At 68.5% G+C, this 55,950-nt stretch carries 60 protein-coding genes and 1 tRNA gene (2 of these 61 running past the window's edge); 15 read left to right on the top strand and 46 right to left on the bottom strand.

Annotated elements, in window-relative coordinates; genetic code table 11:
* The 3 genes from G6N49_RS28930 to G6N49_RS28920 form a co-directional block, all read left to right on the top strand.
* Positions 1-496, top strand: the 3' portion of a protein-coding gene (locus tag G6N49_RS28930; RefSeq protein WP_011561748.1) for a DUF1365 domain-containing protein. Its footprint begins 284 nt before the window's first position; only the last 496 of its 780 coding nucleotides appear in the window; the start codon falls outside the window, past its left edge; the stop codon is at positions 494-496.
* 64 nt (positions 497-560) lie between these two features.
* The gene (locus G6N49_RS28925; protein WP_011856975.1) at positions 561-1,142 is read left to right on the top strand and encodes a sigma-70 family RNA polymerase sigma factor; all 582 of its coding nucleotides are present in this window, start codon (positions 561-563) and stop codon (positions 1,140-1,142) included.
* The gene (locus tag G6N49_RS28920; RefSeq protein ID WP_083044987.1) at positions 1,139-1,870 is read left to right on the top strand and encodes an anti-sigma factor; all 732 of its coding nucleotides are present in this window, start codon (positions 1,139-1,141) and stop codon (positions 1,868-1,870) included. The genes G6N49_RS28925 and G6N49_RS28920 overlap by 4 nt, the downstream gene beginning before the upstream one ends.
* Here G6N49_RS28920 and G6N49_RS28915 read toward each other — a convergent pair.
* On the bottom strand, positions 1,867-2,961 hold the full coding sequence (locus G6N49_RS28915) for a glutamate--cysteine ligase 2 (protein ID WP_011768368.1): 1,095 nt from the start codon (positions 2,959-2,961) through the stop codon (positions 1,867-1,869). The genes G6N49_RS28920 and G6N49_RS28915 overlap by 4 nt on opposite strands.
* A gap of 180 nt (positions 2,962-3,141) precedes the next feature.
* Between G6N49_RS28915 and G6N49_RS28910 the strand changes: the two genes are divergently transcribed.
* Positions 3,142-3,966 carry an LLM class F420-dependent oxidoreductase gene (locus tag G6N49_RS28910; protein ID WP_083044988.1) on the top strand — a complete coding sequence of 275 codons (825 nt, stop codon included), beginning with the start codon at positions 3,142-3,144 and terminating at the stop codon, positions 3,964-3,966.
* A gap of 27 nt (positions 3,967-3,993) precedes the next feature.
* On the opposite strand, the gene G6N49_RS28905 is transcribed toward G6N49_RS28910, so the two are convergent.
* From G6N49_RS28905 to G6N49_RS28895, 3 genes are read right to left on the bottom strand one after another with little or no spacing between them, the layout of a single operon-like run.
* Positions 3,994-4,272: a cytochrome C oxidase subunit IV family protein gene (locus G6N49_RS28905; protein WP_083044989.1), complete on the bottom strand. Its 279-nt coding sequence runs from the start codon at positions 4,270-4,272 to the stop codon at positions 3,994-3,996.
* Positions 4,272-4,853 carry a cytochrome c oxidase subunit 3 gene (locus G6N49_RS28900; RefSeq protein WP_083044990.1) on the bottom strand — a complete coding sequence of 194 codons (582 nt, stop codon included), beginning with the start codon at positions 4,851-4,853 and terminating at the stop codon, positions 4,272-4,274. The genes G6N49_RS28905 and G6N49_RS28900 overlap by 1 nt, the downstream gene beginning before the upstream one ends.
* Positions 4,850-5,521 (bottom strand): hypothetical protein, encoded by a 672-nt coding sequence (locus G6N49_RS28895; protein ID WP_083045026.1) that lies wholly within the window; start codon positions 5,519-5,521, stop codon positions 4,850-4,852. The genes G6N49_RS28900 and G6N49_RS28895 overlap by 4 nt, the downstream gene beginning before the upstream one ends.
* Before the next feature lie 143 nt (positions 5,522-5,664).
* Here G6N49_RS28895 and G6N49_RS28890 point away from each other — a divergent pair.
* Positions 5,665-5,740, top strand: a tRNA-Arg gene (locus G6N49_RS28890).
* Between the two features lie 178 nt (positions 5,741-5,918).
* Here G6N49_RS28890 and G6N49_RS28885 read toward each other — a convergent pair.
* The 18 genes from G6N49_RS28885 to G6N49_RS28800 form a co-directional block, all read right to left on the bottom strand.
* A complete protein-coding gene (locus G6N49_RS28885) occupies positions 5,919-6,578 on the bottom strand; it encodes an 8-oxoguanine DNA glycosylase OGG fold protein (protein WP_110807673.1) in 660 nt (219 codons plus the stop codon).
* Positions 6,579-6,647: 69 nt separating this feature from the next.
* The gene (locus G6N49_RS28880; RefSeq protein ID WP_133056651.1) at positions 6,648-7,658 is read right to left on the bottom strand and encodes a hypothetical protein; all 1,011 of its coding nucleotides are present in this window, start codon (positions 7,656-7,658) and stop codon (positions 6,648-6,650) included.
* Positions 7,655-8,794, bottom strand: coding sequence for a DNA methyltransferase (locus G6N49_RS28875; protein WP_083044993.1), 1,140 nt, complete (start codon positions 8,792-8,794; stop codon positions 7,655-7,657). Before G6N49_RS28875 ends, G6N49_RS28880 begins: the two co-directional genes overlap by 4 nt.
* Positions 8,795-8,944: 150 nt before the next feature.
* Positions 8,945-10,462 (bottom strand): terminase large subunit domain-containing protein, encoded by a 1,518-nt coding sequence (locus tag G6N49_RS28870; RefSeq protein WP_083044994.1) that lies wholly within the window; start codon positions 10,460-10,462, stop codon positions 8,945-8,947.
* Positions 10,459-10,731, bottom strand: a complete 273-nt coding sequence (locus G6N49_RS28865; RefSeq protein WP_083045027.1) for a hypothetical protein — start codon at positions 10,729-10,731, stop codon at positions 10,459-10,461. The genes G6N49_RS28870 and G6N49_RS28865 overlap by 4 nt, the downstream gene beginning before the upstream one ends.
* Before the next feature lie 87 nt (positions 10,732-10,818).
* Complete coding sequence (locus G6N49_RS28860) at positions 10,819-11,400, bottom strand: hypothetical protein (RefSeq protein WP_083045028.1); 582 nt, start codon at positions 11,398-11,400, stop codon at positions 10,819-10,821.
* A gap of 27 nt (positions 11,401-11,427) precedes the next feature.
* On the bottom strand, positions 11,428-11,742 hold the full coding sequence (locus tag G6N49_RS28855) for a hypothetical protein (RefSeq protein ID WP_083044995.1): 315 nt from the start codon (positions 11,740-11,742) through the stop codon (positions 11,428-11,430).
* Entirely contained in the window at positions 11,739-12,536 is a 798-nt protein-coding gene (locus G6N49_RS28850; RefSeq protein ID WP_110807675.1) for a hypothetical protein, read from the bottom strand. Before G6N49_RS28850 ends, G6N49_RS28855 begins: the two co-directional genes overlap by 4 nt.
* Positions 12,533-13,267: a hypothetical protein gene (locus G6N49_RS28845; protein WP_083044996.1), complete on the bottom strand. Its 735-nt coding sequence runs from the start codon at positions 13,265-13,267 to the stop codon at positions 12,533-12,535. Before G6N49_RS28845 ends, G6N49_RS28850 begins: the two co-directional genes overlap by 4 nt.
* Positions 13,264-13,551: a hypothetical protein gene (locus tag G6N49_RS28840; protein WP_083045030.1), complete on the bottom strand. Its 288-nt coding sequence runs from the start codon at positions 13,549-13,551 to the stop codon at positions 13,264-13,266. The genes G6N49_RS28845 and G6N49_RS28840 overlap by 4 nt, the downstream gene beginning before the upstream one ends.
* A 194-nt stretch (positions 13,552-13,745) precedes the next feature.
* A complete protein-coding gene (locus G6N49_RS28835; RefSeq protein ID WP_083044997.1) occupies positions 13,746-14,315 on the bottom strand; it encodes a recombinase family protein in 570 nt (189 codons plus the stop codon).
* Between the two features lie 169 nt (positions 14,316-14,484).
* Positions 14,485-14,661, bottom strand: coding sequence for a hypothetical protein (locus G6N49_RS28830; RefSeq protein ID WP_163647441.1), 177 nt, complete (start codon positions 14,659-14,661; stop codon positions 14,485-14,487).
* 29 nt (positions 14,662-14,690) lie between these two features.
* Positions 14,691-15,227 (bottom strand): hypothetical protein, encoded by a 537-nt coding sequence (locus G6N49_RS28825; protein WP_083044999.1) that lies wholly within the window; start codon positions 15,225-15,227, stop codon positions 14,691-14,693.
* Positions 15,224-15,685, bottom strand: coding sequence for a hypothetical protein (locus tag G6N49_RS28820; protein ID WP_083045000.1), 462 nt, complete (start codon positions 15,683-15,685; stop codon positions 15,224-15,226). The genes G6N49_RS28825 and G6N49_RS28820 overlap by 4 nt, the downstream gene beginning before the upstream one ends.
* A gap of 346 nt (positions 15,686-16,031) precedes the next feature.
* Positions 16,032-18,569 carry a bifunctional DNA primase/polymerase gene (locus G6N49_RS28815; RefSeq protein WP_133056652.1) on the bottom strand — a complete coding sequence of 846 codons (2,538 nt, stop codon included), beginning with the start codon at positions 18,567-18,569 and terminating at the stop codon, positions 16,032-16,034.
* 118 nt (positions 18,570-18,687) lie between these two features.
* Positions 18,688-18,912 carry a hypothetical protein gene (locus tag G6N49_RS28810; RefSeq protein WP_083045031.1) on the bottom strand — a complete coding sequence of 75 codons (225 nt, stop codon included), beginning with the start codon at positions 18,910-18,912 and terminating at the stop codon, positions 18,688-18,690.
* A gap of 145 nt (positions 18,913-19,057) precedes the next feature.
* Complete coding sequence (locus G6N49_RS28805; protein ID WP_083045002.1) at positions 19,058-19,291, bottom strand: excisionase family DNA-binding protein; 234 nt, start codon at positions 19,289-19,291, stop codon at positions 19,058-19,060.
* A 179-nt stretch (positions 19,292-19,470) separates the two neighbouring features.
* Positions 19,471-20,658 carry a tyrosine-type recombinase/integrase gene (locus G6N49_RS28800; RefSeq protein ID WP_083045003.1) on the bottom strand — a complete coding sequence of 396 codons (1,188 nt, stop codon included), beginning with the start codon at positions 20,656-20,658 and terminating at the stop codon, positions 19,471-19,473.
* A gap of 333 nt (positions 20,659-20,991) precedes the next feature.
* On the opposite strand from G6N49_RS28800, the gene G6N49_RS28795 reads away from it, so the two are divergent.
* Positions 20,992-21,225: a hypothetical protein gene (locus tag G6N49_RS28795; RefSeq protein WP_011561755.1), complete on the top strand. Its 234-nt coding sequence runs from the start codon at positions 20,992-20,994 to the stop codon at positions 21,223-21,225.
* Here G6N49_RS28795 and G6N49_RS28790 read toward each other — a convergent pair whose 3' ends face one another.
* Complete coding sequence (locus G6N49_RS28790; RefSeq protein WP_011561756.1) at positions 21,226-21,909, bottom strand: GAF and ANTAR domain-containing protein; 684 nt, start codon at positions 21,907-21,909, stop codon at positions 21,226-21,228. It abuts the gene before it with no gap.
* A gap of 394 nt (positions 21,910-22,303) precedes the next feature.
* On the opposite strand from G6N49_RS28790, the gene G6N49_RS28785 reads away from it, so the two are divergent.
* On the top strand, positions 22,304-22,753 hold the full coding sequence (locus G6N49_RS28785) for an Hsp20/alpha crystallin family protein (RefSeq protein WP_011561757.1): 450 nt from the start codon (positions 22,304-22,306) through the stop codon (positions 22,751-22,753).
* Positions 22,754-22,802: 49 nt separating this feature from the next.
* Here the strand turns inward: G6N49_RS28785 and G6N49_RS28780 are convergent, their stop codons facing one another.
* Entirely contained in the window at positions 22,803-23,222 is a 420-nt protein-coding gene (locus G6N49_RS28780) for a hypothetical protein (RefSeq protein ID WP_011561758.1), read from the bottom strand.
* Positions 23,223-23,316: 94 nt separating this feature from the next.
* On the opposite strand from G6N49_RS28780, the gene G6N49_RS28775 reads away from it, so the two are divergent.
* Positions 23,317-23,763 carry a cupin domain-containing protein gene (locus tag G6N49_RS28775; protein WP_011561759.1) on the top strand — a complete coding sequence of 149 codons (447 nt, stop codon included), beginning with the start codon at positions 23,317-23,319 and terminating at the stop codon, positions 23,761-23,763.
* On the opposite strand, the gene G6N49_RS28770 is transcribed toward G6N49_RS28775, so the two are convergent.
* Entirely contained in the window at positions 23,753-24,481 is a 729-nt protein-coding gene (locus tag G6N49_RS28770; protein WP_011561760.1) for a 3-keto-5-aminohexanoate cleavage protein, read from the bottom strand. The two genes, G6N49_RS28775 and G6N49_RS28770, sit on opposite strands and share 11 nt — an antisense overlap.
* 26 nt (positions 24,482-24,507) lie before the next feature.
* Positions 24,508-25,194, bottom strand: a complete 687-nt coding sequence (locus G6N49_RS28765) for a FadR/GntR family transcriptional regulator (RefSeq protein WP_179967810.1) — start codon at positions 25,192-25,194, stop codon at positions 24,508-24,510.
* A gap of 86 nt (positions 25,195-25,280) precedes the next feature.
* On the opposite strand from G6N49_RS28765, the gene G6N49_RS28760 reads away from it, so the two are divergent.
* The 3 genes from G6N49_RS28760 to G6N49_RS28750 are packed head-to-tail and all read left to right on the top strand — an operon-like array spanning position 25,281 to position 28,091.
* Positions 25,281-26,036: a (Fe-S)-binding protein gene (locus G6N49_RS28760; protein WP_083045004.1), complete on the top strand. Its 756-nt coding sequence runs from the start codon at positions 25,281-25,283 to the stop codon at positions 26,034-26,036.
* Complete coding sequence (locus tag G6N49_RS28755) at positions 26,033-27,487, top strand: LutB/LldF family L-lactate oxidation iron-sulfur protein (RefSeq protein WP_083045005.1); 1,455 nt, start codon at positions 26,033-26,035, stop codon at positions 27,485-27,487. The genes G6N49_RS28760 and G6N49_RS28755 overlap by 4 nt, the downstream gene beginning before the upstream one ends.
* Entirely contained in the window at positions 27,480-28,091 is a 612-nt protein-coding gene (locus tag G6N49_RS28750) for a LutC/YkgG family protein (protein ID WP_083045006.1), read from the top strand. The genes G6N49_RS28755 and G6N49_RS28750 overlap by 8 nt, the downstream gene beginning before the upstream one ends.
* On the opposite strand, the gene G6N49_RS28745 is transcribed toward G6N49_RS28750, so the two are convergent.
* The 20 genes from G6N49_RS28745 to G6N49_RS28650 form a co-directional block, all read right to left on the bottom strand.
* Complete coding sequence (locus G6N49_RS28745; protein WP_083045007.1) at positions 28,088-29,077, bottom strand: LacI family DNA-binding transcriptional regulator; 990 nt, start codon at positions 29,075-29,077, stop codon at positions 28,088-28,090. The two genes, G6N49_RS28750 and G6N49_RS28745, sit on opposite strands and share 4 nt — an antisense overlap.
* Positions 29,078-29,079: 2 nt before the next feature.
* Positions 29,080-30,525, bottom strand: coding sequence for a rhamnulokinase (locus G6N49_RS28740; RefSeq protein WP_083045032.1), 1,446 nt, complete (start codon positions 30,523-30,525; stop codon positions 29,080-29,082).
* Positions 30,526-30,553: 28 nt separating this feature from the next.
* Positions 30,554-32,587, bottom strand: coding sequence for a bifunctional aldolase/short-chain dehydrogenase (locus G6N49_RS28735; RefSeq protein ID WP_083045008.1), 2,034 nt, complete (start codon positions 32,585-32,587; stop codon positions 30,554-30,556).
* Positions 32,588-32,590: 3 nt separating this feature from the next.
* On the bottom strand, positions 32,591-33,739 hold the full coding sequence (rhaI, locus tag G6N49_RS28730; RefSeq protein WP_083045009.1) for an L-rhamnose isomerase: 1,149 nt from the start codon (positions 33,737-33,739) through the stop codon (positions 32,591-32,593).
* A complete protein-coding gene (locus tag G6N49_RS28725; RefSeq protein WP_011561769.1) occupies positions 33,736-35,055 on the bottom strand; it encodes an MFS transporter in 1,320 nt (439 codons plus the stop codon). Before G6N49_RS28725 ends, rhaI begins: the two co-directional genes overlap by 4 nt.
* An 8-nt stretch (positions 35,056-35,063) precedes the next feature.
* Positions 35,064-35,390 (bottom strand): L-rhamnose mutarotase, encoded by a 327-nt coding sequence (locus G6N49_RS28720; RefSeq protein ID WP_064874354.1) that lies wholly within the window; start codon positions 35,388-35,390, stop codon positions 35,064-35,066.
* A gap of 143 nt (positions 35,391-35,533) precedes the next feature.
* Complete coding sequence (locus G6N49_RS28715) at positions 35,534-36,430, bottom strand: 4-hydroxyphenyl-beta-ketoacyl-CoA hydrolase (RefSeq protein ID WP_011561771.1); 897 nt, start codon at positions 36,428-36,430, stop codon at positions 35,534-35,536.
* 12 nt (positions 36,431-36,442) lie between these two features.
* Positions 36,443-37,879 (bottom strand): aldehyde dehydrogenase family protein, encoded by a 1,437-nt coding sequence (locus tag G6N49_RS28710; RefSeq protein ID WP_083045010.1) that lies wholly within the window; start codon positions 37,877-37,879, stop codon positions 36,443-36,445.
* Positions 37,880-37,906: 27 nt separating this feature from the next.
* Entirely contained in the window at positions 37,907-39,622 is a 1,716-nt protein-coding gene (locus G6N49_RS28705) for a thiamine pyrophosphate-binding protein (protein WP_083045011.1), read from the bottom strand.
* 4 nt (positions 39,623-39,626) lie between these two features.
* A complete protein-coding gene (locus tag G6N49_RS28700) occupies positions 39,627-40,586 on the bottom strand; it encodes an acyl-CoA dehydrogenase family protein (protein WP_064874304.1) in 960 nt (319 codons plus the stop codon).
* A complete protein-coding gene (locus G6N49_RS28695) occupies positions 40,586-41,746 on the bottom strand; it encodes an acyl-CoA dehydrogenase family protein (protein WP_064874307.1) in 1,161 nt (386 codons plus the stop codon). Before G6N49_RS28695 ends, G6N49_RS28700 begins: the two co-directional genes overlap by 1 nt.
* Entirely contained in the window at positions 41,743-42,519 is a 777-nt protein-coding gene (locus G6N49_RS28690; RefSeq protein WP_011561776.1) for an enoyl-CoA hydratase/isomerase family protein, read from the bottom strand. Before G6N49_RS28690 ends, G6N49_RS28695 begins: the two co-directional genes overlap by 4 nt.
* The gene (locus tag G6N49_RS28685) at positions 42,516-43,469 is read right to left on the bottom strand and encodes a Gfo/Idh/MocA family protein (protein ID WP_011856985.1); all 954 of its coding nucleotides are present in this window, start codon (positions 43,467-43,469) and stop codon (positions 42,516-42,518) included. The genes G6N49_RS28690 and G6N49_RS28685 overlap by 4 nt, the downstream gene beginning before the upstream one ends.
* A complete protein-coding gene (locus tag G6N49_RS28680) occupies positions 43,466-44,383 on the bottom strand; it encodes an acyl-CoA dehydrogenase family protein (protein WP_011561778.1) in 918 nt (305 codons plus the stop codon). The genes G6N49_RS28685 and G6N49_RS28680 overlap by 4 nt, the downstream gene beginning before the upstream one ends.
* Positions 44,380-45,531 (bottom strand): acyl-CoA dehydrogenase family protein, encoded by a 1,152-nt coding sequence (locus tag G6N49_RS28675; RefSeq protein WP_179967869.1) that lies wholly within the window; start codon positions 45,529-45,531, stop codon positions 44,380-44,382. The genes G6N49_RS28680 and G6N49_RS28675 overlap by 4 nt, the downstream gene beginning before the upstream one ends.
* 2 nt (positions 45,532-45,533) lie before the next feature.
* Positions 45,534-46,748, bottom strand: a complete 1,215-nt coding sequence (locus tag G6N49_RS28670) for a CaiB/BaiF CoA transferase family protein (protein WP_011856987.1) — start codon at positions 46,746-46,748, stop codon at positions 45,534-45,536.
* A complete protein-coding gene (locus G6N49_RS28665) occupies positions 46,748-47,668 on the bottom strand; it encodes an SDR family NAD(P)-dependent oxidoreductase (protein WP_011561781.1) in 921 nt (306 codons plus the stop codon). The genes G6N49_RS28670 and G6N49_RS28665 overlap by 1 nt, the downstream gene beginning before the upstream one ends.
* Positions 47,665-49,500 (bottom strand): flavin-containing monooxygenase, encoded by a 1,836-nt coding sequence (locus G6N49_RS28660; protein ID WP_011561782.1) that lies wholly within the window; start codon positions 49,498-49,500, stop codon positions 47,665-47,667. Before G6N49_RS28660 ends, G6N49_RS28665 begins: the two co-directional genes overlap by 4 nt.
* Before the next feature lie 65 nt (positions 49,501-49,565).
* Complete coding sequence (locus G6N49_RS28655) at positions 49,566-50,981, bottom strand: aromatic ring-hydroxylating oxygenase subunit alpha (RefSeq protein ID WP_011561783.1); 1,416 nt, start codon at positions 50,979-50,981, stop codon at positions 49,566-49,568.
* Positions 50,982-51,011: 30 nt separating this feature from the next.
* Positions 51,012-51,857 carry an SDR family NAD(P)-dependent oxidoreductase gene (locus G6N49_RS28650; RefSeq protein WP_011561784.1) on the bottom strand — a complete coding sequence of 282 codons (846 nt, stop codon included), beginning with the start codon at positions 51,855-51,857 and terminating at the stop codon, positions 51,012-51,014.
* A gap of 143 nt (positions 51,858-52,000) precedes the next feature.
* On the opposite strand from G6N49_RS28650, the gene G6N49_RS28645 reads away from it, so the two are divergent.
* The 4 genes in view from G6N49_RS28645 to G6N49_RS28630 are tightly spaced (at most 2 nt apart) and all read left to right on the top strand, a layout consistent with a single transcriptional unit that may run on beyond the window.
* Positions 52,001-53,617, top strand: coding sequence for an SMP-30/gluconolactonase/LRE family protein (locus tag G6N49_RS28645; RefSeq protein ID WP_011561785.1), 1,617 nt, complete (start codon positions 52,001-52,003; stop codon positions 53,615-53,617).
* On the top strand, positions 53,614-54,351 hold the full coding sequence (locus tag G6N49_RS28640) for a GntR family transcriptional regulator (RefSeq protein ID WP_011561786.1): 738 nt from the start codon (positions 53,614-53,616) through the stop codon (positions 54,349-54,351). Before G6N49_RS28645 ends, G6N49_RS28640 begins: the two co-directional genes overlap by 4 nt.
* 2 nt (positions 54,352-54,353) lie before the next feature.
* Entirely contained in the window at positions 54,354-55,856 is a 1,503-nt protein-coding gene (locus G6N49_RS28635) for an AMP-binding protein (RefSeq protein WP_083045012.1), read from the top strand.
* 1 nt (position 55,857) lies between these two features.
* Positions 55,858-55,950 carry the 5' portion of an SDR family NAD(P)-dependent oxidoreductase gene (locus G6N49_RS28630; protein WP_083045033.1) on the top strand. Its footprint extends 678 nt past the window's final position, so only the first 93 of its 771 coding nucleotides appear in the window; it begins with the start codon at positions 55,858-55,860; the stop codon falls past the right edge of the window.

The following is a 55,950-nucleotide window of genomic DNA, read 5'->3' as shown; positions in this document are numbered from 1 at the left end:
ACCGCGCGTGTTCGGTTACGCCTTCAAACCGCTGAGCCTGTACTGGTGTCACGACGCCCGCGGTGTGCTGTGTCACGTCATCGCCGAGGTGCACAACACCCACGGTGAGTGGCACGCCTACCTGATGCCGCCGGACGGTCCGACCCCGACGATGGTGCGCAAACGGTTCTACGCCTCGCCGTTCAACGGGATGGACGGCTACTACCTGGTGCGGGCGCCCCGGCCCGATGACGGCCTCGACGTGACGATCTCCCTGCACCGCGAGAACCAGCCGGCCATCGTCAACACGTTGCGCGGCACCCGCCGACCCGCGACCGTAGCCCAGGTGCTGCGGATGCAGATGACCAAACCAATGGCACCGCAGATGACCGCGTTGAGCCTGCGGGTGCAGGGTCTGATCCTGCGGGCGCGCCGGGTGCCCGTCACCCCCCGGGCGGTCGTGCGGGCGCCCCAGCTGAGGACCGCCACCGTGGCGCACTCGGGAGCAAAGGCGTGACGACGCACGGAACGGGTTCGGGGACAATCTGTTCGGGCCACCGGGTCCGGGGACGGCCATATCGATGACCGCCCTGACCCAGCCGGTTAGGCTACCGTTCGTGACCACTGACCTCGACGTACTGTTACGGCAGGTGGCCGAGCGGGATGTCGATGCGTTCGCGGCCCTCTACGACCGGACCCGGTCGCGGGTGTACGGGATGGTCACCCGGGTGCTGCGGGATCCGGGCTACAGCGAAGAGACCACTCAGGACATCTACCTGCAGGTGTGGCGGTCGGCCGGCAGCTACGACCCCAAGGCCGGGTCGCCGATGGCGTGGCTGCTGACGTTGGCGCACCGTCGCGCCGTCGACCGGGTGCGTTCGGAGGAGGCCGCCTCGCAGCGGGAGTCCCGGTACGGCGCCGCGAGCGTCGACCCGCCCGTCGACCACGTCGCCGACTCGGTGATCCTGCTCGACGAACGCCGTCGCGTCGTCGACTGCATGGGATCGCTGTCGGATCTGCAACGCGAAGCGATCCAGCTGGCGTATTACGAGGGACTGACGTATGTCCAGGTCTCCGAGCGTCTGTCGGCGAATCTGGCCACAATCAAATCGCGGATGCGCGACGGCATCCGCGGTCTCAAGAACTGTCTGGGCATGTCATGACCGAGCCGAACAACACCGATCTCCTCGACCTCGCGACGCCGTATGCGCTGCATGCGGTGTCCATCGACGAGCGCTTCGAGATCGACCGGTGGCTGGCCACCGCACCGCCCGAGGTGGCGGACGCCTTCACCGACGAGGTGCGCTCGGTCCGGGAGACGATGGCGGTGCTGTCGGCGGCCACGGCCACCGAACCGCCCGCTCACCTGCGCGACAACGTGCTCGCGATGGTCGCCGACGATCCGGTGCGTGACCTCGGCAGCGCGCGTCGACGGCGGGGCGGTGAGTCGCGCTGGCGCACGGCCGTGCTGGCGGCCGCGGCGGTGGCGGTGGTCGGCCTCGGTGCGCTCGGCGTGGGGCTGGCGCTGCGGCCTGCCGTCTCCCCGACGACGGCGGATCAGGTGTTCGCCGCACCGGATGTCCAGACCGTGTCGGGGCCGATCCCCGGCGGCGGCACCGCGACCGTGGTGTTCTCCAAGGAACGGGACGCCGGGGTGCTGGTGATGAACGACGTCGCTCCGCCGAAGCCGGGCACCGTCTACCAGATGTGGCTGGTCGGCTCCGACGGCCCGCATTCGGCGGGCACGATGGACGACAAGGCGATCTCGCCGTCGACCACCGCCGTGCTGTCCGACATCGGGACGTCACAGGCGCTGGCGTTCACCGTCGAACCACCCGGCGGCTCGCAGCGGCCCACGTCGCCGGCGTTCGCGGAACTGCCCCTGACTTAAGCCAGCGTCGCCTCGGCGACCGCGTCGATCACGTCGGCGATCTCGCCGCGACGCCGCCACGCCGCGCGCTGACGCATCGCGCCGTTGCCCTCGTCGTCGAGCCGTGCCAGTCCGTCGCGGACCAGGTCGTGGTCGCCGACCGCGCGCAGCGCCGGGGTGATGCGGTCGACGAGGACGCCGAGCAGATCGCGCGCGGGCATCGGGGCGTGTGACTCGGCCAGGTCGATCGCTATCCCGTCCAGCCCGTCACGGGCCGAGCGCCAGTAGGCGGCGTCGAGCGCATGCGCCGAGATGCGGGGCACCCCGGCGCCGTCGCGTTCGTCCCCGAGCAGCGTCATGACGGTTGCGCGCACGATCGCGGCGAACAGCACGGTGTCGGCGACCGTGGCGGGAACGTCGGCGACGCGCACCTCGATGGTGGGGAAATCGGCCGACGGGCGCACGTCCCAGTAGACCTGCCCCTCGTCGAGCATGGCGCCGGACTGCAGCAGCATCCGCACCATCGCGTCGAACTCGTCGGCGGAGTCGAAGTGTGGCGGCGGCCCGGCGCTGGGCCACCGCGCCCACAGCATGCGCCGCCAACTGGCGTAGCCGCTGTCAGCGTTGCGGTAGATCGCGGAGTTGGCGGTCAGCGCGAGCAGCACCGGCAGCCAGGGGCGCAGCCGGTTGCTCACCCGGATGGCCACCTCCCGGGTGGGGACGGCGACGTGGACGTGGGCACCGCAGATCCCCTGTTCGCGCGCCAGCATCCCGAACCGTTCGGCGATGCGGTGGTAGCGCGGATTGTCGGTGACGGGAAATTCGTGCGGCACGGTCGGCGGTACGGCGACCGCCAGCAGCCGCGCCCCGCTGTCGTCGGCGGCGCGCGCGACGGTGGACCGCAGGTGGGTCAGCTGCTCACGTACATCGGCCATGCTGCTCGCCACCCCGGTCGCCGTCTCCACCTGACACGACGTCAGCTCGAGTTGCAGGTCGACTCCGCGATCGGCGGCGTGCCGGGCGACGTCGCGGTTGCGGGCGATCGGCGCGCCGGAATCGGGGTCGACGAGCAGGAACTCCTCCTCGACCCCGACGGTGGGATGGGCGGCCATGGTGTCGCGTCGACCCCTTCTCGAAACATTGATCCGGCCCGTCGGGCGTACTCACGACGGGCCGGATCTGGGTGTGGCTTTTCGGTTGTCTCCGCGGCGGCGCGGAGCGTGCGGATCATTAGTAACCACCCGCTCACCCGATCAAACATCGAATTTCTCCGGCGCGCATAGGATTCGGTGATGAGCAGGGATTTCCGTTTCGGTATCGGTCTGCATTCGGCCGCCTTGATGCCGAAAGTGCAGGACGCGGCACGACGGGCCGAGGACCGCGGCTTCGACGTCCTGCACGTGCCCGACCACCTCGGCGCCCCGGCCCCCTTCCCGGTGCTGACCGCCGCGGCGGCCGCGACGAGCACGCTGCACCTCGGCACATTCGTCCTCAACGCCGGGTTCTACCGGCCGGCCCTGCTCGCCCGCGACGCCGCGGCACTACGCGATCTGTCCGGAGACCGGCTCGAACTCGGCCTGGGCGCCGGATACGTGCGCAAGGAGTTCGAGGCCGCCGAGCTGCCGTTCCCGACGGCACGTGAGCGCGTCGACCACCTCGAACACACCACGACCTACCTCGCCGAGCACGTGCCCGGGATGAGGATGCTGATCGCGGGCAACGGCGACCGCCTGCTGACGGTGGCCGCCCGCCACGCCGACATCATCGGGCTCACCGGCGGGGACCGCGCGGCCGAGGGTGACGACGACCCGCTGGCCGAGCGGATCGCGTTCGTCCGGGCGGCGGCCGGTGAGCGGTTCGACGAGCTGGAACTCAACATCGCGATCACCGCGATGCCGCTCGACGATTCGGGACGCCCGGATCTGACCATCCCCCGCCGCTTCCTGCCGGGGCTCTCCGACGACCAGCTGCTGCGACACCCCGGCGTGCTGTCCGGAACACCGCAGGACATGGCCGACCGGCTACGTGAGTACCGCGACCGCTACGGCATCTCCTACGTCATCGTGCAGGCGCCGCACGAAGACGCGTTCGCGAAGGTGATAACGCAGCTGCGCTAAACAAATCAGCGCAGCTGCGTTGAGACGTCATGCCCACAGGTAGAGACCGGCCAGCACCGCCCACAGGCCGAGGCAGTAGCACTCGAACGCCGCCCGCAGCGGCAGCGGCGCCTGACGCAGTTCCATGAAGTCCAGGCCGACCAGCCGGACCTTCACGGCGGCGATGGCCAGCACGAGGACCGCGAGCAGCGAACCGGTGCCGTGGTCGGCGCCGACGAGCCACGAGACCACCGTGGCCGCCACCAGGATGAGCCAGGTCAGGCCGGCCCGGTTCCGGACCAGTCGCGACACCGACGGGGTGGCCATCAGCTCACCAGGTACAGCAGCGCGAACAGGACGATCCACAGCAGGTCGACCAGGTGCCAGAAGCATGCGCCGCCCTCGACCAGCGCGGTACGCCCGGGAGTCAGGGGCGGTCGGCGCACTTGGTCCGCGACGACCGCCAGCACCGTCAGACCGATCGCGACGTGGAACAGATGCAGCCCGGTGAGGATGAAGTAGTAGAGGTAGAAGTCGTTGGCGCCCGGCCCGTGTCCGGCGGCGCCGAGAGACAGGTACTCGGACACCTTGAGCCCGACGAACACGACGCCGAGTCCGATCGCCGCGATCACCGCGCGCCGGGCGAGGGCGCCCGCACCGGCGCGTACCGCACCGAGGGCCACCACCACGCACAGTGAACTGGTCAGCAGGACGAGGGTGTCGGCCAAGCCGATGCCGATGTGCAGCGTCGCGCGGGACCGTTCGAAGAGCTCCGGATCCCCGGCGCGGGCGACCAGGAAGGTGCCGAAGAACACCCCGAAGACGAGCATGTCGCCGAAGAGGAACACCCACGTGCCGGCCTCGCCGGGGATGCGACGTGCGCGCGCTGAGCTCGCGGTGGCCGTCACGCGGCGGCGACCCGTGCCGACTCGACGGCCTGCTGCGCGACGACGGACCGGTTGATGACCGCGGTGGTCGCGAAGATCCACACCACCAGCACCAGGCCGGGGATGTAGAAGGCGAACACACCGTTCCACGCCAGCGGTCCGTCGGTGCACACGACCACCACGCAGCCGGGCATGGACAGCGTCGCCACCCACAGGTTGAGGTAGCCGTACCAGCGCGGGAACGTCGGCGGGTCGGTGGTGTCGACGAAGGCTGCGATCGCCAGCGTGGCGTTCTGGATGACGATGGTGCCGACGATGCCGATGAACCACAGCCAGAACAGATCGTTGAACGCCTGGGTGAGTTCGGCCGGGCGGTCCTGCGGCCGGAAGGCGGCGGTGGCCAGCATCAGCTGGGGGAAGAGCAGGGCGGGCACGAAGATCGTCGCGGCGAACAGCTGGGTGACCGACAGCATGCCCCAGCCGCCCTCGACCCGGCGGATGCGCAGGCAGATCGCGGCCAGGAAGGGCAGGGCAAGGACGGAGGTCAGCATCGCGCCGGCCACGCCGACCCGGATCGCGACCGTGTGGTCGGCGAAGAACCGGGCGATCTCCTCGGCCGACGCGGTCGGCGACAGCGGCGGGAACAGCCGGGCGATACCCGAGAAGCAGGTGCCGTAGAGCAGGATCATCACGGTCCCCGACCAGGCACCGATGCGCTGCAGCGTCAGCTCCACGCGTGGGACGCTACCGGCCCAACCGACGCGTTTTGACAAATTTGCCGAAACTGCGTCGTGGCTCGCGGCGTTTCACGGGGCGGTAAACTGCCACGGCCGCCCCCGTAGCTCAGGGGATAGAGCACGGCTCTCCTAAAGCCGGTGTCGCAGGTTCGAATCCTGCCGGGGGCACCATGTAGATGTGGGTTTTCACCGATACCGGGCTACATCCGGGCTATAAGGGGGTCTCGCCGTGGCGACCGACGACCACCGCGAGTACATCAAGAAGATCGTGGACGCCGCCCCACCGCTGACGCAGAGCAGCGCGCCCGTCTTCGCGAATTGCTGCGCCCCGTAGCGGTGCAGCCGCCCGTCAACCGGGATCGCGACCTTCATTGAACAGATCGGCCTCGACTGCCGCAGGGTCGGTCGGGTTCTGTTCGTGGCAGAAGGTTAGATACCGCCGGTAAAGCTCGCTGGGCCAATCGGCGTTGCCTGCCTTGGGGCCGAATACGCCGCGCTCGCGCAGTGCGATAGCCACCCGCCTGTCGAGGATCAGGGGGCGCAGCTCGGCACCCACGTCGCGGTAGCCGGTGAAGAACAGGAACTTGGTGAAGTACGCCGGACCCATGAACTTGGTCCGATTCGGGCCGCCCGCCAGCATCGACTCGTAAGCCGCGACCGGGCCACCATCAGCGAGGATCGCCGCGGCGCGGCGCAAGTTACCCTCCACGGTGGTGGCGTTGGCCGTGAAGGCGCGGACAAGTCGGCCAATGGACATGCGAGCGGTGAAGCCGACACCCCAGACGTAGGCGGCGACTGCTGTGTGAAGCTCGCGGTGTTCGGATTGGGTGGCTGCAATGTCGAATACGCCGGTCCGCGATATCCAGCGGTAGCCGCCTGAGTCCGGCTCGTACTGGTCGAGTTGCGACGGCCAGAAGTGTGCGAGGTCTCCGGTGAGGTAGCGCGTCCACCATGCCGACCGATACTTCGCCCAGTTGTCGTACGCCTTCTCTTCCCCCGCGTCCGTCATGGACGGCAGTATTCCTGGATCCTCCGACATAGCTACGGTTCATCCGGCGATGGGGCAACAACGTGGCGGCTAATCACTATCCGCCTCGTCCCCTGCCAGCGGCAGTCTGCTGATCCACTCTCGAAGCATCCCTTGAAGGTCGTCGTTGTCGATGTTCTGGGCCAGACGGTCCCTGGCCAGTTGTCGGGCGATCCTGGCGTGCAGTTCATCGCGCTGCGAGCTTTCGGCATACGTTTTGAAGAACCCCACCCAGTGCCGGGCCTCAATGCCCGACACCGCCGTGCTCAAAGTTTCGAGCACGTAACCGTCCATTAGCCCCTCGGATCGAGCTACTCTTCCGAAGTTCTTGCCGCCGTCGGTGTTGGCATGGTCGGCGATATTCATCCTCGGCGGTGGGTAAGGCGTGGCTCCGGCAGGCGGCGTGATTTCGTAGTAGTTGTCTGCTTTCTCAGCGCCTCTAGCCTTATCTTTCGCCCTCCTGCCGACCGACCAATAGTGATTACGCATGTCGGCTGCAAAACGAGCTGATTCCACAAATGGCTTGTAGACCGTTGGCTCGCCGCTCAGGACATTCTTGAGATGCCAAGGCACCACCACCAATAGGTCATGGATGTCGCAGGCGTCCCTCGTCACGGTGTAGCGGAATGACGGCTCCCCTTCACGGCTGAGTAAGTACCAGCCTTTCAGCTCAATACCCATGCCGAACTGGTCACCTTGTGCGATTAACTGGGCGCTATTGGTCACCAGGCGCACGTCTGGGAATGTCTGTGACGAGCGGATGAAGGCGTACTCCTCCCACTCCTCGTCAGGGTCCCACACCGCTCGCAGGCGGTTTAACGTTTGGACCACTTGGATTTCGATGCTGCCGCCCAGCATCGAGTTGAGCGAGAACAGATCACCTGCCTCTAGCCCCTCTATGTAGGTCTGGGAGGAGAAATGCACAGGCAGGGCCGCCATGGCATCGCGCACATTGCGGACGAGCTTGCCTCGTTTGGTCTCTAAGTCGAGTTCTTCTCTTGTTGGGAGTGCGCCGTCACCCTCAAGTGCGGGCGATTCACCGGACGCGTCGCCGGGACTCACTCAGAATCCCCAAGCGCAGCTGTCTCGGCGTCGATCTGGCGATTGGCCACGGCGTCGTTCAAACGTTCGCCTGCGATGTCGGCGAAGTGGGGGTCGCGTTCGGCGACGAAGGCCCGGCGTCCCAGTGCGACAGCGGCCACCGAAGCCGACGCCAATCCGCCGAATGGCTCCCAAACCACGTCGCCTTCTTTGGTCACTGCATGGACCAAGCGCTCCATGAACTCCAAGGGCTTCTGGTTCAGGTGCGTAGCGGACGCCCTGGTTGGCCGATAGACGCGGGGAGCAGACCGCCGCATCGACCCCTTTAATCGCTCTCCGTCGTGCAGCGGCCCACGCCTCCACACGTTGGTCAGACCGTGGGCGTGCGTCCATGGGTAACGCATCCGGTCCCACTCCTCGGCTGTCACCGAGTTCTCGCCGTCAATGGAAAAATACGGTCTACCTGACTCGAAGCCATTCTCATGGCAATAGGCAGCCATCCGCTCCACCATCACGCCGGGCGGGAAGTACCAAAGCCAATCTTTGGTCAGGTACTTGCGCGTTGCAGCGTTGCGCACTGCACACGCCTCGTTGGAGAGATACAGGGGAAGACCCGACCTCATCCACTCATGGCGTAGCCAGTTCTGGACCCCGATCAACTCGCCAGATTCGGTGGGCACCTCGAACCGCCGTTGATAGAGGGCGCACACCTCTGTCACGACAGGGAACTGTCTGATCGTCTTCCCGTTCACATTGCCGGCGATGTGGGATAGCCCCTTGTCCCAGATGACGGTTTGAACGTAGTCCCACCCTTGCCGGTCTAGTTCCGCGTGGACTGTGGCCCAGCCGACCTCTGTGTTCCAGAACCACAACGTGGTGCCAGGACTGGCCGCTTGCGTCCACATCTTGATATGGCCCGAGTACCAATCGACCAAGCCAGCAGCATCAGTGGTATCGCCGTGGAACCCACGGACCCCGTAAGCGCCGTCACTGACGATCGTTGCAGGCTGCGGCCAGTTCGCATAGGCCTCACGGACATCACCACGATGCAGGTTGAACGGTCGATCCGAGGCTGGCTGGTCTTGGTCTTCAACCACGCGGAGCAGCCGTTTCGGCGTCGCCGATTTTCTCTCCTTACGGGCGGGGCGTGCGGCCATCTTGGGCTTAGTTCCTGTCTGCTGAGAGGGTGTTAGCCGGATGTTATGCAGGCGGGCGGTGCATACGCCCGCAAGCTCATCAGAGTGTCGCCTATCTAGTACCGGGCGGGTCCGACATTCCAGACACTGCCCACGGGCACACTCCGTTGGTCACCCGCCCACCCGACGGCGCATGTACGCCGGAATCGACGTGATCGTGCCCTCGCGGGCGCGGCGCTCGCTGTCCAGAGGTGACGCGAAACCCCACTGCTGACCGATCGAGTGGACCAACACGTCGTGGGCCACGACCGTCGCGGCGAGGCTGTCGGGTTGATGCTGTCCGGCCTGCCAGGTCACCGCTGACTGTTCGAGGTCGGGCAGGTGCCCGGCGATGCGGGTGGTGCCGACTTCGAGACCCTGCAGCAGCGCCGACGACCGGGCCATCGAATCGCCGCCTCCGCGCCCGCTGCCCTTGGGAGGCCAGGTGGTCACGTTGATGGGGCGGTTGAGCTTGGCCCGGCGCAGCGCATCGGTGACGACACGGCGGTACGTCGACCGGGCCGCGAAGCCCTCCACCGCAATCTCACTGGCTCCGACATCGACTGCGAGATCGACAGCAGCCCTGGCCCATTGATCGCTCGTCATTGGTGCGGAGACGTCCGCGATCACCGCCACCACGCCCTCCGCCGTGAGGCTCGCCGCCACGATGCCGCAGGAGTCGCCGGAGCCGGAGTCTGACGGGTCGACGCCGATCACTGTCTTCACCGCGCCGGTCGGTGCAGCCGGGAGACGCCACCGTTCCAGCCACTCTCGTTTGATCAGACCGCCTTCGGGTGTCGCGGGCACCCCTTCATACAGGGCGTACCAGGCGCGTTCGCCGGAGGTGCGGCGAGCGGCTGCGTAGTGGTCCGCCGTGAAGCCGAGTGCAGAGGTCATCGCTGTGCCGGGTGCGCGCCCCAGCGCATCGTGGATGCCGGTCTCGGCGACGGCGGGCACGTTGGTGTGCCGCCACACGTCGGGTTCGTCATCGAGCAGCACTCCGGCCAGATCGTTGGGGTGCCAGCGGGTCATGACTAGCAGGGTGGACCCGCCGGGGTGAACACGCGGCGCGAGCGTGGAGCGGTATTCGCCCTCGACTCGGCGGCGGTGGGCAGCGGAGTCGGCCTCTTGGGCATCCTTCACCGGGTCATCTATCACCAGCAGGTCGGCACCGAAACCCGTGACGCCGCTGTTGATTCCGGTCGCCAGCAGCCCGCCGCGCCGACCCTCCACCTGCCACCGACCCACTGCGCGGGCATCCTGGGCCAGCCGGATGCCGAGGGAGTCGGAGTGCTCGGCGATGATCCGCCGGGCCTCGCGGCTGTGTGCCTGGGCCAACTCGTCGGAGTAGCTGACGATCACCACTTCGAGGTCGGGGTTGCGCGACAGCGCCCACACGGCTGTCCAGATCGCCAGCAGGCGACTCTTGCCGGTGCGCGGCGGGGTGGTCACGATATCGCGGCAGTCGGGTTCCTCGACGGCGCACACGGCGATGTCCGAGAGCAGCCTGACCGTAGGCGTCACCACGAACTTGCGGTCCAGCAGCCGCGCCAGGTCAGCAGGGTTGTCGGGCAGCCGCCGACCGTAGGCCCGCCGGAGCGCGGCAGCGGCGCTCAGTAGCGTGATCGGGCTTTCGGTTGCGGCGCTCATGCGGCAGTCCTCCGTTGCTTGGGGTCGAACCCGGCCTGCTCGGCGCTCCACAAGTCGGTGCGCACCCACTGGTGGCTGCAGGCATTGCACTGGTACTCGCAGATCAGCCGCCGCCCACCGGGCCAGGTGATTGAGGTCGGCTCCGTCAGCGAGGCGAGCCGAACCGGGCGGTCGGCCCGGTCGCCCGCCGGGTTGCAGCGGGGGCAGTAGTCGGGCAGATAGTCGAGACGGCGGCTGCCAGGACGGCGGTCAATGGTGATGACGGACATGGTGTTCTCCTCGGTGGTGTTGTCGTTGGTGTCGTTGGAGTGGGCCGACCACCGCACCGCCGAGGTTCGACGCGGTGATCGGAAGGCCTATGCGGGCACGGCGGCGATCTTGGGCACCGATCGCAGACCGGCACGCAGGCTGGCGATCTGGCTGCTGCCCGTCCCGCCGCCGTCGGTGATGCCCAGCGCCTTGCACACGTCGTCGTGGGTCGCCTCACCGCTGGTGAACAGCTGCTGTGCAACCCGCACGACCGCAGGCCATGCGCGATCGAGCAGCGGCGGCACCGCACTGCGCGCCTCCCTCGACGGGTCGCCGTAGCCGTACACGTCAGCGGTAGCGGCGGCGCACAGCCGGGCGTCGTCGTGACCGTTCGTCCGGCGCAGGTGCCGCAGCTGGGCTGTCGTCGGGCGCGGCCCGTGTTCCCACCGCGCTTCGGCCCACAGACCCGCATATGTCACTCGGGCGTCGATGGTGTCGGGCAGCTGCGCGAAGGTGGTCGACCCCTGCAGGCCGAAGATGCGACCGTTGGAGACGACAGCCGAGTGAATCTCGCCGCCGAGCATCGCACAGGCCACGGCGTGTCCTGCTTCATGGACGCAGGCGGCGAGGTGCCGCCGCTCGCGGTCGGTCAGGTCGGCGCGTGTCAGGCGGCGCTTCTTGGTTGTCATCGGGTGTCCTTTCGGTTGGTTGTTCACTTATCGGCGAGACGTCGGGGCGGCGCTGCGGCACATAGCAGCAGTTCCAGCACCACCCCGACGCCCGCCATCGACAGAGGAGTAGTCGTTGTCGTCGTGGGCGTCCAGCCGTTTGCGCGCCAACTTCTGACGGTCCCGGCGGTCGCGCTCAGCGCCCTTCGCCGCGCTCTCGGCGAGGTGGCGCTCGATGCAGGCGGTGCAGGTGTAGCCCCACACGTTGCCCTTCCACTGCCAGCACGGCCCGTCGCACGCCTGGCAGCGCGGCCCGGTGTAGACCTCGGGCGCGGCGTAATCGACAGCGGCAGTGGCGGTCACGGCACTATCTCCACTGCACCGATCACGGCCTCATAGCCGACCAGCACCGTGCGCTCGGCGACGGCGGCGAACGTGTTGTGGCGCTCATCAATTGCGGTGCGCAACTGCACCTCGTCGCGCCACCCGAACGTGGGCGAGGTCGCGATCAGCACATGGTCCAGAGCGTCCACGTACCCGCCGCCGAACACCCACGTATGGCCCAACGGGGACACCAGGCGGGTGCCGGAGCGGATCACCAGACCGAACTCCTGCGAGGCCCACTGCGCCCCGGCGTGGATGAAGCCGACGGTGTTGGAGAGCGCGAAGAGGCCTTCGAGGTAGCCGACGGCGAGCTTGAGGCTGGCGGCGGTCTGGTCGATGACACCGACGTCGGCCTTCATGCGCTCGGCGAACTCACGCTCGACGGCGGTCTGCTCCTCCAACCGCATGATCTGCAGGGCGCGGGCCTGCACCTCCTCGCGGCTCGGCGCGGTCAGGTCGCACTCGTCGTAGGCCCACACCGTCACCGACTCGAACGGGTCCACACCTTCGGGGCGGGTGCCCTCCTTGCGCAACGCCGGGTCCGGCTCCGTGCCGGTGGCGCAGGAGTCGTTGGGCCAGATGCCGGATGCGCCCTCGCCGCCGTAGTTGCCGACGGGCCGCACCTCGACACCGCTCAGGTGGCGCGAGGGCTGATTGGGGGCGATGTCGGTCCAGGTGGTCGCCGCATACAGCCCGTGGGGTGCCGGATTCTGCACCGGCGGCTCGAACGACACCGGCAACGGCCTGTCGTAGGTGGTCACGGGCGCGGTCACAGCTGGACTCCCATCGCGGCGAGTTCGGCGCGCTTGCGGTCGGCCTCGGTCTCAGCGGCGGGCTTGGGGGCGCGGGCCTGCGCCTTGCCGTCGCGATCGAGGCGACGTTGCAGGGCGAGTGCGGCCAGATCGACCTCCCGCAGCGCCGTCAGCATCCGATCGGAGACCGTCGTGGTCCTCGCCCGTCCGAGGAGGCCGGACAGGTCTGCGGAGTACGGCTGCGCCAATGCAGTCAGCGTCGCCGCCCAGGTGCCCGCCGCCAGGTCGTCGTCGGTGATCTCGGGCAGCTTGGGCCGCTCGGCCAGATCGACCAGCGCCTGAATCGACCTGCCCCGGTCATCGACTCCGAGGTGTCGGCACCGACGCTCGGCGTCGGCCCTGGCGAGCAATCCGACAGCGGCGCTGACGGTCTCATGCACGGCATCGGTGAGCTGATCCACGGCGCGCCAGTGTCCCGCCGGGCACTTCGCGGCGGCGACCGCCTCGGCGAGCGGGGCGCAGATCGCAGCCACCTCCGTCGACAACGACCAACCGGTTTCGAGCGTGACCGGCAGTTGTGCCCGGCGACGCTCGCGAAGGTCGGACTGCGTGTAGACGGGCCGGGACTGCGGACGGTGCTCGGCACGGTGGGCGGGGGTGTTGTAGCTGATCACTGCGCCCCGGCTCCGCCCATCTCCCGGCTCGGGGATGCGCCGCTGCAACTTCTCGGTCGCCTCCTCGCTGGTGGTCACGGGGTCACCACCGCAGCGTCGGCCTCGGCAGCCTCCGACGGCTGCACGGCGGCACCCTCGGGAGGCGGGACGATCAAGTCCAGCAGCGACTCAGCGCGCTCCTCGGTGATGCCCATCTCCACGACCAAGCGACTGCGGATGCGCCACCAGGCAAGGGCCGCATCACATTCGGCAACCCGAGGCCCGTCGACCTCGCCTCGGCTGGCGAGCACGGCCTTGCGGCCACGCCAGCTTTCCATCGGCCTGGTGCGGGGGTGGTCGGGGGTGGGCGTGGTCGCTGTCATAGCGCCAATCATGCCACTCGACAGTGCAAGCAACACGGCCAAATCCGTTGCGGGACACGCTGTTACGGTAACCAAACTAACCGGATGCGAGGGTGGAAACTGCCTCGATCCAGGGCAAACGCAAAGACCCCGGCTGACCAAAATCAACCGAGGTCCGTTGGCGCGTCGAGCGGACATTGCCGCCCATTACCGCGTCAGGCGGGCACGCGATTGCGGGTGTTGTAGACCGTCGCCCGGCTCACGCCGAACTCGCGGGCCAGCGCCGAGGCGGACTCGCCCTCAGCGAGACGGGTCGCGACCAGCTGCGCCTGGTCGTCGGTCAGTGACGGCACTCGACCCTTGTAGACGCCCTTGGTCTTGGCGATGGCGATGCCCTCACGCTGCCGTTCGAGCAGCAGGCTGCGCTCGAACTCGGCCACCGCACCCATGACCGACAGCATCAGCACCGCGCAGGGGTCGTTGGTGTCGCGGGTGAAGGTCAAACCCTCCTTGACGAACCGGATGGTCACGCCGCGCCCGGTCAGCTCATCGACAGTGCGGCGCAGGTCCACCAGCGACCGGGCCAGCCGGTCCATCGAGTGGACTACCAGCTGGTCGCCGTCGCGCAGGTACTTGAGGCACGCCTGCATCTCGGGCCGGTTGGTGTCCTTGCCGCTGGCGCGATCGGTGAACACCTTGTCCAACTCAAGCCCGTCTAGCTGGCGGTCGGTGTTCTGGTCGACGGTGCTAACCCGCACGTAGCCGACGGTCTGGCCCTTGGTCATCGTGTCTCCTGAGTCTGTTGGTTTAACGTCTAAGACTCATATTAGACGACCGCCTATCAAGCCGTCTACCAACCTAGGTAGACGCTCGATGCCGCCGTGCCGGGCGTCGCGTAGGGGTACGCCCTAGCTAGACGTCGAGCAATTGCCTTGCTGCTGAACGGGTCTCAGGTCAGCGACTCGGACGCCAGCCCGGCTCACCCGTCGTCGCCAGCGACGCGATGAACGCATCGTTCGGGCGCGTGGCCCGCCAGTCATCGCCGAGGTCGGACGTCGGCTCAGCCGTCGAGCCGCGATTCGACCCCGAGGCGCGCCAGTCCGCATCGTTGAGTCCGCTGTCATTTGCCATGTGATTCATTCTCCTCTGTTGGGGTGGAGTCAACGCCGCCGCGTTGCGCCGGGGTTGAAACCGCGCAGCGGGTCGTAACCGTCGCCGTCGGCCCGACGCTGCGGTGCAGGCTCGGCGTGAGCCTGCTGGGCAGCGGAAGCGAGCGCGGCCAGTGCCGACACGATCGAGGTGCCCTGCAGTGCAGCGGGTTCGGGTTCGTCGTCGCTGACGTCGGCCTCCGCATCACCGGAATCATGGCTAGGCGCAACGGAGAGCGACGAAACCGCCGGCAATGGATCATCGTGTGGAACGGGCGGTTCCGACGCTTCTGGCGCACGACGGCGGAACACGGCTGCCCACTCGGCCAACTCGGTGGCGGGGATGCCGCCGAGCGACAGCACTTGGCGGGCGATGTCGACCTGCAGGCTCCACAGCGGACTGTCCGGCCCGCTCACCTCACCGGCCAGGGCGCGGCACTCGGCGACGGCCTGCTGCTGCAACGTGGCCGGGTCCAGTCGACCCTCGGCGATCTGCTGCGCAACGGACATAGCTGCATCGACGGCATCGCGCTTGGTCATGGTGGTCATCGGGTGATCTCCTTCGGGTCAACAACTTCGGCGTCGAGCACTTCGAGCATCCGCTGTCGCGTGTCGGCGATCAGCGCGGGCAGTGTCTGGGTCACGTTCACGTCGACCCTCTCGGGTGCGTACAGCCCGGCCAGCTTCGCCAACTCTGCCTCGTTGCGGGCGATCTCACGGTTGAGCGTGACGAGGGTGTCGTCATCACCCGCCTTGAACGCTTGGGTGAAGCGGGCGGACATCGCACGGGTGCGGGTCTCGATCGCGAACTTGTGCGCCTCGATCGAGGTGGCTGTCGGTTCTCTCCGCAGCCGCTCGACGTGACGATTGACGGCGGTCTGCGCCGCGCCGATCGAGCGGTACCCGAGGCGGTCGGCGACCTCGCGCCAGGAGTACCGCGACGCCCGCAGCTGGAACGCCTCGGCGGCACGCTCACGCGACGCATAGGTGGGCATCTTGGGTGGCATGGTCCGGTTCTCCTCTCCGCCTACCGCATTCGTACCGCATGACCGTGCAGAGGTCGGGTGAGGTGACGCCCGCCGCCCCGACCCCGCAGCTCCCGCCCGCTAACCGTGACGCGCTTCGATTCCGGCCCGAAACGACAGTCCCCCCGACCCCGTTAACCGGGGGGACGGGGGGACGGGGGGACGGCCATACGGGCGCGAGAGAGGTCGAATCCTTTTGCCCGACAAAGGTGTTCAACTCTCTGACCAGGTAATATAGGTAGGTCATTTGAATCGTATAGAGCGCGCCCGCGAGGGGGTCGGGGGGGACCGTCCCCCCGCAGTCCCCCCGGCCTCGGGGGGACGGTCGTCAGCTAACACGGCGACGCACAGTGTTGCCGTCGCGCACCAGCGGCCCGTCCTCAACTACCAACCGCACCAACGCCGCATCGGCCAGCGGGCGGTCACCGGCATTGAACTTCGTCTTGCGCAGCCCAGCGCGCCCCGCCCACTCGACGGAACCGCCCGCGTCATCGACGTAGGCCAGGATGCGTTCGTTGAGGCGCGCCATGTCGTCGGCCCGACCGTCGAGGGCGACGGCGGTGGCGACCTGCTCACGAATGCGGCCCTGCAACTGGCGCTCACGCTCGGAGGCTTCGCGTTCCCGCCGCCACTCCATCGCGATCCCGTGCAGCTGCGCCGAGGTGTCCAGCAGCATCTCCGCCAACGCGACGTCGCCCGCGTTGACCTCCGTGCGACCGGGATCGCACAGCACCACAAGCAGCGCCGCGCACCGGGCGACGAGCGCCGGGCGGTGGGCCTGCATCATGTCGTCGTCGGTGTCGTTCCCGCCGTCACCCCGCGCCCGCGCCAGAGCCTCCCGGCGTGCCCGAGCACGCAACTCAGCGTCGTAGCGCAGCGGCCCGTGAGGCAGCGGCACGGTCAGCGGGCCGGGGTCATCCGGTGCGTCGTCGGGGATGGTGGGGTCGGTCGCCGAGACGTACACGAACCGCTGCGGCGTGCCGTACTCAAGCTGCTCGGCGGTCGACAGCGCCGCCAACGCCTCCAACTGGAACCCGACGCACAGCCCCAGGCTGTAGTCGCGGACCTCGCGGGTGCGCTCGGCGCTCGCATTGGCCTGCCCCAGCACCGCGCCCGTCCACGCAGCGCGCAGCGTCGGGCCGATGTCCTGGCCGCGCTTGGTGTCGATGATCCCCGACACCAGACCCGCGCCCTCGTCCGAGTGCAGCAGAACCTTGTGCCGGACCTGACGGCGCACCTTGGTCTTCATCGTCGGGTCACCGGGGTCGATCACCGTGCCCATGAAGGCCTCGGCGACGCCGGGGCCGGAGCCGACCGGCAACTCCGGCGGGCACTGGTCGGCGGGCGCGATGAGGTCACCGAGCATCGGATCACCGAACTTGAGGTCGAGCAGGTCAGCCGACGCCTGGTAGGCCGACGATTTGCCGGTGCCCGCCGAGCCGACGATGCCGACGAACGTGTTGAGCGGCAGGGGGCGCTTGACGCCGGTCACGATGCGCACGCACGGGTCGAGGTGCGCCGACAGCCGCACCAGCGCCGCACCCAGCACCGCGTCGGCGGAGTTGACGCCGTAGTGGGCGAACTGCCTGATGTGTTCCAGCGTCGGATGCGCCGACCAGAACTCCTCGGGCAGCTGCGGAGTGCTGCTGTCGTCGTCTGCCTTGACCGTGCGCCCAAAGTCGACGGGCAGGTCATCGTCCAGCGCCAAGGCGTCGATGTCGGGGGTGAGGTCGAGCGCGGTCATCGCGGCTCCCATGTCGTCGTCGTAGTGGAGCAGCGCGACCGCCTGCAGCTTGCTGACGGTGGCGGTGCCGCGCCGGGCGATGTGCCCGACGAACGGCTCACCGGGGTTGTCGGTCCAGATGTGCAGCGGCGGGTCCGGCGAGTCGGTCCACTGCGGGCAGCCCGGCTCATGAGCGGTGGCGGATTTCGGGCTGCCGTGTACGCCCGGCGCGGTCCACACCGGGCACCCGCAGCCGTCAGCCTTTCCCGTCGCCACCCACCCGGCAGGCTCCAAGATCGCCGCCCAGCTCACGCCAGCACCCCACCGCGCCACCGGGTCGGCACTGGTGTCGGCGCGGGCGTGACCGTCGGTGGCGCGGCTGACGTAGCCCTGCCCGTACGTGGTGATCGCCTCGGCCAGCCAGCCAGGCAGCTCATAGACCGGCTCGCCGGTCGCCTCATAGGTGCCCTCGGGCCGCACGCTCGGAGGCGTCAAGACGTAGTTGCCGGTGCCCCAGATGACCGCATACCCGTCGTCACCGCCGACCTTCATCGACCCCGGCTGCTCCGGCAGCTCAATGCCTTCGGGCACCGTGAAGTAGAAGTGACCGCCGTCGCGGTGGACCAGCGTCACGCCGTCCGGCCCGAGTTGGCCGGGCGTGCGCACCGTCGGCACCGTGTCGGGGTCGGCCTCGGCGTCGGCCAGGAACGCCCCGAGCTGCGCGGCGGTGTCGCAATCGACCACGACCAGGCGGCTACGCCCCAGCGACACCGCGACGTTGACCTCCACGGCATCGCCGAACGTCCTCACGTAGTGGTCCAGGTAGCGGTCGAGCGTGTCGACGTCGGTGCTGGCGAGGTGGACCCCGGCGGCGGACTTGACCTTTTGCGGGTTCGGGTTACCCGCCGCCTGAGCAGCCTCGCGGGCGGCGCGGTCGTCGGCGCTGCGCCGCTGCGGTGTGCGCACATCGGCAGGCTTCTTGCTAGCCGGGTAGACCAGCAGCGGCGCGCAGCCCAGCCCCGCCAGCGCGTGCAGGTGGTCGCGCACGCCGTTGTGGTCGTCGGCCTTCGGCGCGTGATTCAGCAGCGCCGTCAGATCGGCAGCGCGATTGCTAGACTGGGCGTTGTTCTTCTGGTCGGACATCGGGCCGTACCTCTCGTTGACGTCGGAAGGGCGTGACTCTGCGGTGGAGTCGTTGGTGGTGATGCCGCCTGGCACATGCGTCCGAGGCAAACGACGCGCTGGGCGGCATCGCTGTTTCTCACTCCTGTTGCGGCACTGGTGCTCCCGGCTCGATCGTGTTGTCGTCCATCCACGCCTTGAGGTCACCGGCGCGGTAGAACACTCGCTTGCCGAGCTTGAGGTAGCGCGGCCCAACACCGCGCCACCGCTCCTGCGCCAGCGCCGTTTCGGAGGTGTGCTGGTACTCGGCCACGTCCTTGGGCGGACACAGCAGATCGGGATTGTCGAAGGCGAGAGCAGTCATGCGCCACACCCATCTTCTCTGTGAATAGGGTTGCTTCTGTTGACGTTATTCAGTGATGGTGCAGACTTGCAGCGAGCGAGAGTCGCGCTACCCGACACCGGAGGGGTTGTCGCGCTGCTGATTTCGGCTATCAAGCTAGCCGGTGTCATCGAGCACCGGCTTGGCGATCGGCGTAAATCTCAGCCGGGATGAGCGGCTTCATCATCGCGTCGACGTCGGCGACCTTCACGCGGATGGCGCTGCCGGGCTTGTCGGACAGCCGGTAGGCGGGTAGCTCGCCGCTGGCGATCTTCTCGCGGAAGGTGAACACCGAGAACCCGGTGCGGGTGGCGGCGTCCTGCAGGGAAATGAAGTGCGGGGTGGCGGTCTTCGCGCTCACTGGTTTTGCTCCGTCGTCTGGTGATCTTCCCCGGCTGGAATTGGAGGGGGCGGAGACTGAGACGGAGTGTGAGAGCGGGTCTGGGGCTACGCGACCGGCTCGCTAAGAATAGCTTAGGGCGCGAGTGGTTCCGTTGAGATATCGACTGCTATCTGAGAGCCGTTGCTTCGGTGGGGGTTTCATGCCGATACTGGCGCGTCGCCCGACCGCGCCGGGACGGCGAGTGCCGACAGGCGATCAGCCAACACGTCGGCGCGCCCGGCGGCGACATGCTGATAGCGCATTGCCGTGCCGCTGGTGACGTGACCGAGGCGCGCCATGACCTCCTTGGTTGTGCCTCCGGCGACTGCCGCCATCACGCCGCCGAAGTGCCGCAGATCGTGGAAGTGCAGATCATCCTTGCCGATGGCCTGCCGGGCGTTGAAGAACGGTGTGCGGTACCGGCCCTCGGCGTAGTACCCGCCCGTCACCGGGTCGGGGAACAGCAATGCCGTCTTGGCCTCGCCGACGTGCTGGCGGAGGTGCGCGGCGATGATCGGGCGCAGGTGAGGCGGCACGGTGACGGTGCGGTTGGACTCCTTGGTCTTGGTCGGCCCGGCCTCGAACTTGCCGTGCCGGAACGTCACCGCCTTACTCACCCGCAGTGCGGTGGCGTCGGCGGTGACGTCGGCCCTCGTCAACGCGAACAACTCTCCTCGGCGGAGTCCACACCATCCCGCGAGCAGCACGGTCAGCCGCAGCGCCTCGGGCATCGCGTCGGCCAACGCCACCAACTCCTCCGGCTCCAACAGCACCACCGACCGCTTGGTGTGCTTCACCGCCGCCGCGCCCTTGATGCGGGCGGGGCTGCGGTCCATCAGCCCGTCATCCACGGCGGTGTTTAGCACAGCCTGCAGGACGCCGTAGGCCTGTGCGTTGCGGGTCCGGTGCTCGGTGCCCAGCCCGGTGAACCAAACGCGCACGTCCTCGGGGGTGATCTCCGCAAGCGCCGAATCCCCCAGCGTCGGCAAGATATTCCGCTCAAGGTGGTACTCGTAATTGTCGCGGGTGCGCGGTGAGAGGTTGCGGTGCTCCAACCAGGGCTTCGCGTAGTCGCGCAGCGTGAGCTTGCGCGCCGCCCCCTTGGTCACCCGCTCGGCGGGCGGGGTCCAGGTGCCCGGCTTGCGGCGGTCGAGGTCGATCAGATCCCGCTCGTTCTGCAGCCACGACGCGCCGGAGTCCTTCGTCGGGAACGTCGCCGGGGCGTAGTGCAGCGCGCCGTGGTGCGGGTAGCTCGCCTGCCAGCGGCCCGACCCGCGTTGGCGGAGCCGCCCGAATCCTCGGCGGCTGCGAGCAGTGGTGGCGGTGGCGGGCTTCTTCTGCGGCATCGCGGCAGCTCCTAACGGGCGACTTTCGGGCTATAAGCGGGCTATAACGGGCCTAAACAGAACCCAACAGAACCTAACATCGGCAACGGTCAATATGTCCTGCTGTCAGCGATTATAGCGCCATCAGCGCACGTCGAGACGGGTTACAGATCGGCCCATCCGGCTAGTTCGAATCCTGCCGGGGGCACTTCGTGATTTTTTTCGACGCCGAAACTGCTGCCAGATCACGCTCGGAACCGAATCCATGATCTCACAGCAGCCTCGGCGCAATTGACGAAAGCGTAAGCCAGCCAAGGTTGTTGGTCGTTCGATAGCCGTACTAAGGTAAGCCCCGTGATCCGAGCGAAACTGCTGAAGACCATGGCAATGGGTATCGGCGCGGCGGCCCTGCCCGTCGGCGTCGCACTCGCCGGCGCAGCCCCCGCGTCGGCCGGACCGGACGTCTGCGTCAGCGGCCCGTACGGGTTCGCCTACGCCTGCGTCGACACCCCGCGATGGGTGGAGTGGTACGACGACGGGCCGCGCGGCCGGGGCAACGGCCACTGGAAGCACGGCCACCACGACTGATCAGGCGCGGGTGTCGATCACCTGCTGCGCGATCTCGGTCAGCTTCTTGTTGCTGTCCTGCGACAGGCGGCGCATCATCTCGAACGCCTGCACGTCGTCGACCTTGTAGCGCTCCATGATGATGCCCTTGGCCTGACCGATGCGGTCACGGGTGGACAGCGCGGACCTCAGCTGCTCACCTTCGCGGTGCGCGAGCAACGCGGCCGCCGCGTGCGCGGCCAGCACCGTCCCGGTCGTCTCGGCTTCGCTGTCCCAGACCCGCGGGCGGAAGCTGAACAAGTTCAGCGCGCCTGCGGTGCGATCGGCGGTGTAGAGCTTGAACGACAATCCGCTCAGCACACCCCGTTCGACGCACGCCGGCGAATAGTTCGGCCAGCGGGTCTCCTCGCGGAAGTCGTCGGTGCGCACGACGACGTCGTCCAGTGCGGCCTGTACGCACGGCCCCTCGCCGTATTTCATCTGCAGTTCGTCGAGTTCGTGGGGCAGCGCGGTGATCTCGGCGATCGATTCGAACGTTCCCCCACGGCCGACGAGCAGGATGCCCGCGGTGTCGACGCCCGGGATGAGTTCCTCGGCCGCCGCGGTGACTCCGGACAGAATCTCGTTGAGGTCGCGAGGAGAGGCGAGCGTTCGCGCCAATTCCGCCATCCGCATGGCGAGGTCGTGCGTATGCGGCTCCGTCATATGGAGCAGTCTTCCCGATGTGGGCGCAACGCACACCGATTACGTTTGTGATCTCCGAGTCTGGGCATTGCTGCCGGGGGCAGGTGTGGCGGTCGACCACCACACCCGCCAAGGTCTCGTCGGTTCAGACATCGAGCCGGCGGGGCCGCCCTGAACCAGTCGGGTCACTCCCGCGAATCGACACCTCCCCCGGTCACGGCCATCGACCTCCGCGATGCTGTGTCACGAGCACGCCACTGCCCCTCATCCGCCTCGAAAACAGGTCCTCATCTGCACCGATCCGGAAAAATCGGGACTAGCACTCGCATGTGTCGAGTGCTAATCTGATGATGCACAGTGATTTGGCTGCCCGCCAGGGTGGCGGGCTTTCGGATCGACGAGGAGGTGAATTGCTGTGCTTCGCTTTGATCCGTTCAGTGACTTGGACACCTGGACCCGCGGTTTGCTGAGCAGTCAGACCGGATCGGATCGCACACCCCGGTTCATGCCGATGGACCTCTGCAAGATCGACGACCACTACGTGCTGACCGCCGACCTTCCCGGCGTCGACCCCGGCTCGGTCGACGTCAACGTCGACAACGGCACGCTCACCATCTCGGCGCGTCGCACCGCCCGATCCGAGGAATCCGCGCAGTGGCTCGCCAACGAGCGGTTCTTCGGCAGCTACCGGCGGCAGCTGTCGCTCGGTGAGGGCGTCGATTCGGCGGCGATCTCGGCGACCTACGAGAACGGTGTCCTGACCGTCACCATCCCGATGGCCGAACGCGCGAAACCACGCAAGATCGAAGTCGCCCACGGCGGCGGGCAGAAGTCCATTCAGCCGACCACCGTCGACGCCGAATAACGGTTACCCGATTCGAGGCCGCGGGCAGTGCGCCCGCGGCCTCGCCATATCAGCGGGAGCCTCGCGACATCGCCGCGACGAACGACCACACTGAGCACAGCAGGGCGGCGACGGCCACGCCGCCCCCGACATAGAGCCCGTAGCCGGGTTCCACCGGAGTCTGGACGTTGATGCGGTAGTACCACGCCGTCATCCCGAGGATCAGCAGCGAAATCGCCATGGCGGCAACCGAAGCCGCACGCTCGGACAGACCCCGCGCCGCCATCGCGCCGGCGACGACCAGGATCGACGCCAGCAGGACGATCAACTGTCCGGCCCCGAACCGAGGCGGAAGCACCAGGCTGCCCACGGTCCCACCGATCGCGCTGGCGCGTCCACCACCGTCGGCGTCGGTGGTCAGCCAAGGCAGCCACGCACTCACGGCCAGCACCGCCGCACAGAACGCGACGAGCCACCCGGGACGCAGCATGCGATGAGAGTAGCGTGCGCGGCCGCGCGTCCGCGTCGACCACCGGACCGATCGTCTCTAGGCTGAGGTGACCTCGACGAAGGCGGTGCATGCGATGAGCGATCTCCCGGCGTGGGCGCAGCGGCTCGACCTGGCGCCGCACCCAGAAGGCGGTTGGTATCGGGAGACGTGGCGCAGCGATCTGACGGTCACCCAGTCCGCGCTGCCGCCGGACTACACCGGTCCGCGTAGCGCGGGTACCGCGATCCTCTTCCTCCTCATGCCGGGTCAGCAGTCGGCGTGGCACACCGTGCGCAGCGCCGAGTTGTGGATGTACCACCGCGGCAGCCCGCTGCTACTCGAAATGGGGCCCGAACATGATTCGGCGACAACGCATCTGCTCGGCAGCGACATCGATGGCGGCGCGAGTCCGCAGCTGATCGTGCCCGCCCGGCACTGGCAGCGCGCCCGTCCCCGCGACGACGAGCCCAGCCTGGTGAGTTGCGTGGTGGTGCCCGGCTTCGACTTCGCCGACTTCGAATTGGGCGCTGTCAGCGACTGAGCAGGTCGATGGCGGCCGCCACCAGCGCGGCGTTGTCGGGAGCCTCGGAGCCGTCGGGGAGCCGCAGCGTGTCCTCCAGCCCGATGCGCGTCTGCAGGCCGCGCAGGCCCGCGTGTTTCAGCAGCGGCCAACAGCTTTCGTCGAGACCGTGCAAGAGCACCGGCGCGGGTGATCCGGCGGACCGCACGATTCCGAGCAGCGTGTCGGCGGTGTCGGTGTCACCGTCGCCCTGCAGTTCGATCATCACCCGCAGACAGTGCGGTGCGAGTTCCGAGGCCGCCCACGACTCGGCGGCCTCGGCGTGGAAGATGCCCACCTCGACCCCGAGACCCTTGCTCAGCAGCAGTTCCGCCAATTCCGGCGACCCCGGCTCGTGCCAGTTCAGCGAGGTGAAGTCCGGCAGCACCGACCAGCTGTCCACCGCGCGGTGCCGGCGCCCCGCGTCCGGCAGCGCCCAGAAGCCCGTCGTCACCCCGAGCGGGAGACCCGGTGCGGCGTGGCGGACCGCGGCCACCGCCGCCCCGACGACCTCGGGATCGAGCGAGTCGGCGCCGTCGGTCCCCTTGGGGTGCAGATGTACCGACTGCGCTCCGGCTTCGTGGGCGGCGACGGCGGCCGCCGCGAGTTCGTCAGGGGTGGCCGGGAGAGCGGGGTGCTCGTCGGGGGTGCGGGCACCGTTGATGCACGCCTGGACGTAGGTCGGTGACTTGGAGGCCATGGCTCCATCTTGGCCGCAGCCGGCCGTCACCGCCGGATCAGGTCGACGTAACCGTGGATGTGCGCGTCCACCAACTTCCCGGCCCGGGCCCCGTGGCCGCGGCGCACCGCGTTCAGGATCGCGCGATGCTCCGCGCACAACGTCGTCGCGACGACGGGCCAGTCGTCGAGCAACGGCACACCGGCCAGCACGTAACCGTGGATGGAGTCCCGCAGCGCCGCCATCATCGCGCCCACGACGACGTTGCCCGCCAACTCCGACATCGCGACGTGGAACGCCGCATCGAGGCGCAGAAACTCCTCGGGGCTCAGCGCGACCTCGTCCATCGCATCGAGGATCGCTTCCACTGCGGTCAGGTCCGGCCGCGGCCTGCGGTGCGCGGCCTCACGTAACGCCCAGCTCTCCAACAGGATTCGGGTGTCGACGAGGTCGGCGATCGGCAGGTGCCGGGTCGCGGTGTGCAGCCGCAGTGCCGATCCGATCGAACTGCTCGGATCGGCGACGACGGTGGCCCCCGCGTCGGGTCCGGAGCCCACCGCGGTGCGCACCACCCCCATCGCCTCGAGCACCCGGATCGCCTCACGCACCGAGGACCGGCTGACCGACAGCTCCTCGGCCAGTGCCCGCTCCCCCGGCAGCCGGTCCCCGATCGCCAGCGCGCCGTCGGCGAGATCGCGTTCGATCCGCTCGAGGACGAGTTCGTGGGCGCGCATGCGATGAGGATAACCATCCACCCTGGTGTGGTCCGACCACATTGACGTACTGTGGTCAGACCACAGCCCCACGTCCCGGAGCCGTCATGCGTATCGCCTTGTTCGCGACCTGCCTGGCCGACGCCATGTTCCCGCAGGCGGCCGTCGCCACGGTGCGGCTGCTCGAACGGCTCGGCCACGAGGTCGTCTTCCCGGAGAAACAGACCTGTTGCGGTCAGATGCACGTCAACACCGGGTATCTCGACGAGGCCACGGCGCTGGTGCGCCACCACGCCGACGTGTTCGAACAGGCCGGGTGCGAGGCCGTCGTGGCCCCGTCGGGATCCTGCGTGGGCTCGGTCCGCCACCAGCACTCGATGGTCGCCCGCCGGGCCGGTGACGAACGGTTGGCCGCCCGCGCGGAGGCCGTCGCGGCGCGCACCTACGAACTGTCCGAACTGCTGGTCGACGTGCTCGGCGTGCGCGACGTAGGCGCCTACTACCCGCACCGGGTCACCTACCACCCCACCTGCCATTCCCTGCGGATGCTGCGGGTGGGTGAGAAACCGTTGGAGCTGCTGCGTCACGTGCGGGGGCTGACGTTGGTCGAACTGCCCGACGCCGAGTCCTGCTGCGGTTTCGGGGGGACCTTCGCTCTGAAGAACGCCGACACCTCGACGGCCATGCTGGCCGACAAGATGGCCCATGTGATCGACTCGGGTGCGGAGATCTGCAGCGCGGGCGATTCGTCGTGCCTCATGCACATCGGGGGTGGGCTGAGCCGAATCCGGTCCGGGGTGCGCACCGTCCACCTCGCCGAGATCCTGGCCTCCACCGACGACGCCGTGGCGGGTGCGCGGTGAGCACATTCCTCGGCACTCCCGGCACCGGCAACCTGCGCGGAAACGAAGCGTTCCCGCGGGCCGCGCGAAAGGCGTTGCAGGACACCCAAATGCGGCGCAACGTCGGACACGCCACCCGCACCATCCGGACCAAACGCCTGCACGCGGTCGGTGAGTGCGCGGACTGGGAGGAGTTGCGCGCGGCGGGCAGTGCGCTCAAACAGGATGTGCTCGCTCGGCTTCCCGAACTGCTCGACGACCTCGAGCGCAACGTCACCGCCCGCGGTGGGGTGGTGCACTGGGCCCGCGACGCCGATGAGGCCAACCGCATCGTGGGCGAGTTGACCCGGGCGGCCGGGGCCGACGAGGTGGTCAAGGTCAAATCGATGGCCACCCAGGAGATCGGGCTCAACGAGTACCTCGAATCCATCGGGATCTCGGCGGTCGAAACCGATCTCGCCGAGCTCATCGTCCAACTCGGACACGACAAGCCGAGCCACATCCTGGTCCCGGCGATCCATCGCAACCGCGCCGAGATCCGCGAGATCTTCCGGCGTGAGATGCCGGGTACCGCGGACCTGACCGATGAGCCCCGTGCCCTCGCCATGGCCGCCCGCGCCCACCTGCGCCGCAAGTTCCTGTCCGCGAAGGTGGCGGTCAGCGGCGCGAATTTCGGTGTGGCCGAGACGGGTACGCTCGCCGTGGTCGAATCCGAGGGCAACGGCCGGATGTGCCTGACGCTGCCGCAGACCCTGATCACCGTCATGGGGATCGAGAAGATCGTGCCGAGGTTCACCGACCTCGAGGTGTTCATGCAGTTGCTGCCGCGCTCCTCGACCGCCGAGCGGATGAACCCGTACACCTCGATGTGGACCGGCGTGCACCCCGGCGACGGCCCGCAGGAGTTCCACCTGGTACTGCTCGACAACGGCCGCACCAGCGTGCTCGCCGACGAGGTGGGCCGTGCCGCGCTGCACTGCATCCGGTGCAGCGCCTGCCTCAACGTGTGCCCGGTCTACGAGCGCACCGGCGGGCACGCCTACGGATCGGTCTATCCGGGTCCGATCGGGGCGATCCTGTCCCCGCAGCTGACCGGGACCACCGGGCACGACGACCCCAACGCCTCCCTGCCGTACGCCTCGTCGCTGTGCGGCGCCTGCTTCGACGCCTGCCCCGTCCGCATCGACATCCCGTCGATCCTGGTGCATCTGCGGGCGAAGCAGGTGGACGCCCAGCGCGGCGGCATCCCCGGCGGACAGGATCTGGCCATGAGGGCCGCGGCGTGGGCGATGGCGTCACCGCGCCGGTTCGCGCTCGCCGAGAAGGCGCTGGCCGCGGGGCGATTCGCCGCCAACGCCGACCACCGGATCACTACCCTGCCGTGGCCGGGGTCGAAGTGGACCGCCAGCCGCGACATGCCCGAACCGCCGGCCGAGACGTTCCGCCAGTGGTGGAGCCGCACCCATGGCTGATGCGAAATCGGTTGTCCTGAGCCGGATCAGGGATGCGCTCGCCGCGGCACCGCCGCCGCCGGTGTCCGTTCCGCGCGAGTACGACCGGGCACCGCTGGACGGGCGCGGGGATGTGGCCCGTTTCGCGGAGACAGTCGGTGAGTACCGGGCGCGCGTGCACCGGGTCAGTGGTGCGGTGGGGGCGGCGGTCGCGATGCTGGTCCCCCGCGGCGGACAGTTGGCGGTGCCCGCCGACGTACCCGGCGACTGGGTCGACGGCCTCGACGTGCTGTCCGACTCGCCGCCGCTGTCGAACGCCGATCTCGACGCCGCGGATGCGGTGTTGACCGGATGCGCGGTGGGGATCGCCGCGACGGGGACGATCGTGCTCGACGCGGGCGTCGCGCAGGGCAGGCGAGCACTGACACTGATCCCCGACCACCACATCTGCGTGGTGTTCACCCGGCAGATCGTCGACACCGTCCCGCAGGCGTTCGCGGCGCTGGATCCGTTGCGGCCGTTGACGTTCATCTCCGGTCCGAGTGCCACCAGCGACATCGAACTCAACCGGGTCGAGGGTGTGCACGGTCCCCGCCTGCTGGACGTGCTGATCGTCGACGGTTAGGTCGAGTCGCGCGTCACGAGTTCGGGCTGGAACACGATGTGTCCGGGGCGGTGCGCAGCGCCCGCGTCGGCGGCGGCCATCAGCAGGTCGATCGCCGTCGTCCCGATCGCCCGGGTGGGCTGACGCACCGACGTCAGCGGCACCACGGCCGAACGCGCGAAATCGATGTCGTCGTAGCCGACCAGCGCGATGTCGTCGGGTACCCGGATGTCCCCGATCAGCGCCAACGCCTGCAGCACGCCGATGGCCAGTAGATCGTTGGCGCAGAACACCGCGTCGGGGCGACGACCGGGCGGCCGTTCCCGCAACCGTTCCCCCGCGGCACGGCCCTCCAGCACGGTCAGCGCCGGGGTCTCGATCACCTCGAGGGTGGCACCCGCAACCTCGGCGACCGCCTCGCGCGCACCGCGAAGCCGGTCGCGCACCTGCCGCAGTTCGGTCGGCCCGCTGACGAACGCGATCCGCCGACGTCCGGTGGCGCACAGGTGATCGACGGCCAACCGGGCGCCCGCGACGTCGTCGACCGCCACCGAATCGAACGGTGTGCCGCTACCGTCGCGGTCGACCAGCACCACCGGCGTCCCCCGCTGCTGGGAGGCGCGCAACCGGCTGAGGTCGTCGCCGATCGGCGACACCAGCAGTCCGAAGACCCGTTGTTCGTCGAAGGCGTCGAGGTAGGCGCGTTCGCGGCGGGGGTCGTCGTCGGACGTACCGAGCAGCACGGTGAGGTTGTGTTCGCCCGCGCGATGCTCCGCGGCGCGGGCGATGTCGGTGAAGAACGGGTTGCCGACGTCGAGCACCACCAGCCCGACGCTGCGCGACCGGCCGGCCTTGAGTTGGCGCGCGGCGTCGTTACGGACGAACCCCAGTTCCTCGATGGCCGCGTGCACGCGGGCGACGGTGGCCGGGGCGACCTTGTCGGGTGAGTTGAGCACGTTGGACACCGTGCCGACGGAGACGGCCGCCGCGGCGGCCACCTCCCGCATACTCACCACGACACCATTGCACCAGACGGGACGTAGCGGGTCGCGGGGAACCGGTCGGCGACCAGCGTGCGCAGTGCGTCGAGGCCCCCGTCGACGAGTCCGGTGGCGCGGGCGGTGAGCAGCACGTTACCCAGCGCGGTGGCCTCGACGGGGCCGGCCAGCAGGGGTCTGCCGAGCCGGTCGGCGGTCAGCTGGCACAGCAATGTGTTCCGGCATCCGCCGCCGACCATGTGCACCGTCGCGACGTCCACACCGGACAGCCGCGCCGCGGTGTCGACCGCCGCGGCGAACGCGGCGGCGAGGCTTTCGACGATGGCGCGCACGGTTTCCGCGGGCCCGTCAGGGGCGGGCAGGCCGCGTTCGCGGTACCAGGACCCGATCCGGGCAGGCATATCACCGGGCGGCATGAACCGAGGGTCGTCGGTGTCGAACACGTCGGCGGGGGCGGACGCCGCGGCCGCCTGATCGAGCAGCACCGCCAGATCGCCAGGCGCGCCGTCACGTTCGTACTGCCGCACCGTCTCCGACAGCAGCCAGGTGCCCATCACGTTGCGCAGGAACCGGACCCGGCCCTCGACCCCGATCTCGTTGGTGAAGTTGGCGGTGCGGCTCTCGTCGGAGACCACCGGTGCGGGCAACTCGACGCCGACCAGACCCCAGGTGCCGCAGGAGATGTAGGCCGCCTCCTGCGGGCGCATCGGGATCGCCGCGACCGCCGACGCCGTATCGTGCGAACCGACCGCGACCACCTGCACGGCGTCGGTGAGCCCGAGCGGCGTACCGACCTCCGGTCGCAGCGGGCCGAGCACACTTCCGGGCTCGACGAGTTCACGGAACAGGCTCGGCCGCAGCCCGATCCGACGCATGAGGGTGGTGTCCCAGTGGCCGTCGAGCCCGAGCAGTCCGGTGGTCGACGCGTTGGTCCGCTCGGCGGCGGCGCGGCCGGTGAGCCAGTAGTTGACGAGATCAGGTACGAGCAGCACCGTATCGGCCGAGTCGAGCAGCCCGTCGGCGCGTTCCACCGCCAACTGGTAGACCGTGTTGAACGGCAGGAACTGAATGCCGTTGCGCCGGTACAGTTCCTCGGGGTCGACCACGGCGTGTACGAGGTCCACGCCGGTGGCGGTGCGGTCATCCCGGTAGTGGTGCGGGGTGCCGAGCAGCCGTCCCTCGCGCAGCAACCCGTAATCCACCGCCCACGAGTCCACCCCGATCCCGACCAGCCCGTCGGCCGCTCTCGCGGCGGCCGACAATCCCTGGCACACCCGGCCGTAGAGGCCGGTGATGTCCCAGTGCAGCGCGTTGCGCCGCCCGTTCCACACCCGCACCGGGTCATTGGGGAAGCGAACCACCGCCGTCATGTCGAGGCGGTCGGGCCCGACATCGGCGAGCATGACGCGGCCGCTGGTGGCGCCGAGGTCGACCGCCGCGACCTGCCCGCTCCTCATCGGCATCCTCGGCTCTTCGCGCAAGCGCTCATCGCAAGAAAGCCGCGGCGACGCCCGCGTCGACCGGCACATGCAACCCGGTGGTGTGCGAGAAGTCCGACGTGCACAGCGCGAACGCGGCGTTGGCGACGTTCTCGGGCAGCACCTCACGCTTGAGCAGGGTGCGCTGCGCGTAGTAGGCGCCGAGCTCCTCCTCTGGAACCCCGTAGACCGCGGCCCGTTTGGCGCCCCAGCCGCCGGCGAAGATGCCCGAACCGCGCACCACGCCGTCGGGGTTGATGCCGTTGACCTTGACGCCGTGCTCACCGAGTTCGGCCGCGAGCAGCCGCACCTGGTGGGCCTGATCAGCCTTGGTCGCCGAGTACGCGATGTTGTTCGGCCCGGCGAACACCGAGTTCTTCGACGAGATGTAGATGATGTCGCCGCCGAGCCCCTGGTCGATCAGCGCCCTGGCCGCGGCCTTGGACACCAGGAAGGACCCGCGCGACATCACATCGTGCTGGAGGTCCCAGTCCGCGGCGGTGGTCTCGAGCAGCGACTTCGACAGGGAGAGACCGGCGTTGTTGACGACGATGTCGATGCCGCCGAACGCCAGGACGGTGGCGTCGACGGCGGCCTGCACCGCCGCTTCGTCGGTGACGTCGGCGGCGATCCCCACCGCCACGTCGGTGTTCCCGAGCTCTTCCGCTGCGGCCGCGGCCTTTCCGGCATCCAGATCCGCGATCACCACGCAGGCGCCCTCGGCGGCCAGCCGGGTGGCGATGGCCTTGCCGATACCCGAGGCTGCGCCCGTCACCAACGCGATGCGGGTGGCCAGCGGTTTGGGCTTCGGCATGCGCTGGAGTTTGGCTTCCTCCAGCGCCCAGTACTCGATGCGGAACTTCTCCGCCTCGTCGATCGGCGCGTACGCGGAGATCGCCTCGGCACCCCGCATGACGTTGATCGCGTTGAGGTAGAACTCGCCCGCGACCCGCGCGGTCTGCTTGTCCTTGCCGTAGCTGAACATCCCGACACCGGGGATCAGCACGATGGCCGGGTCGGCGCCGCGCATCGCGGGGCTGTCGGGTCCGGCGTGCCGCTCGTAGTAGGCGCGGTAGTCGGCGCGGTACGCCTCGTGCAGTTCGGCCAGTCGCGCCTTGCAGTCCTCGACCGAGGTGTCGGCGGGCAGGTCGAGCACCAGCGGTTTGACCTTGGTGCGCAGGAAGTGGTCGGGGCAGCTGGTGCCGAGGGCGGCCAGTCGCGGATGCTCACCGCAGCTGAGGAATTCGAGCACGCGCGGATCATCGGTGAAATGGCCGACCTGGGGTTTGTCGGTGGAGACCAGCCCACGCAGGAACGGTGCGAGTGCAGCGGCCTTGTCCCGGCGCTGCCCCTCGGGGAGGGCCCCGTAGCCCGCCAGAGGCGCGCCGAACGGATAGCGGCGGCCGTGTTCGGCGATGTGGCGCTCCGCGGTTTCGATGATCTCCAGCGAATGCGCCTCGGCCTCGGCCGACGTGTCACCCCACGCGGTGATGCCGTGGCCGCCGAGGATGGTGCCGATGGCCTGCGGGTTGGCCCGTTTGATCTCCGCGATGTCGAGACCCAGCTGGAAGCCGGGCCGCCGCCACGGCACCCACACCACCCGGTCGCCGAAGATCTGCTTGGTCAAGGCTTCCCCATCGGCCGCGGTCGCGATCGCGATACCCGAGTCGGGGTGCAGGTGGTCGACGTGCGTGGCGTCGACCAGACCGTGCATGGCGGTGTCGATCGACGGTGCCGCGCCGCCGCGGCCGTGCAGGCAGTAGTCGAACGCGGCGACCATTTCGTCCTCACGCTCGACACCCGGGTAGACGTCGACGAGCGCGCGCATCCGATCCAGCCGCAGCACGGCCAGCCCCTTCTCGGTCAACGTGCCGAGGTCACCGCCGGAACCCTTGACCCACAACAACTCCACGGGCGCACCGGTGACCGGGTCGGTCTCGGTGCCCTTGGCCGAGGTGTTGCCGCCGGCGTAGTTGGTGTTCTTCGGGTCGGCGCCCAGACGGTTGGAGCGGTCGATCAGTTCTCTCACGATGTCAGTCATGTGTCACGCTCCCCAGCTCGATTGTGTGCCGCCGACGCGGTCGGCGTTGATGGTCTCCTGATAGCCCGATTCGGCGAAGGCCGTCATCGGGTCGGCCGGCAGCCCCCGTTCGGAGCGCCACTGCGCCAGCTGCGGCCGCACGTCGGTGTAGAACGCGTCCATGAGGATCGCGTTGGCGCCCAGCACGTCCGAGGCCTCCTGCGCGGCGGTCAGTGCGTCGGTGTCGACGAGCAGCGCCCGCGCGGTCATCTCCAGCACGTTGAGCACCGACCGGATCTGCCCGGGGATCTTCGCCTCGACGTTGTGGCACTGGTCGAGCATCAGCGCGACACCCGACTTCGGGTCCAGCCCGCCGCCCCGGATGACCTCGAACATGATGCGGAACAGCTGGAACGGATCGGCCGCCCCCACGATGAGGTCGTCGTCGGCGTAGAAGCGGGAGTTGAAGTCGAACGAGCCCAGCCGCCCCAGCCGCAGCAGCTGCGCCACGATGAACTCGATGTTGGTGCCGGGCGCGTGATGGCCCGTGTCCAGGCAGACCATCGCCCGCTCCCCCAGCGCGGTGACGTGGGCGTAGGACGTCCCCCAGTCCGGGACGTCGGTCATGTACATCGCCGGTTCGAAGAACTTGTACTCCAACACCATTCGCTGGTTCGGGCCGATATGCTGGTAGATCGCGGCCAGCGAATCGGCGAGGCGGTCCTGGCGGCCGCGGATGTCGCCCTGGCCCGGATAGTTGGTGCCGTCGGCCAGCCACACCTTGAGGTCGCGCGAACCGGTCTGGTTCATCACCTCGATGCAGTGCAGGTGGTGGTCGATCGCTTTCTGCCGCACGGCTTTGTCGGTGTGGGTGAGGCTGCCGAACTTGTAGTCGTCGTCCTGGAAGGTGTTGGAGTTGACCGTGCCCAGCGTCACCCCGTGGTCCTGGGCGTAGGCCGACAATGCGGCGTAGTCGTCGACGGTGTCCCACGGGATGTGCAGCGCGACCGTCGGCGCCAGCCCGGTCACCCGGTGCACCATCGCGGCGTCGGCGATCTTCTCCTGCACGGTGCGGGCGGTGCCGGGCGTGCCGAACACCTTGAAGCGGGTGCCGGAGTTGCCGAACGCCCAGGACGGCAATTCGATCGCGAGGTGGTCGAGGACGGCATTCATGGTGTGACAGCTGCTTTCTCGACGTTCGCCGGTGAGACGGGGGCGCCGTAGCGTTCGGCTTCGATCTGTTTGAGGGTCTTACCGCGGGTCTGCGGCGCCCAGACCGCACCGATGACCAGTGCGATGGTGAGCAGCCCGACGAGCAGCAACCCGACGCCGGTGAGGCCGGTGACGGCGAGCATCGTCGGGAAGAAGTAGGACAGCAGGCCGGTGGCGGTGCGGACGACGAAGAACATGACGCCCTGTGCGCTCGCGCGGTACGGGGTGGCGAACAGTTCACTGGTCCACAGGCTGTAGAACGCCTGCGCGCCGATGCCGCTGGAGACACCCCACAGCACCGCGAAGATCAGCATCGTCGGCACGCCGCTGTCGGTGAACGCGACCAGCACGATCCAGCCGACGATGCCCAGCGCGGCGCCGATGACGTACAGCAGCCGCTGCGACATCCGGTCGGCGAGTCCCATGAACCCGAAGTAGGTGGCGAGCACCGTGCACCCCCACACCAGCACCTGCAGCAGGTTCTGCTGGACCGCGCTGTGCAGGCCTGCGGTGTCGTAAACGCGGGGCATGAAGATTCCGGCCTGCCCGGCGACGGTGTTCCAGAACAGGTAGATCCCGCCGAGGAAGAGCAGCGCGGTGATGTTGACCCGGCGCGAGAACAGGCCCCGCAGCCCGCGGACCCCCACCGCGGAGGCGACCTGCGTCGGCTCGTCCCGTCCCTCGTCCTGCCAGATCTGCGATTCCTGCAGGCCCTGGCGGACCCACCACACGATCGCCGCCACGACGAACAGGTGGGCGAAGATCAACCGGGAACCGAGCAGTCCCAGCGGCGCCAGCGCAGCGGCGAGCGCGAACCCGACGAGCGGCCCGGTCGACCAGGCCAGCTGCGCGGTGCCGACGTGTTTGGCCCGCTGCACCGAGGGCGCCTGTTCGGCGATGTAGGTCCACGAGGCAGGGACCCCGGCCCCGACGGCGATGCCGGTGACGATGAACCCGATCAGCAGCATGGTGAAGTTCACCGCGCAGGCGGCCACCAGCACACCGGCCATGTAGACCAGCAGGTCGTAGGTGTAGATCGCCTTGCGCCCGAACCGGTCACACAGCGGGCCGCCGAGTATCGCGCCGATCGCGGCGCCGAAGGCGTTGGCGCTCAACGCCGCGAGCAGGCCGACGCCGAAGTTGCTGATGCCGAACTCGGCCTGCCAGAAACCCAGGCTGGTGGCGATCGCGATGATCGACCCCGCCTCGATGTAGTTCGACATCGCGACCGAGATCGTCGCCTTCCAGCCTGTGGTGGAGCGTGCTCCTACTTTCACGGCAGTCCTCAGGGTAGATGGAAATAGTGGGTGAGTCGGTCCATCGCGTGATCGGGCCGGTTGTCGAAGTAGTCGGCCATGGTCGCCTCCCACCGGTCGTTGATCTCGGTGTCTGCCATGGCTTTCGTGGCGGCCGCGTGGTCGTCGGTCTCGAAGTAGCCGACGACCAGACCGTCTTCGGGGCGGACGAACAGTGAGTAGTTGTGCCACCCGGCGCGGCGCAGGGCATCGAGCATTTCGGGCCACACGTGTTCGTGGGCGGTCAGGTAGTCGTCGATGCGGTCACGTTTGAGGTGGAGCAGGAAGCAGACGCGTTCGACGCCGTCAGCGGGCATGCGCAGCTCCTCCATGAGTTGAAACGTTTCAATACGTGAGTGCGCTCACACTAGGACACGGCGCGCGGGCGCGTCAAGACCGCCGAGCAGACACAGAATCGCGTGGCCGGGCCCTCGGGAACGCGATTCTGCGTCTGGTCGCGCTACCCCGCGAGGCCGAGCACCCGCAGCGCGTTGTCCTTGTAGACGAGCCTCCGCACCGCCGGGTCGATGCCGAGGTCGTCGAAGTCGCGCTGCCACCGGTCGAGCTGGATGTACGGGTAGTCGGTGCCGAACAGCACCTTGGTCCGCAACTGGCGGCCGATGGCGCTGACCAACTGGGGCGGGAAGTACTTCGGCGACCAGCCGGACAGGTCGACGAACACGTTGGCCTTATGCGAGGCGATCGAGATCTGCGCGTCCACCCACGGCACCGCGGGGTGGGCCATGACGATCGTCAACTCGGGGAAGTCGGCGGCGACGTCGTCGAGCAGCATCGGATCGGAGTAGCGGAGTTTGATGCCGTGCCCGCCGGGCAGCCCGGCGCCCATCCCGGTCTGCCCGGTGTGGAACAGCGCAGGCACCCCGGCCTCGGCGATCGCCTCGTAGATCGGATAGAAGCGGCGGTCGTTGGGTTCGAACGCCTGCATGCTCGGATGGAACTTGAAACCCCGGACGCCGTAGTCGCGGACCAGTTCGTGCACCCGATGCACCGCGCGACGTTCGTGCCACGGGTCGACGCTGCCGAACGGGATCAGCACGTCGTTGTTGCGCACCGCGCCGGCGACGAGGTCCTCGATCGAGTTGGGCGCGTGCCGCATCGCGGTGCGCGCGTCGATGGTGAACACCACCGCCGCGGTGTTGTGGCGCCGGTACTGATCGGCCAGCGCGTCGACGCTCGACAGCGCGCCGGCCCCGAGCTTGAAGTACGCGGCGGTGGCCTCGACGAGGGCATCGTCGTAGGCCCGGTGGCCGTGGCCGTCGACCTCCACGTGGGTGTGGAAGTCGACGGCCCCGACGCGCGCGAAATCGATTCCGTACTCGTATCTTCCGGCCACCATTGAGCGCGACCTCTACTTGGCCGCGGCCTCCGGTGCGTAGCCGAGCGCGGCCTTGATCTCGAGGAACTCGTCGAACGCGAACTGCCCCCATTCGCGGCCGTTGCCGCTGCGCTTGTAGCCACCGAACGGAGCGTTCATGTCGAAGCCGTGGTTGATCGCCACCGACCCGGCGCGGATCCAGCGGGCGACCTCGCGGGCCTTGTCGAGATCGGCCGCCGACACATACCCGGCCAGGCCGTATTCGGTGTCGTTGGCGATCTCGATCGCCTGGTCGAGGTCGTCGTAGCCGAGGATGCACAGCACCGGGCCGAAGATCTCCTCGCGGGCGATCGTCATGTCGTTGGTGACGTTGGCGAACACCGTCGGCTTGACGTAGTAACCCTTGTCGAGGCCGTCGGGACGGCCGGTGCCGCCGACGGCGACCGTGGCACCCTCGTCGATGCCCTTCTGGATCAGACCCTGGATCTTGTCGAACTGCGCCTTCGACGCCACCGGACCGATCGCGGTCTTGTCGCCCGGATCGCCCACCTTGACCGCACCGGCGGTCTGCCTGGCGATCTCGATGGCCTCGTCCATCCGCGAGCTCGGCACGAGCATGCGCGACGGGGCGTTACAGCTCTGACCGCTGTTCATCATCATCACCGAGACGCCCGCGGTCACGCTCTTGGCGAAGTCGTCGTCGTCGAGCACGATGTTGGGGCTCTTGCCACCGAGTTCCTGCGTCACCCGTTTGACGGTCGGGGCCGCGTTGCGCGCCACCTCGATGCCGGCGCGCGTCGACCCGGTGAACGACACCATGTCGACGTCCGGATGGCTCGACAGCGGGACACCGACGCCCGGCCCGTCACCGAAGACCAGGTTGTAGACCCCGGCGGGAACGCCCGCGGCGTCGACGATCTCGGTGAAGATCTGCGCCGAATACGGTGCGACCTCAGACGGTTTGAGCACCATGGTGCAGCCCGTGGCCAACGCCGGGAACACCTTGCAGGCGATCTGGTTGATCGGCCAGTTCCACGGGGTGATGAGCCCGCAGACCCCGACCGGCTCCTTCACCACCAGTGTCGACCCGTGCTGTTCTTCGAACTCGTAGTTCTTCAGCACGTCGATCGCCGTCATGAGGTGTCCGAGGCCCAGGTTGACCTGGGGGCCCGCCGACAGCGAGGGCGGCGCGCCCATCTCCTCGGTCACCGCGTCGGCGAGGTCATCGGTGCGCTTCTGGTATTCGGCGAGGATGGCCTGCAGTACGTCGAGGCGCTCCTCGCGGGTGGTCTGCGACCAGGTCGCGAACGCCCGGCGGGCGGCGCTCACCGCCAGGTCGACATCGGCCGAGGAACCCATCGCGATCTTGCCGGAGACCTCTTCGGTGGTCGGGTTGTCGACCTCGAGGGCGTTCGGACGGAGCGGGTCGACCCATTGGCCGTCGATGTAGAACTTCAGATACTCGCGCATGGGTTCACTCTCCCCTAGATCGCCTGCCTACTGGGTGCCTTCTGCATACCAGGTGCGGAATCGGTCGTACTTCGGCATCTCCTCGGAGTTGGCCTTCGGATCGATGCAGACGTGCACGACGGCGGTCTTCCCGCTGGCGTACGCCCGCTGGATCGCCGGGCCGATCTCGTCGTCCTTCTCGACGAACTCGCCGTGGCAGCCGAAGCCCTCGGCGATCTTGTCCATCCGGACGTCCTTGCTCCAGTGCACACCGGGCTGCGGCGACGGCTGCTCGAATGTGCGCTTGTAGACGCCCACTTCGAGACCCCACTGGTGGTCGACGCCGACCACGCAGACCAGCGGCAGGCCCTCGCGGGCGGCGGTCTCCAGTTCGGCGATGTGGAACAGGAACGCCGAGTCGCTGGTGAGCAGCATGACCGGTCGCTTGCGGCCCTCGGCGACCGACGCACCGACGGCATACGGCAGGCCCGTGCCGAGGTGACCGAAGTTCTGGTTCCAGATGACGTCGCGCGGTTTGGCCTGCGAGTAGGTCCACTGGAAGATCACGGTGGCGCCGCCGTCGCGGACCATGATGCCGTCCTCGGCGTACTCGTTGAAGGCCTTGGTGGCCTCGACGACGAAGCGGGCCGGATGGACCGGGGTGCGACCGCTCGGAGCCTCCTCGGCCACCCGGGCGATCTCGGCGGCGTCGGCTTCGACCAGGGACTCCAGTGTGGCCGACGGGGTGCGCGGGGCGTCCCGTAGCGCGTCGACCAGTTGCGGCACCACCCCACGCAGATCGCCGACCAGGGGGACGTCGAACTGCCGGTTCACGCCGATCGCGGTCGGATCCTGCTCGACGTAGACCCACTTGCGGTTGGCGTCGTTGCCGGCCCAGTGCTGCGTGCGGCCGTAGTGCATCGGCTCACCGAGTTCGGTGCCCAGCGCCACGCACAGGTCGGACTGCTCGACGGCCTCGTTGGCGGCCGGGGAGAACAGGTACGGGAAGGTCCGGTCCTCCAGGCCCGGGATGAACGAGGTCCCACCCGAGGTCTGGATCACCGGGCACGCCATCAGCTCGGCCAGCTCCCTGACCTGTTCCTGGGTGCGGGAGGTGTGAACGCCGTGGCCCACCAACAGGATCGGGCTCTTCGCCTCGCGGATCAGGGTGGCGGCCTCGGCGATCTCGCGCTCACCGGCACCCTGGTTGACCAGACGATAACGGTTGGGCGGCAACGGCTCGGGCACGTCGAGCTCTTCGAGGATGACGTGCGACGGGTACTCGATGTAGCTCGGTCCCGGTGTGCCCGACATCGAGCGGCGGATCGCCTCCCGGATGATCTCGTCGGTCTGGTCGGCGTATTCGATCGAGCTGCTGAACTTGACCGAAGGCGTGAAAAGGCCTTCCTGCTGGACGAATTGGATGCGGCCGCGGCGCGCCCGCCGTTCGGTGATGCGGGCGCGCTGCCCGCCGAGGAAGATCACCGGTGAGTTCTCCACCAGCGCGCACATCATCGCGCCCGCGATGTTGGCCACGCCCGGCCCGAGCGTGCCGATGCACAATCCCGGCTTACCGGTCATCCGGGACGCCGCCTCGGCCATGAACCCGGCGCTCAGCTCGTGATGCGGTGCCACCACCGACCATCCACGCGCCTCGGCCTCGGTGAACATGTGCACGAAGTTCGGATCCGGGATGCCGAACAACGTGTTCACACCCTCAGCCTCGAACAGGTCGAGAATGCGTTTGTAGACGGGGACACCCATGGAATTACTCTCCTTGATTCCGATAGCGTTGAGCGAGTTGTCTGCGGTGTGCCGCAGGGGATCCGAACAGCGAGCGGTTGAGCGCGGCACGTTTGAGATAGACGTGGACGCCGCTCTCCCAGGTGTATCCGATACCTCCGTGCAATTGCATGGCCTTGCCCGCGACGTCGACCGCCGCACTGCAGACATGGGACTTCGCCATGGCCGCGGCCGCGGTCGCGTCGCCGGCGACGACGGCGTCGACGGCCGCCTCGACGAGTTGGCGGGACACCTCGATCTGCACGAGCATGTCGGCGCAGGCGTGTTTGACCGCCTGGAAAGATCCGATGGGCCTGCCGAATTGTGAGCGCACCTTGGCGTATTCGACGGTTGCGGACAGCATCGCCTCGGCGAGTCCGAGACTGTCGCAGGCGACGGCGACGGCGGCCCGGTCGTGCAGCCGGCGCACCGCGTTGTCGGCGTCCCCCTCGAAGCGCAGCATCGTCGGTGGCTCCAACGTGCGCGACGAGACCTTGCCCAGTCGGCGTGTCTCGTCGACGACGGGCACTGGCGTCACATCGAGTTCGGCCACCGCGACCGCGCCGTTGGTCACCACCAGAAGCCGGTCGGCGCCGTCGGCGTCGGGGACGAAGTCCAGCGATTCGAGTGCGACGGCGACCCGGACGTCGCCGGATGCGATGCCGGCCAGCAGTTGGTCCCGGATGTCGCTCGGCTGCAACGCATTCAGCGTGCCGACCGCGAGGACAGCACTGCCGAGGAAGCTTCCGGCGGTGGCGGCGCGGCCCATTTCCCGGCAGATCACCGCGGTCTCGGCGAAGGTGGCGCCGGCGCCACCGAGGTGCTCGGGCACCTCGAGGCCCACCCACCCTGCGTCGACGAGTACGGGCCAGTCCACCTCGCGCCCTTTGTCCAGCACGTCGGCCGCGACGGACCGCAACTCGTCATGGAACTCCTCGAAGCCCATCAGACTGCGCTCGGTTCTCGGGGCAGGCCGAGGCCGCGCTCACCGATGATGGTGCGCTGGATCTCGCTCGAACCGCCGGGGATCGTCCACTCCCAGGAGCCGATGAAGTCGAGCACCCACGACCCGGACTCCCACCCGCTCGACATCGGTTTGGCGATCTCGGTATGGCCGGCCGGACCGCCGATCTCGGCGCCGAAGTCGGTGAGCCGCTGCAGCAGTTCGCTGTAATAGAGCTTCACGATCGACGCGTCGGCCGGTCCGATCGCACCGGAGTCGTGGCCCTCCACCACCTTTCGGCAGAGCCCGCGCAGCGCGGTGATCTCGCATTCGAACTGCGCCAACCGATCCGCCACCACGGGATCGTCGACCGGGCTGGTCCGCACGAGTCGGCGGAAGCCGGCGTTGGCCAGGCGCTCGGCCAGTTCGAGCATGGTCATCCCCCGCTCGGCGCCGAGGGTCGCCTGCGCGACCTGCCAGCCCGCGTTCTCGGCGCCCACCAGATTGGCGGCCGGGATCTCGACGTCGTTGAGGAAGATCTCGCAGAAGTGGGAGTCGCCGACGGCGTTGCGGATCGGCCGCACGTCGACGCCTGGGGTCGTCATGTCGAGCAGGAAGTACGAGATGCCCTTACGCTTCGGCGCATCCGGGTCGGTGCGGGCCAGCAGCAGACACCAGTCGGCGTGCATACCGCCACTGGCCCAGAGCTTTTGGCCGTTGACGACGAACGTGTCGCCGGTGCGGTGCGCGGTGGTGCGCAGGCTCGCCAGATCGGATCCGGCTTCGGGTTCGGAGAAACCCTGCACCCAGATCTCGCCGTCGAGGATCGCAGGCAGGTGCCTGCGCCGCTGCTCGTCGGTGCCGGCCACCAGCAGCGTCGACGCGGCGTGGTGGATACCGACGAACGCCAGCACCAGGCGCGGCGCGTCGTGGGCGGCCAACTCCTGGTACAGCACGATCTGCTCGGCCACCGACAGCCCGCCACCCCATTCGGCGGGCCAGTGCGGGACCGCGTAGCCGGCGCTGTGCAGTTCGGCGAACCAGGCCTCCTGGAAGCGGACGAACTCCTCCTCGCCCACGCCGGTCTGCTTCTCGCGCCAGTCCGACGGCACGTGTTCGGCACACCACGCCCGCACGGTGGCGCGGAAGTCGTCGATGCTCACGTCGCACCCTCCCGGAACGCGAGCAGCCTGCGCCGGTGGTCCTCGGAGCGCATGGTGGCGACCTCGGCGGCGAACCCGGCCTGCAGCGGTCCGGCCATGGCCTGCGACAGGTACATGTTCACCACCCGTTTGGTGCCCTGCAGGGCCTCGACGGGTTGGGCCGCGAGCCGTCCGGCGAGTGTGGCGGCCTCGCTCATCAGATCGGCCGCCGGAACCCGGCGGCTCGCGAAGCCGAGTTCGACGGCCGTCGCGGCGGGGATCCGGTCGCCGGTGAACAGGTATTCGCGTGACCGCATGATCGGGGTGAGCATGGGCCAGAACGCCGCCCCGCCGTCGCCGGCCACGAGACCGACGGCGACGTGCGGATCGGACAGGTAGGCGTCCTCGGCGATCAGCATGATGTCGCTGAGCAGGGCGACACTGCAGCCCAGGCCGACCGCGGGGCCGTTGACGGCGGCGATCACCGGAAGCGGGAACCGCAGCATCTCCTCGATGATCTGGGCGCCCTCGCGGATGCTCTCGTCGCGGGCGGCGGAGTCGTCGAGGAACGATGTGATCCAGTTGAGGTCACCGCCGGCGCAGAACGCCCGCCCGGCACCCGAGAGGATCACCACGCGGGCCTCCTGGTCGGCGGCCAGTTGCCGCCAGACGTTGGCCAGCGCCCAGTGCAGGTTCTCGTTGACGCAGTTCAGGTCGTCGGGCCGGTTGATCAGCACGGTGCGCACCGCCCCGTCGGCGGTGACGGTCAGTTCGTCGGGCAGGTCGTATTTCATCGGGTGCCCATCCGAACGGCGTTGGCGCGCAATCGGTCCATCACGCGCGCGACGGCGAGTCCGTCGTCGAACGAGGGGGTGGTCCGGCTGCCCGTCCGCAGTGCGTCGGCGACCTGTCCGAAGAGGGTCACCAGCGCCGGGTCGGGCCGGCCCGGGCGGTCGAATTCGAAGGTCTCGGGTTCGGAACCCTTGGTGCGCAACACCAGCGTGGTGTCGGCGGTCAGTTCGATCGAGCCGTCCGTGCCCAGCAGCACCGCGCGTGGCAGGGTCGACGTCGCCGCGGCGAACCCGGTGTCCTGCGCGGCCGTCGCGCCGTCGGCCAGCCGGAACCAGGCCGCGTAGGCGTCCTCGGCGGTCGCCTGTCGCGGCGTCCCGTCGGCGTCGGCGTGCATCGGGTCGTCGATGCGGGTGACACCGCCGCAGTCGACGATCTCACTGCCGAACAACCAACGGGTGAAGTCGATGAGATGCGATCCGAAGGCGCCGATCCAGCCGCCACCGAGTTCGGCGTCGTTGATCCATCCGTACCTGCGGCCCCGCAGCCCGTTGCCGAACCAGTTCCAGCTCAGGTGGTTCGGGGTGCCGATCGCGCCGGAGTCGGCGAGTTCCTTGACCTTCGCCCACGATTCGCGGCAGCGGAACTCGAAGTTGAGGAAGGTCGGGACGCCGACGGCGTGTGCCCTGTCCCGCATCGCGGTGGCTTCGTCGGCGGTGCGGCCGAACGGTTTGTCGCACATCACCGCCAGCCCGCGGTCCAGGGCCGCCGACACGTGGTCGACATGCATGAACGGCGGTGAGTGCACCGACACCAGATCGGCGCCGGATCCGAGTCCGCGGGCCACCGCCGACTCGTCGCGGGGACTGACGACCTCCACGTCGAATCCGGCGCTCTCGTACGCCGGTGCGGCGGCGTGCTTTCCGAAACCGGTGCCGATGACGAGGACCTTCACGCGTACAGACCCGTCAGCCCGTGCCGGCCCGCGCGGCGGGTCAACTCCGACCGCGTCGCCGACAGGCCGAGCGGCAGGCGACGCAGCGGTTGGCTGTAGCGCGACAGCCACGACAGCGTGGTCTCGTCGCAGAAGCCGACGGCGCCGTGCAGTTGATGACACACCCGGAACACGACTTCGGCGGCCTCGATCGCCGCCAACCGCAACGCCAGCGCGTCGTCGATCGCCTCGGGCCGTCCGGTCGCGATGCTCCACAGCGCGTATTTGGCCAGGATGTCGACGCCGCTGCGTTCGACCTCGGCGTCGGTCAACTGGAACTGCACGCCCTGGAAACTCGACAGCGGCGCCCCGAACTGCTTGCGCAGGGTGACGTGCGCCGTGGTCAGTTCGATGGCCCGGTCGAGCATCCCGAGCAGCGTCCAGCAGGGCAGGGTGAGCCCGAGCGCGAGGTCGGCTGCGCCGGCCTCGTCGACGGCGGACAGTTCGAGTTCGGCGACGAACGCATCCCCCGCGGCGCCCTGACCGGTCACCCTGTGACGGGCGCCGTCGAGAGTGACTGCCGCCCAACGGTAGTCCAGTCCGGCGAGGGTTCCGGCCGGACGGTTGTCCGCGACCACCAGCAGACCGTCAGCGTCGAGGTCCGCGGGCCGGGCCAGCCGTTCGGCCACCGGGTAGGGCAGGGCCCAGTAACCGGCGCTGCGGCACAGCGCGGCAGCCGCTTCCAGTTCGTCGGGGTCGGCGCGGACGTCGAGTTCCCACGCACCCAGTTCGGACAGTGTCGGACCGGCCAGCGATTCCCGTTCGGCCGGTTTGGCTTCCGCCTGCTGCACCAGCAGGTCACCGCCCGCGGTCTCGAACGCCCGCAGCGCCTGGCGGCCGTATTCGGTGGCGTCGTCGCCGAGGTCGAGGATCATTTCGCCGCCGCCAGCAGGGCACGAGACAGCAGGATGCGCTGCATCTCGATGCTGCCCGAGGACACGGTCGCTGCCTGCGAGTACCGCCAGTGGTCCTCGACCTCGCCGAGGAACCAGGCCGCCCGCGGATCGTCGCGGGACACCTCGGCCGAGATGTCCATCAGCACCTCCGCGCTGTCCTGATCGAGTTTGGTCACGGCGATGCGGTAGGCGGCGGCGTCCCCGGGCTGGATGCGTCCGCTGCTCTGCAGCGACACCACCCGGTAGGCCATCAGCCGCGCGCGGCGGCAGTGGGTGAGCATGCGCACCCAGCGGCCGCGCAGCTCCTCGGACAGGTCGCCCCAGCGATCGCCGAGAACCGTTGGCGCAGCAGCGAGCAGCCGCTCACACCGGGCGTAGCGGGCGATGCCGACCCGTTCGAACGCCATCACGTCCTGCACGATCGACCAGCCCGCGTCCACGGTGCCCAGCACGTCGGCCTCGGTCACCCGCAGATCGTCGAAGAACACCTCGTTGAGGTGGTGCGGGCCGAGCATGGCGCGGATCGGCCGGACCTGGATCGCCGGATCGTCCATCGGCACCAGGAAGATCGTCAGGCCCTGCTGTTTGCGCTCACCCCTGGAGGTCCGTGCCAGCAGGAAGCACCACTGCGCCATCGTCGCGTAGGACGTCCAGATCTTCTGCCCGCTGATCAGCCACCCGTCCCCGTCACGACGCGCGGTGGTGCGCAGCGACGCGAGATCGGACCCGGCCTCGGGTTCGGAGAAACCCTGACACCAGATCACCTCACCGCGCGCGATCGGCGGCAGATGTCTGCGCTGCTGCTCCTCGGTGCCGTGCCGCATGATGATCGGCCCGACCCAGTTGACACCCATGTACTGGGCGCCGCGCGGTTCGTGGTGGGCCCACATCTCCTCGCGTACGACGGTCTGCTCCCACACCGACGCTCCCCCGCCGCCGAACTCCTGCGGCCACGCCAGGCACAGCAGATCCTGTTCGGCGAGCAGGCGGCAGAACCGTTGTGCGGTCTCCAGATCGGCCGGGTCGTCGGTGAACGCGCCCAGGAAGTGCTCGGGAACGTGCTCGCTGACGAGCTCCCTCAGGCGGCTGCGCAATTCGGCGGCGCGCGGCCCCATGTCGAAGTCCATGCTCATCCCAGCTCCGCGGCGCCGACACTACGGTTGTCGACGAGATCCGCGGGATTCCCGTCAACAACCGGAGGCTCGGCGCGGCTCAGGCCCAGCTCGTCGAGGACCGCGGCGGTGTCGGCGCCCAACTCCGGCGCGGGCCCCCGCACGTGGCCCGGCGTGCGCGAGAACCACGTCGGCACACCGGGGAAGCGCACCGGCCCGTTCGGCGTCTCGACGGTCTCGAACAGTCCGACGGCGTTGAGGTGCGGGTGGTCGAACAGCGCCCCGGGCGTCCGGATCGGGGCGGCGGGGATCTCCAACTCGCGGAACAACGCCAGCCACTCGTCGGTGGTGCGCTCCTTGAGTGTCTCGGCCACCAGGCCGTAGACGGTGTCGATCTGCTTCGCCCGCCGTTCGAGGGTGCCGTACAAGTGGTTGTCCCACACCGGTTTCACCGCCTCGACGAAGGCGTTCCAGTGTTTGTCGTTGTAGATCAGCGCGGCGATGTAACCGTCTTTCGTCTCGTACGGCCTGCGGTTGGGTGCGACGGTGCGCGGATACACCGCGGGGCCGAGCGGGGGGTCGAACATGGCGCCGTTGGCGTGTTCGACGAGCATGAAGGCGGCCATCGTCTCGAACATGGCGACCTCGACCTCCTGCCCCTCGCCCGTGCGCTCCCGGTGGAACAGCGCCATCATGGTGGCGTACAGCGCGGTCAGACCCGCGACCTTGTCGGCCATGATGGTGCCGACGTAGTTGGCCTCGCCGGTGAGTTGTTCCTGTACGGCGGGGATACCGCATTCGGCCTGGATGGTGTCGTCGTAGGCGGGCAGGTCCCGGTCCGGGCCGCGCCGCCCGTAGCCGTAGCAGTTGGTGTAGACGATGTCGGGCTTCAGCGCGGCGACGTCGTCGTAGCCGAATCCGAGCTTGGCGATGGCCTTGGCGCGCATCGAGTGGATGAACACGTCGGCCTCGGCGATCAGCGCTCGCAACGCCGCCTTGCCCTCCTCGGTGCGCAGGTTCAGCACGATGCCGCGCTTACCGCGGTTGACGTTGACGAACACCCCGCTCATCCCGGGGGCGGGGCCGACGGAGATGAAGCGGGTGTTGTCCCCCTCCGGCGGTTCGACCTTCACCACGTCGGCGCCCATGTCCGCCATGATCTGGGTGCAGTACGGACCCATCACCATCGCGGTGAGGTCGACCACGCGCACCCCCTCCAGCGGGCCGCTCATCAGGTCCCCGCCTTCTGGGCGGCCATCGCGAAGCTGTAGCGGATGTGGGCGTTGTGGCCGTCGGGCACCACCGGGAACACCACGGGGTGTGAACGGTCGCGGATGGCGTCGAGGTCGGCGGCGACGTCCTCGACCGTCCACGACGACCGGTACACACCCGGCGTCTCGACGAGGACGGCGGTGGCCACCCTGCCGGCCAGCGCGATGAACATCTCGCCTGTCACCGAACAGGTTTCGTGTGACAACCAGCCGACGGTCGGCGCCACCAGTTCCGGATCCATCGGCGGATAGGCCGACGTGTCGATACCCTCGGCCATCCGGGTGACGGCCGCCGGCACGATGACGTTGCTACGCACCCCGTACTCGGCCCCTTCGATGGCGGCGACGTTGGACAAGCCGATCACCCCCGCCTTGGCGACCGCGTAGTTCACCACGTCGTGATTGCCGTAGAGACCACCGATGGACGACGTCAGCACAATCCGGCCGTAGCCGGCGTCACACATCACCGGAAAGGCCGGCCGCACAACGTGGAACGCGCCGCGCAGATGGACGTCGACCACCGCATCGAAGTCCTCGTCGCTGATCTCACTCAGCGATGCGCGCCGGACGTTGCCCGCGTTGTGGATCAGGATGTCCAGCCGGCCGTAGGTGTCCATCGCCGTGTCGACGATCGCCCTGCCGCCCTCGGGCGTCGCGACGGAGTCGGTGCTGGCGACCGCCTCGCCTCCGGCGGCGACGATCTCGCGGACGACCTCGTGGGCCGGTCCCGCATCGACACCGTCCCCGGTGAGGTCGCCGCCCAGATCGTTGACGACGACCTTCGCCCCGCGGGAGGCGAGCAGCAGCGCGTACGCCCGGCCGAGTCCGCGGCCACCGCCGGTGACGACGGCGACGCGGCCGTCGTACCTCAAGTCGGTCACGAAAGTTCCAGGCCCTCGAGGTCGCCGCTGTCCCGCCACGCCGCAATCAGCTCGTCGAACGCGTAGAAGCCGGGCGAGTAGAAGTCGCCGAGGAATGCACCGTTACGTTCCGCGCCGCCGCGCCCTTCGTTGTTGTAATAACCTGGCGTACAGGATAATTCGAACGCAGAGTTGTCGATCGCGAGCTCACGGACGGTGTGGACCCAGTTGTCCTGGGCTTCCTGGGTGGGCTCGACCACGGCGGCGCCCCGGTTCTGCGCCTCGGCCACGATGTAGGCGATGTGCTTGGCCTGTTGTTCGAACATCGCCGTGGTGTTGGCCGACACGCCGCCCTGGATGAATCCCATGAAGAACTGGTTCGGGAACCCACGACTGGTCATCCCGTGCAGCGTCTTGTAGTCGTCACGCCAGTAGTCGAACAGCGAGAGTCCGTCGCGCCCGACGATGCTGTCGATGGCGTACCGGCGGTGGATCTCGGTGGAGATCTCGAAGCCGCTGGCGAAGATCACGCAGTCCACCTCGTACTCGACGCCGTTGGCGACGATCCCCTTCTCGGTCAACCGTTCCACGCCTTTGGATTCCGAGACGTCGACCAGCGTCACGTTGGGGCGGTTGAAGCTGGCCAGATAATGTTCACTGGACGTCGGCCGCTTGCACATGAAGCGGTAGTACGGCTTGAGCGCTTCGGCGGTGTCGGGATCCTCGACGATCTCGGCGACGCGCCGGCGCAGCCGCTCCATGATCTTGTAGTCTTCCTCTTCCCGGAACGCCATGATCTGCTCGATCGTCACCGCGGCGGGGTCGGGGCTGGCCGCGATGCGCGCGGTGAGGTTGCGGCCGAGTTCGGTCCAGAAGTCGCACACCAGGTCCGGCTCACCGAAGACGACGCCGACGAACGGTGACCAGTTGTGGAAATTGCGCTTGCGCTCTTCCTGCCAACCCGGCTGCAGTGACGCGGCCCAGTTCGGATCGGTCGGGGTGTTGACCCGCTGGTCCACCGACGACGGAGTGCGCTGAAACACGTAGAGCTGCTGGGCGTCCCGGCCCAGATGTGGCACCAGCTGGATACCGGTCGCGCCGGTGCCGACGAGCGCGACACGTTTGTCGGCGAGCTTGTGCAGCCCACCGTCGGCGTCGCCACCGGTGTAGTCGTAATCCCAGCGCGCCGAATGGAACACATGACCCGTGAAGTCCTTGATGCCGGGAATCCCGGGCAGCTTCGGACGGTTGTACGAGCCCTGCGCCATCACGACGAAGCGGGCGCGGATGTCGTCACCGCGGTCGGTACTGATCTGCCAGCGCTGCGATGCGTCGTCCCAGCGCAGTTCGCGCACCTGGGTCGAGAACAGCGCGCCGTCGTACAGGCCGAAGTGCTTCCCGATGTTGCGGCAGTGTTGGAAGATCTCCGCGCCGTCGGCGAATTTCTTGCTCGGCATGAAGTCGAGCTCTTCGAGCAGCGGGATGTAGCAGTAGGCGTCGTTGTCGCACTGGATGCCCGGGAACCGGTTCCAGTACCAGACACCGCCGAAGTCGCCGGCCATCTCGACGACCCGGATGCCCGTCACGCCCGCCTTCTTCAGGTACGCACCTGCGAGCAGCCCCGCGAAGCCGCCGCCGAGGATCACGACGTCGGCGTCCTCGACGATCGGGTCCCGCGGGGTCACGGTGGTGTACGGGTCGACCTCGTAGAACTCGGCGAATTCGCCTTCGAGCTCCAGGTACTGGTCGGCGCCTTCGGGCCGCAGCCGCTTCGCGCGTTCCTGCGCGTACTTCTCCCGCAGCGCGTCGATGTCGATGTCGTCAGGGGTCTCGGTGGGACCGCAAGTGTTCACAGTGTCTCCTTCGTAGGCGATTTCGGCGTGGCTGGTCGCGCCCAGCGCGACTCAGCACGCCGAAATCACAGTTCGCGGGGCTCGCCGGTGCCCATGTACTTCGACAGTTGGTGATGCAGGTTGACGGTGCTGCGTTCGCGGTAGGGGTTGGGCATCGTGCCGGGGAAACCGGCGGACTTCATGCCCTGCTGTACGGCCGCCATGTTGGAGAAGTCCTGCGGCAGCACCGAAAGCCAGTTCGGCGAGTCCTTCGGGGTGTAGGCCCACTCCGTCTCGGGCTCTTCGCCTTTGGGGTACAGCTCGAACACCGCGACCTCGAAGATGCACTTGTTCGGGTCGTAACTCGGATCGGGCCGCGCGCTGTAGCACAGGGCGCTCGTCAAGCCCTGGCCGATCTGGAAGTTCGGAAAGATCTGCCATGCGGTGCCGCTCTGACCGAGGATGTCCGGCGGGATCGTCGGCCAGATCACGCCGCGGGCCTCGTCGTCACGACGCGCCGATGCCAACCAGTGCTGCAGCACCTTGTCGGCGGGGGTGCCCTCGGGCAGTTCGTCGACCAGCCGCTTGGCCGCGTTCACCAGTGTCTCGGTGGTGGTCGCGTTGGTCTGCTCCCAGGTGTACATCTGCATCTCGGCGGTCGAGACGCGCGGGTCGTCGCCGGTGCCGAGGCGGATCTTGGACTTGGTCTCGTCCATACCCTTGGGCGCGTCGTAGCCGATGTTGCTGTGCTTGCCCTGCGCCTTGGCCCAGCCCTTGAACTCGCCGAACTTGTTGAACTCCGGGTGGGTGGTGAACACGTGGTAGGTCTCGTTGAAGGCCTCCATCGCGACCTTCCAGTTGCAGTCGAAGTACAACCACTTGCGCCACTTGTAGCGCATGTTCTCCAGCCCGAACGGATCGAGGATCTTCGACGCCGGGAAGAGGTAGTCCATCAACGGCTCGCAGTCCGGGTCCATGTTGACGAACAGCCAGCCGCCCCAGGTGTCCACCTGAACCGGGGCCAGGTGGGTGTTCCGCGGAGTCAGCACGCCCTTCCAGTCGTCCTGTTCGCGGATGTGGGTGCACGTGCCGTCCAAACCGTATGTCCAGCCGTGAAATCCGCAGACGAACGACTTCCGCGCGCGGCCGACGGCGTTCTTCGCACCGTCGGGGGTGTCGACGAGCTTGCGACCGCGGTGCATGCAGACGTTGTGGTGGGCCCGAAACTCGTTGGGTCCGGTGCGAACCACGATGATCGAGTCGTCGAGGATGTCGTAGGTCAGGTAGCTGCCCACCTCGGGGATCTCCTCGACGCGGCCGACCTGCTGCCAGACCCTGCGCCACAGCTTGTCCCGCTCCGCGCGGGCGTACTCCGGTGAGATGTACGCCTCGACCGGGATGGTCATCGCGTCCGACAGGTCCTCGGCGATCTCACCCGTCGAGTCGTCCGCATCGGCTTCGACCTCGATCGCCGCGTCGAGGTCGGATTCGGTATGGGTCACTAGTGCGTCCTTTCACAACAAAACGGACTCTCAGAACCGGCTGATGGAGCTGCGGAAGTTCTCGTCCTTGAGGAACAACGACGTGTTGTCGGCGCCCAGATGCGTCCACTTGAGGTCGAGGCCACCGTCGACCAGAAGCGTCTGGCCGGTGATGTAGCTCGACATGTCCGAGAGCAGGAACAGGATCGCGTTCGCCTGTTCGACCGGCGTTCCGCGGCGGCCCATCGCGATCGCGGTGCGGTCGCGGTCCGGATCCTGGTCGACATAGGTCGCCGAGGCGGCGGTCTCGGTGACGCCGGGGGCGACGGCGTTGACGCGGATCCCGTCGAGCGCCAGTTCGACGGCCATGGTGCGGGTCATCGCGACCACCGCGGCTTTGGCTGTCCCGTAGGCGATGTGGAACGGCGCGGTGTTCATCCCGCTGATCGACGACACCGAGACGATCGACCCCTTGTGCCCGTTCGACCGGATCTCGGCGGCGACGGCCTGGCTCATGAAGAAGGCGGTCTCGAGGTTGGCGGTGAACAGCGCCCGCCAATCGTCGCGGGTGACCCGGGTCGAGGGCATCCACGTCGCGGGTGCGGCGCCGCCGGCGACGTTGACCAACCCGTAGAGGTCGCCGTCGGCGCGCCGCGCCTCACCGAGGACACGGGCGATGCCCTCGTCGGTCGACGCGTCGGCCGCGACCGTGACGACCGGCAGACCCTTGGCGATCAGCGGCCCGACGTGCTGGTCGAGGTTGTCCTGGTTGCGGCTGACCGCGACGACGGTCGCCCCCGCGGTGGCCGCCAGTTCGGTGACCGTCGTCCCGATACCCCCGCCACCGGCACCGGAGACGACGACGGTCCGGCCCTCGAGGTTCAGCGGCTCAGTCATGGTGGGCCCATTTGTCCGGACGACATACGGTGCTCTGCATATTGCAGAACACTATTCCGCAGGGGTTATCCGGCCGTCAAGGGTCCTTTGATGCGCCGCGGACCCTATTGTCTGGACTAGCGAGGGTTGATAACGTCCGGTTCATGACGTCGCCCACCGAGTCTTTGCAGGCCACCCGCTACCCCGGAGCGCAGCCGACTGTCACCGACGGGTGGCGCCTCGAGCGGTTGACCGCACCGAGCCGGTTGTTCGGCGCCAACGGCCTGCGCACCGGCCCCGACGGGCGGGTCTACGTCGCCCAGGTGACCGGCAGCCAGATCAGCGCCCTGGACCTGGGCAGCGGGACCCTGGAGACGGTCAGCCCGAAGGGCGGCGACATCATCGCCCCCGACGACGTGGCGTTCGGACCCGACGGCGCCCTGTTCGCCACCGAGGTGATGGACGGTCGGGTCAGCGTGCGCGAGGCCGACGGCCGGACCCGCGTCCTGCGCGACGATCTGCCGTGTGCCAACGGCATCACCGTCCACCAGGGCCGGCTGTTCATCGGTGAGTGCCGCGAAGGTGGCCGGCTGCTGGAACTCGACCGCAACGGCGGCATCGTCCGCACGCTCGCCGAGAACCTGCCGTCGCCGAACGCGATGGAGGTCGGTCCGGACGGATTGCTGTACTACCCGCTGATGACGGCCAACGAGATCTGGCGGGTGGATCCGAACGGCGGGGAGCCGCAGCGGGTCGCCGGTGACCTCGGGGTGCCGGATGCGGTGAAGTTCGACGCCGACGGCTTCCTCGTCTCCACTCAGGTGGCCAGCGGCCAGGTGCTGCGCATCGACCCGCGCAGCGGTGCGCAGACGCTGCTCGCGCAGCTGTCGCCCGGGTTGGACAACCTGACCTTCGTCGGCGACCGGTTGTTCGTCTCGAATTTCACCGGCGAGATCACCGAGATCCTGTCCGGCGGCGAAACCCGCACCACCCTGGCCGGCGGGCTGAACTGGCCGCTGGACCTGGCGGTCGGCGACGACGGCCGGCTCTACGTCGCCGACGGCACCTACTTCTACGTCGTGGAGGCCGACGGATCGCTGCAGACCGTCGGGATGTTGTTCACCCCCGGCTATCCCGGCTTCCTGCGCGGTCTGACCCCCGTCGGCGGCGGCGAGTTCGTGGTCACCACCTCCGGCGGCCAGGTGACGCGCTACCGGCCCGCTGCCGGTGAGAGCGAGGTCCTGGCGGACGGTTTCGACCAGCTGTACGGCATCGCGGCCACACCGGGCGGTGCGGCCGTCTTCGCCGAACTCGGCACCGGCCGGGTGCACTCCGTCCACGACGGCGAGGTGCAACTGCTGGCCGGCGATCTCCGTGAACCCGTGGGGGTGGCGATCGCCCCGGACGGCAACCCACTGGTCGCCGAGTCCGGGGCCGGGCGGGTGGTGCGCCTGGCCGGGTCGCAGGCGGTCACCGTGGTCGACGGGTTGCAGCGACCGCAGGGGCTGGTGGTCGCCGACGGCGTGCTCTACATCGTCGACGCCGGTGCGAAGGAAGTGGTCGCGGTCGACATGAACAGCGGCGCCCGCCAGACGATCGCCACCGGGTTGCCCGTCGGCCCGCCGCCGGGTGTGGAACCCAAACCACTGCGCGGCATGCCGCCGTTCTCCGGCCCGCAGGGACCGTTCGCGGGGATCGCCGCGGCGCCGGACGGCACGCTGTTCGTCTCCGCCGACGGCGACGGCAGCGTGCTGGCGTTACGACGCACCGCCCGCACATGAGCGTCACGCACCCCGAGCACCGCTACCTGCAGGTGGCTCGCACCCTGCGCAAGGAGATCGTCGACGGGGTGTACCCGGTCGGATCGCAGTTGCCCACCGAACACGAGTTGTGTGAGCGGTTCGCGGTCAGCCGCTTCACCATTCGGGAGGCACTGCGCCGGCTGCGCGAGGACAACCTGGTCACCTCGCGCCCCAGGGCGGGCACCCTGGTGGTGCCGCGTCCGTCGGGTAACACCTACGCCCAGGACGTGATGTCGATCGACGACCTGCTGGCGTTCGCCGCGGGCGCCCAGTTCACGGTCGAATCGAACGCCACCGTGACCGTCGACGCCGAACTCGCCGAGCGGACGCGGCTCGCGCTCGGCTCGGAATGGCTTGCGGTGACGGGCTATCGCCAGGCCGACACGAACTCGACGCCGATCTGCCGCACCGAGTACTACATCAACCGCGCGTTCGCCGCCGTCGGCCGGCTGCTGCCCCGCCACACCGGGCCGATCTTCCCCCTGATCGAGGACCTGTTCGGGGTGAGCGTGGTCGAGGTGCACCAGGAGATCGCCGCGGTGGTGCTGCCCGCCGAACTGGCCCACCGGCTCGGTGTCGAACCCGGCAGTGCCGCACTGCAGATGCAGCGCACCTACACCACCTCCGACGGTGAGGTCGCACAGGTCACGGTGAACACCCATCCGTCGGCGCGCTACCGGCACTCGATGACGATGCGCCGGGTCAGGGACTGACGGTGGGTACCACGCTGGCCGATGCCCTGCGCGATGCCGCGCGGGACACACCGGACCGCGTGCTGGTGCGCGACGGCGACGATGAACTCACCTGTGGCGCACTGCAAGAACGCGCGATGGCATTGGCGTCGGCACTGATGCGGCGGATGCCGGTCGGCAGCGTGGTGTCATTCATGCTGCCCAACTGGCACGAGGCCGCCGTCGTCTATCTCGGCGCCACGCTGGCGGGTATGGTCGTGAACCCGATCCTGCCATCGCTGCGCGACCACGAACTCACGTTCATCCTCGCCGACGCCGACAGTCGGGCGATCTTCATCCCCCACACGTTCAACGGCCACGACTACGCCGCCATGCTCAAACGCGTCGCCGCAGGGCTGCCCTCACCCCCAGAGGTCGTCGTGGTGCGGGCGGAACCGGCCGGACACAGTTCCTTCGCGGATCTGCTCGCCGAAGCCGGCGGCGGTGACCTACCCGAGCTGAGCTCCGATTCCACCCGCATGATCATGTACACCTCGGGCACCACCGGGCGGCCCAAGGGCGTTCTGCACAGCCATGATTCGCTGCACGCACTGCTCGCGCAGCTGGGCCGGTACTGGAACATCGACCCCGGCGACACGTTCCTGGTGCCCTCACCGATCGCCCACATCGGTGGGTCGATCTACGCCTTCGAGGCACCGCTGCTGCTCGGCTCCAGGGCGGTACTCATGGAACGCTGGGATCCCGACGGCGCCGTGGCGTTGATGCTCGAGCACGGATGCACGCACATGGCCGGGGCCACACCGTTTCTCGACGGTCTGCTCGCCGCGGCGCAGCGGGCGGACACCCGACTACCGGACCTCGAGGTGTTCATCTGTGGCGGCGCCTCGGTCCCGCCGTCGCTGATCCGCAGGGCGGCGGCCTATTTCGAGCGTGCGCTGGTGACCCGCGTGTACGGTTCGACCGAAGTCCCGGTGACCACGGTCGGATCCCTCGACGATGTGGACCACGCCGCCGAGACCGACGGCCGCCCCGGCATCGCCGATGTCACGTTGGTGGACGGGGAGATCCGCGCCCGCGGGCCGCAGATGTTCACGGGCTACCTCCACCCGGAGGACAACACCGGGGCCTTCGACACCGCTGGATACTTCCGCACCGGTGACCTCGGCCGCTGGACCGACGACGGCTACCTGATGGTCACCGGCCGCGCCAAGGACATCATCATCCGCAACGGCGAGAACATCTCGCCCAAGGAGGTGGAGGACCTTCTGGTCACCCACCCGCAGATCGCCGAGATCGCGATCGTCGGCATCCCCGATGCGCGCACCGGCGAACGCGCCTGCGCCGCCGTGGTGGCGGCCGGCGATCCGGGACCCGACGTCGAGTCGTTGCGTGAGTTCCTGCTGGGCCGCGGGGTGGCCAAGTTCAAGGTGCCCGAACAGGTGGTGCTGGTGGAGGCGTTGCCGAAGAACGATGCGGGCAAGGTGCTCAAGCACAAGATCAGGGCATCGCTGACGGAAGGTGGATGACGTGCAGGTAGCGATCGTCACGGGTGCCAGCAGCGGCATCGGGTTCGGTTGTGCCACAACGCTGGCCGAGCAGGGTATGGCGGTGCTGGGCACC

It is taken from the genome of Mycolicibacterium monacense (assembly GCF_010731575.1).
GTDB lineage: Bacteria > Actinomycetota > Actinomycetes > Mycobacteriales > Mycobacteriaceae > Mycobacterium > Mycobacterium monacense.
This window is presented reverse-complemented; position numbering and strand designations above follow the sequence as displayed.

Coding starts and splice junctions, on each gene's coding strand:
- G6N49_RS28780 (WP_011561758.1), bottom strand. CDS start 23,222: ATGCTGCGTCCCGGGTGGCTCGTCGCGTTCTGTGCGGCGGTGCTGGCC.
- G6N49_RS28650 (WP_011561784.1), bottom strand. CDS start 51,857: ATGACTGAGCCGCTGAACCTCGAGGGCCGGACCGTCGTCGTCTCCGGT.
- G6N49_RS28905 (WP_083044989.1), bottom strand. CDS start 4,272: ATGGCCACCCCGTCGGTGTCGCGACTGGTCCGGAACCGGGCCGGCCTG.
- G6N49_RS28790 (WP_011561756.1), bottom strand. CDS start 21,909: ATGACGGAGCCGCATACGCACGACCTCGCCATGCGGATGGCGGAATTG.
- G6N49_RS28680 (WP_011561778.1), bottom strand. CDS start 44,383: ATGATCCTCGACCTCGGCGACGACGCCACCGAATACGGCCGCCAGGCG.
- G6N49_RS28895 (WP_083045026.1), bottom strand. CDS start 5,521: ATGATCCTGCTCTACGGCACCTGCTTCTCGGGTATCGCCCGGCTGTTC.
- G6N49_RS28815 (WP_133056652.1), bottom strand. CDS start 18,569: ATGTCCGACCAGAAGAACAACGCCCAGTCTAGCAATCGCGCTGCCGAT.
- G6N49_RS28670 (WP_011856987.1), bottom strand. CDS start 46,748: ATGAGCGGCCCGCTGGAGGGGGTGCGCGTGGTCGACCTCACCGCGATG.
- G6N49_RS28640 (WP_011561786.1), top strand. CDS start 53,614: ATGAGCGTCACGCACCCCGAGCACCGCTACCTGCAGGTGGCTCGCACC.
- G6N49_RS28840 (WP_083045030.1), bottom strand. CDS start 13,551: ATGACAGCGACCACGCCCACCCCCGACCACCCCCGCACCAGGCCGATG.
- G6N49_RS28770 (WP_011561760.1), bottom strand. CDS start 24,481: ATGGCCTCCAAGTCACCGACCTACGTCCAGGCGTGCATCAACGGTGCC.
- G6N49_RS28915 (WP_011768368.1), bottom strand. CDS start 2,961: ATGGCCGCCCATCCCACCGTCGGGGTCGAGGAGGAGTTCCTGCTCGTC.
- G6N49_RS28715 (WP_011561771.1), bottom strand. CDS start 36,430: ATGGTGGCCGGAAGATACGAGTACGGAATCGATTTCGCGCGCGTCGGG.
- G6N49_RS28910 (WP_083044988.1), top strand. CDS start 3,142: ATGAGCAGGGATTTCCGTTTCGGTATCGGTCTGCATTCGGCCGCCTTG.
- G6N49_RS28720 (WP_064874354.1), bottom strand. CDS start 35,390: ATGCCCGCTGACGGCGTCGAACGCGTCTGCTTCCTGCTCCACCTCAAA.
- G6N49_RS28870 (WP_083044994.1), bottom strand. CDS start 10,462: ATGAGCGCCGCAACCGAAAGCCCGATCACGCTACTGAGCGCCGCTGCC.
- G6N49_RS28765 (WP_179967810.1), bottom strand. CDS start 25,194: ATGCGCGCCCACGAACTCGTCCTCGAGCGGATCGAACGCGATCTCGCC.
- G6N49_RS28875 (WP_083044993.1), bottom strand. CDS start 8,794: ATGGCCGCACGCCCCGCCCGTAAGGAGAGAAAATCGGCGACGCCGAAA.
- G6N49_RS28645 (WP_011561785.1), top strand. CDS start 52,001: ATGACGTCGCCCACCGAGTCTTTGCAGGCCACCCGCTACCCCGGAGCG.
- rhaI (WP_083045009.1), bottom strand. CDS start 33,739: ATGAATGCCGTCCTCGACCACCTCGCGATCGAATTGCCGTCCTGGGCG.
- G6N49_RS28800 (WP_083045003.1), bottom strand. CDS start 20,658: ATGCCGCAGAAGAAGCCCGCCACCGCCACCACTGCTCGCAGCCGCCGA.
- G6N49_RS28885 (WP_110807673.1), bottom strand. CDS start 6,578: ATGACGGACGCGGGGGAAGAGAAGGCGTACGACAACTGGGCGAAGTAT.
- G6N49_RS28760 (WP_083045004.1), top strand. CDS start 25,281: ATGCGTATCGCCTTGTTCGCGACCTGCCTGGCCGACGCCATGTTCCCG.
- G6N49_RS28745 (WP_083045007.1), bottom strand. CDS start 29,077: ATGCGGGAGGTGGCCGCCGCGGCGGCCGTCTCCGTCGGCACGGTGTCC.
- G6N49_RS28690 (WP_011561776.1), bottom strand. CDS start 42,519: ATGAAATACGACCTGCCCGACGAACTGACCGTCACCGCCGACGGGGCG.
- G6N49_RS28865 (WP_083045027.1), bottom strand. CDS start 10,731: ATGTCCGTCATCACCATTGACCGCCGTCCTGGCAGCCGCCGTCTCGAC.
- G6N49_RS28820 (WP_083045000.1), bottom strand. CDS start 15,685: ATGCCACCCAAGATGCCCACCTATGCGTCGCGTGAGCGTGCCGCCGAG.
- G6N49_RS28925 (WP_011856975.1), top strand. CDS start 561: ATGACCGCCCTGACCCAGCCGGTTAGGCTACCGTTCGTGACCACTGAC.
- G6N49_RS28825 (WP_083044999.1), bottom strand. CDS start 15,227: ATGACCACCATGACCAAGCGCGATGCCGTCGATGCAGCTATGTCCGTT.
- G6N49_RS28750 (WP_083045006.1), top strand. CDS start 27,480: ATGGCTGATGCGAAATCGGTTGTCCTGAGCCGGATCAGGGATGCGCTC.
- G6N49_RS28835 (WP_083044997.1), bottom strand. CDS start 14,315: ATGACCAAGGGCCAGACCGTCGGCTACGTGCGGGTTAGCACCGTCGAC.
- G6N49_RS28735 (WP_083045008.1), bottom strand. CDS start 32,587: ATGACTGACATCGTGAGAGAACTGATCGACCGCTCCAACCGTCTGGGC.
- G6N49_RS28830 (WP_163647441.1), bottom strand. CDS start 14,661: ATGGCAAATGACAGCGGACTCAACGATGCGGACTGGCGCGCCTCGGGG.
- G6N49_RS28860 (WP_083045028.1), bottom strand. CDS start 11,400: ATGACAACCAAGAAGCGCCGCCTGACACGCGCCGACCTGACCGACCGC.
- G6N49_RS28810 (WP_083045031.1), bottom strand. CDS start 18,912: ATGACTGCTCTCGCCTTCGACAATCCCGATCTGCTGTGTCCGCCCAAG.
- G6N49_RS28675 (WP_179967869.1), bottom strand. CDS start 45,531: ATGGACTTCGACATGGGGCCGCGCGCCGCCGAATTGCGCAGCCGCCTG.
- G6N49_RS28705 (WP_083045011.1), bottom strand. CDS start 39,622: ATGGGTGTCCCCGTCTACAAACGCATTCTCGACCTGTTCGAGGCTGAG.
- G6N49_RS28740 (WP_083045032.1), bottom strand. CDS start 30,525: ATGAGGAGCGGGCAGGTCGCGGCGGTCGACCTCGGCGCCACCAGCGGC.
- G6N49_RS28700 (WP_064874304.1), bottom strand. CDS start 40,586: ATGGGCTTCGAGGAGTTCCATGACGAGTTGCGGTCCGTCGCGGCCGAC.
- G6N49_RS28775 (WP_011561759.1), top strand. CDS start 23,317: ATGAGCGATCTCCCGGCGTGGGCGCAGCGGCTCGACCTGGCGCCGCAC.
- G6N49_RS28710 (WP_083045010.1), bottom strand. CDS start 37,879: ATGCGCGAGTATCTGAAGTTCTACATCGACGGCCAATGGGTCGACCCG.
- G6N49_RS28920 (WP_083044987.1), top strand. CDS start 1,139: ATGACCGAGCCGAACAACACCGATCTCCTCGACCTCGCGACGCCGTAT.